Annotated in this window: 50 protein-coding genes and 2 tRNA genes (2 of these 52 cut by a window edge); 13 read left to right on the top strand and 39 right to left on the bottom strand. The window is 61.5% G+C overall.

All coding sequences use genetic code 11. The features are described from left to right. From LVD12_RS14960 to epmB, 6 genes are all read right to left on the bottom strand, one after another. A protein-coding gene (locus LVD12_RS14960; protein WP_237068529.1) for an efflux RND transporter permease subunit crosses the window boundary here: on the bottom strand, window positions 1–678 show its beginning. It extends 2436 nt beyond the left edge of the window; only the first 678 of its 3114 coding nucleotides appear in the window; its start codon is at window positions 676–678; its stop codon lies beyond the left edge, outside the window. Next, window positions 675–1712, bottom strand: a complete 1038-nt coding sequence (locus LVD12_RS14955; RefSeq protein WP_237068528.1) for an efflux RND transporter periplasmic adaptor subunit — start codon at window positions 1710–1712, stop codon at window positions 675–677. Before LVD12_RS14955 ends, LVD12_RS14960 begins: the two co-directional genes overlap by 4 nt. 206 nt (window positions 1713–1918) lie before the next feature. Beyond that, entirely contained in the window at window positions 1919–3886 is a 1968-nt protein-coding gene (locus LVD12_RS14950) for a M1 family metallopeptidase (protein ID WP_237068527.1), read from the bottom strand. 175 nt (window positions 3887–4061) lie between these two features. Continuing rightward, the gene (locus tag LVD12_RS14945) at window positions 4062–6149 is read right to left on the bottom strand and encodes an EAL domain-containing response regulator (protein ID WP_237068526.1); all 2088 of its coding nucleotides are present in this window, start codon (window positions 6147–6149) and stop codon (window positions 4062–4064) included. Between the two features lie 137 nt (window positions 6150–6286). Beyond that, a complete protein-coding gene (locus tag LVD12_RS14940) occupies window positions 6287–7957 on the bottom strand; it encodes a cyclic-di-GMP receptor FimW-related protein (protein WP_237068525.1) in 1671 nt (556 codons plus the stop codon). Window positions 7958–8103: 146 nt separating this feature from the next. Beyond that, complete coding sequence (gene epmB, locus LVD12_RS14935) at window positions 8104–9141, bottom strand: EF-P beta-lysylation protein EpmB (protein ID WP_237068524.1); 1038 nt, start codon at window positions 9139–9141, stop codon at window positions 8104–8106. Between the two features lie 127 nt (window positions 9142–9268). On the opposite strand from epmB, the gene efp reads away from it, so the two are divergent. Then, window positions 9269–9841 carry an elongation factor P gene (efp, locus tag LVD12_RS14930; protein WP_237068523.1) on the top strand — a complete coding sequence of 191 codons (573 nt, stop codon included), beginning with the start codon at window positions 9269–9271 and terminating at the stop codon, window positions 9839–9841. 62 nt (window positions 9842–9903) lie between these two features. Next, a complete protein-coding gene (gene epmA, locus LVD12_RS14925) occupies window positions 9904–10863 on the top strand; it encodes an EF-P lysine aminoacylase EpmA (RefSeq protein ID WP_237068522.1) in 960 nt (319 codons plus the stop codon). 9 nt (window positions 10864–10872) lie between these two features. Here epmA and LVD12_RS14920 read toward each other — a convergent pair whose 3' ends face one another. The 6 genes from LVD12_RS14920 to acs form a co-directional block, all read right to left on the bottom strand. Continuing rightward, entirely contained in the window at window positions 10873–11673 is an 801-nt protein-coding gene (locus LVD12_RS14920) for a GNAT family N-acetyltransferase (protein ID WP_237068521.1), read from the bottom strand. A gap of 72 nt (window positions 11674–11745) precedes the next feature. Further along, window positions 11746–12567, bottom strand: a complete 822-nt coding sequence (gene cysE, locus LVD12_RS14915) for a serine O-acetyltransferase (protein WP_237068520.1) — start codon at window positions 12565–12567, stop codon at window positions 11746–11748. A 27-nt stretch (window positions 12568–12594) separates the two neighbouring features. Further along, window positions 12595–13581, bottom strand: coding sequence for a serine/threonine protein kinase (locus LVD12_RS14910; protein WP_237068519.1), 987 nt, complete (start codon window positions 13579–13581; stop codon window positions 12595–12597). A 354-nt stretch (window positions 13582–13935) separates the two neighbouring features. Continuing rightward, on the bottom strand, window positions 13936–14316 hold the full coding sequence (locus LVD12_RS14905) for a DUF6632 domain-containing protein (protein WP_237068518.1): 381 nt from the start codon (window positions 14314–14316) through the stop codon (window positions 13936–13938). Window positions 14317–14351: 35 nt separating this feature from the next. Then, the gene (locus tag LVD12_RS14900) at window positions 14352–14723 is read right to left on the bottom strand and encodes a VOC family protein (protein WP_237068517.1); all 372 of its coding nucleotides are present in this window, start codon (window positions 14721–14723) and stop codon (window positions 14352–14354) included. A gap of 199 nt (window positions 14724–14922) precedes the next feature. Continuing rightward, window positions 14923–16860, bottom strand: a complete 1938-nt coding sequence (acs, locus tag LVD12_RS14895; RefSeq protein ID WP_237068516.1) for an acetate--CoA ligase — start codon at window positions 16858–16860, stop codon at window positions 14923–14925. 258 nt (window positions 16861–17118) lie between these two features. Between acs and LVD12_RS14890 the strand changes: the two genes are divergently transcribed. Continuing rightward, window positions 17119–17472, top strand: coding sequence for a cupin domain-containing protein (locus LVD12_RS14890; protein ID WP_237068515.1), 354 nt, complete (start codon window positions 17119–17121; stop codon window positions 17470–17472). 45 nt (window positions 17473–17517) lie between these two features. Here LVD12_RS14890 and panC read toward each other — a convergent pair whose 3' ends face one another. Next, complete coding sequence (panC, locus tag LVD12_RS14885; protein ID WP_237068514.1) at window positions 17518–18366, bottom strand: pantoate--beta-alanine ligase; 849 nt, start codon at window positions 18364–18366, stop codon at window positions 17518–17520. A gap of 296 nt (window positions 18367–18662) precedes the next feature. Between panC and LVD12_RS14880 the strand changes: the two genes are divergently transcribed. The 6 genes from LVD12_RS14880 to LVD12_RS14855 all read left to right on the top strand — a co-directional run bounded on the left by LVD12_RS14880 (window position 18663) and on the right by LVD12_RS14855 (window position 25903). Next, window positions 18663–19427: a DUF6515 family protein gene (locus LVD12_RS14880; RefSeq protein WP_237068513.1), complete on the top strand. Its 765-nt coding sequence runs from the start codon at window positions 18663–18665 to the stop codon at window positions 19425–19427. 313 nt (window positions 19428–19740) lie between these two features. Further along, complete coding sequence (gene speA / locus LVD12_RS14875) at window positions 19741–21663, top strand: biosynthetic arginine decarboxylase (RefSeq protein WP_237068512.1); 1923 nt, start codon at window positions 19741–19743, stop codon at window positions 21661–21663. A 76-nt stretch (window positions 21664–21739) separates the two neighbouring features. Next, on the top strand, window positions 21740–22933 hold the full coding sequence (locus tag LVD12_RS14870) for a saccharopine dehydrogenase family protein (protein WP_237068511.1): 1194 nt from the start codon (window positions 21740–21742) through the stop codon (window positions 22931–22933). 59 nt (window positions 22934–22992) lie between these two features. Further along, window positions 22993–24249 (top strand): carboxynorspermidine decarboxylase, encoded by a 1257-nt coding sequence (gene nspC / locus LVD12_RS14865; protein WP_237068510.1) that lies wholly within the window; start codon window positions 22993–22995, stop codon window positions 24247–24249. A 45-nt stretch (window positions 24250–24294) separates the two neighbouring features. After that, complete coding sequence (gene speB, locus LVD12_RS14860) at window positions 24295–25176, top strand: agmatinase (RefSeq protein WP_237068509.1); 882 nt, start codon at window positions 24295–24297, stop codon at window positions 25174–25176. Window positions 25177–25279: 103 nt separating this feature from the next. Next, window positions 25280–25903 carry a DUF6515 family protein gene (locus LVD12_RS14855; protein ID WP_237068508.1) on the top strand — a complete coding sequence of 208 codons (624 nt, stop codon included), beginning with the start codon at window positions 25280–25282 and terminating at the stop codon, window positions 25901–25903. A gap of 94 nt (window positions 25904–25997) precedes the next feature. Here LVD12_RS14855 and dnaB read toward each other — a convergent pair whose 3' ends face one another. The 5 genes from dnaB to rpsF all read right to left on the bottom strand — a co-directional run bounded on the left by dnaB (window position 25998) and on the right by rpsF (window position 29635). Further along, window positions 25998–27440: a replicative DNA helicase gene (gene dnaB / locus LVD12_RS14850; RefSeq protein WP_237068507.1), complete on the bottom strand. Its 1443-nt coding sequence runs from the start codon at window positions 27438–27440 to the stop codon at window positions 25998–26000. Window positions 27441–27582: 142 nt separating this feature from the next. Next, window positions 27583–28029 carry a 50S ribosomal protein L9 gene (gene rplI, locus LVD12_RS14845; RefSeq protein WP_237068506.1) on the bottom strand — a complete coding sequence of 149 codons (447 nt, stop codon included), beginning with the start codon at window positions 28027–28029 and terminating at the stop codon, window positions 27583–27585. Window positions 28030–28066: 37 nt separating this feature from the next. Beyond that, on the bottom strand, window positions 28067–28906 hold the full coding sequence (locus LVD12_RS14840; protein ID WP_237068505.1) for a YybS family protein: 840 nt from the start codon (window positions 28904–28906) through the stop codon (window positions 28067–28069). Between the two features lie 45 nt (window positions 28907–28951). Further along, on the bottom strand, window positions 28952–29182 hold the full coding sequence (gene rpsR, locus LVD12_RS14835) for a 30S ribosomal protein S18 (protein WP_020411626.1): 231 nt from the start codon (window positions 29180–29182) through the stop codon (window positions 28952–28954). Window positions 29183–29194: 12 nt separating this feature from the next. Then, window positions 29195–29635, bottom strand: coding sequence for a 30S ribosomal protein S6 (gene rpsF / locus LVD12_RS14830; RefSeq protein WP_237068504.1), 441 nt, complete (start codon window positions 29633–29635; stop codon window positions 29195–29197). Window positions 29636–29901: 266 nt separating this feature from the next. Here rpsF and LVD12_RS14825 point away from each other — a divergent pair, with 266 nt between their 5' ends. Further along, the gene (locus tag LVD12_RS14825; RefSeq protein ID WP_237068503.1) at window positions 29902–30618 is read left to right on the top strand and encodes a 2OG-Fe(II) oxygenase family protein; all 717 of its coding nucleotides are present in this window, start codon (window positions 29902–29904) and stop codon (window positions 30616–30618) included. 18 nt (window positions 30619–30636) lie between these two features. Here the strand turns inward: LVD12_RS14825 and rlmB are convergent, their stop codons facing one another. Continuing rightward, window positions 30637–31398, bottom strand: a complete 762-nt coding sequence (rlmB, locus tag LVD12_RS14820) for a 23S rRNA (guanosine(2251)-2'-O)-methyltransferase RlmB (protein WP_237068502.1) — start codon at window positions 31396–31398, stop codon at window positions 30637–30639. A 3-nt stretch (window positions 31399–31401) separates the two neighbouring features. After that, window positions 31402–34119 (bottom strand): ribonuclease R, encoded by a 2718-nt coding sequence (gene rnr, locus LVD12_RS14815; protein ID WP_237068501.1) that lies wholly within the window; start codon window positions 34117–34119, stop codon window positions 31402–31404. A gap of 261 nt (window positions 34120–34380) precedes the next feature. Between rnr and LVD12_RS14810 the strand changes: the two genes are divergently transcribed. After that, window positions 34381–34467: transfer RNA gene (locus LVD12_RS14810), tRNA-Leu, on the top strand. Between the two features lie 180 nt (window positions 34468–34647). Beyond that, a tRNA-Leu gene (locus LVD12_RS14805) sits at window positions 34648–34734 on the top strand. Between the two features lie 60 nt (window positions 34735–34794). Here LVD12_RS14805 and ppc read toward each other — a convergent pair. From ppc to LVD12_RS14760, 9 genes are all read right to left on the bottom strand, one after another. Further along, window positions 34795–37458, bottom strand: a complete 2664-nt coding sequence (ppc, locus tag LVD12_RS14800) for a phosphoenolpyruvate carboxylase (protein WP_237068500.1) — start codon at window positions 37456–37458, stop codon at window positions 34795–34797. 283 nt (window positions 37459–37741) lie between these two features. Then, window positions 37742–38626: a hypothetical protein gene (locus LVD12_RS14795; protein WP_237068499.1), complete on the bottom strand. Its 885-nt coding sequence runs from the start codon at window positions 38624–38626 to the stop codon at window positions 37742–37744. Further along, complete coding sequence (locus LVD12_RS14790) at window positions 38623–41091, bottom strand: fimbria/pilus outer membrane usher protein (protein ID WP_237068498.1); 2469 nt, start codon at window positions 41089–41091, stop codon at window positions 38623–38625. Before LVD12_RS14790 ends, LVD12_RS14795 begins: the two co-directional genes overlap by 4 nt. Window positions 41092–41093: 2 nt before the next feature. After that, window positions 41094–41783: a fimbrial biogenesis chaperone gene (locus LVD12_RS14785; RefSeq protein ID WP_237068497.1), complete on the bottom strand. Its 690-nt coding sequence runs from the start codon at window positions 41781–41783 to the stop codon at window positions 41094–41096. Window positions 41784–41788: 5 nt separating this feature from the next. Continuing rightward, window positions 41789–42475 carry a fimbrial biogenesis chaperone gene (locus tag LVD12_RS14780; protein WP_237068628.1) on the bottom strand — a complete coding sequence of 229 codons (687 nt, stop codon included), beginning with the start codon at window positions 42473–42475 and terminating at the stop codon, window positions 41789–41791. A gap of 58 nt (window positions 42476–42533) precedes the next feature. After that, entirely contained in the window at window positions 42534–42998 is a 465-nt protein-coding gene (locus LVD12_RS14775) for a Csu type fimbrial protein (protein WP_237068496.1), read from the bottom strand. Window positions 42999–43471: 473 nt separating this feature from the next. Next, complete coding sequence (locus LVD12_RS14770) at window positions 43472–43903, bottom strand: YqaA family protein (protein WP_237068495.1); 432 nt, start codon at window positions 43901–43903, stop codon at window positions 43472–43474. Next, window positions 43900–44565 (bottom strand): gamma-glutamyl-gamma-aminobutyrate hydrolase family protein, encoded by a 666-nt coding sequence (locus tag LVD12_RS14765; protein ID WP_237068494.1) that lies wholly within the window; start codon window positions 44563–44565, stop codon window positions 43900–43902. The genes LVD12_RS14770 and LVD12_RS14765 overlap by 4 nt, the downstream gene beginning before the upstream one ends. Then, window positions 44538–45446, bottom strand: coding sequence for an amidoligase family protein (locus LVD12_RS14760; RefSeq protein ID WP_237068493.1), 909 nt, complete (start codon window positions 45444–45446; stop codon window positions 44538–44540). The genes LVD12_RS14765 and LVD12_RS14760 overlap by 28 nt, the downstream gene beginning before the upstream one ends. A gap of 226 nt (window positions 45447–45672) precedes the next feature. On the opposite strand from LVD12_RS14760, the gene LVD12_RS14755 reads away from it, so the two are divergent. Further along, the gene (locus LVD12_RS14755) at window positions 45673–46689 is read left to right on the top strand and encodes a succinylglutamate desuccinylase/aspartoacylase family protein (RefSeq protein WP_237068492.1); all 1017 of its coding nucleotides are present in this window, start codon (window positions 45673–45675) and stop codon (window positions 46687–46689) included. Between the two features lie 54 nt (window positions 46690–46743). On the opposite strand, the gene LVD12_RS14750 is transcribed toward LVD12_RS14755, so the two are convergent. The 10 genes from LVD12_RS14750 to mutL form a co-directional block, all read right to left on the bottom strand. Further along, the gene (locus tag LVD12_RS14750; protein WP_237068491.1) at window positions 46744–47949 is read right to left on the bottom strand and encodes a lytic murein transglycosylase; all 1206 of its coding nucleotides are present in this window, start codon (window positions 47947–47949) and stop codon (window positions 46744–46746) included. Window positions 47950–48055: 106 nt separating this feature from the next. Next, a complete protein-coding gene (trhA, locus tag LVD12_RS14745) occupies window positions 48056–48733 on the bottom strand; it encodes a PAQR family membrane homeostasis protein TrhA (protein ID WP_237068490.1) in 678 nt (225 codons plus the stop codon). 158 nt (window positions 48734–48891) lie between these two features. Next, window positions 48892–50214, bottom strand: a complete 1323-nt coding sequence (locus LVD12_RS14740) for an adenylosuccinate synthase (RefSeq protein WP_237068489.1) — start codon at window positions 50212–50214, stop codon at window positions 48892–48894. A 205-nt stretch (window positions 50215–50419) separates the two neighbouring features. Next, window positions 50420–51604 carry an ATP phosphoribosyltransferase regulatory subunit gene (locus tag LVD12_RS14735; protein ID WP_237068488.1) on the bottom strand — a complete coding sequence of 395 codons (1185 nt, stop codon included), beginning with the start codon at window positions 51602–51604 and terminating at the stop codon, window positions 50420–50422. Window positions 51605–51822: 218 nt separating this feature from the next. Beyond that, window positions 51823–52698, bottom strand: coding sequence for a protease modulator HflC (gene hflC / locus LVD12_RS14730; RefSeq protein ID WP_237068487.1), 876 nt, complete (start codon window positions 52696–52698; stop codon window positions 51823–51825). A gap of 10 nt (window positions 52699–52708) precedes the next feature. After that, entirely contained in the window at window positions 52709–53860 is a 1152-nt protein-coding gene (gene hflK / locus LVD12_RS14725; protein ID WP_237068486.1) for an FtsH protease activity modulator HflK, read from the bottom strand. Window positions 53861–53946: 86 nt separating this feature from the next. Further along, on the bottom strand, window positions 53947–55260 hold the full coding sequence (gene hflX / locus LVD12_RS14720) for a ribosome rescue GTPase HflX (RefSeq protein ID WP_237068485.1): 1314 nt from the start codon (window positions 55258–55260) through the stop codon (window positions 53947–53949). A gap of 196 nt (window positions 55261–55456) precedes the next feature. Beyond that, window positions 55457–55741, bottom strand: coding sequence for an RNA chaperone Hfq (hfq, locus tag LVD12_RS14715; protein WP_237068484.1), 285 nt, complete (start codon window positions 55739–55741; stop codon window positions 55457–55459). Window positions 55742–55927: 186 nt separating this feature from the next. Beyond that, window positions 55928–56899 (bottom strand): tRNA (adenosine(37)-N6)-dimethylallyltransferase MiaA, encoded by a 972-nt coding sequence (miaA, locus tag LVD12_RS14710; protein WP_237068627.1) that lies wholly within the window; start codon window positions 56897–56899, stop codon window positions 55928–55930. 12 nt (window positions 56900–56911) lie between these two features. Then, window positions 56912–57671 carry the final stretch of a DNA mismatch repair endonuclease MutL gene (gene mutL / locus LVD12_RS14705; RefSeq protein ID WP_237068483.1) on the bottom strand. The gene runs 1112 nt beyond the window's last position, so the window shows 760 of its 1872 coding nt (coding positions 1113–1872); its start codon lies beyond the right edge, outside the window; the stop codon is at window positions 56912–56914.

Raw genomic sequence — 57671 nt, 5'->3', positions numbered from 1 at the left:
GAACTGGCGATCCGTGGACTCCAGGTAGCCGGCCGGCAGCTCGCGGTTTTCCGCCCGCAGGGCCCGTTCGATATCCGCAGCGGTGACCCCATGGGCGACCATGGCATTGCGGTCGAGCCAGATACGCATGGCGTATTCCTTACCGCCACCGACACGCACACGGGCCACGCCGTCGAGGACCGAGAAACGGTCCACCAGGTAGCGGTTGGCATAATCGGTCAGCTCCGGCACCGTCATGCGCTCGGAGGTGAGGTTCAGCCACAGCACCACGTCGTCACTGCTGTCGACCTTCTCGATTTCCGGCGGATCCGCCTCCACCGGCAGATTGTCCATGACCCCGGCAACGCGATCGCGGATGTCATTGGTGGCGGCGTCGATGTTCCGGTTGATACCGAATTCGATGGTGATGGAGGAGCGGCCGTCCTGGCTCGAGGAAGAGATGCTCTCGATCCCCTCGACACCGGCGATGCGGTCCTCGATCAGGCGGGTAATCCGGGTCTCGACGACATCCGCCGAGGCACCGGGGTAGTCGGTGCGCACCGACACGATGGGCGGGTCGATATCCGGGTATTCCCGCAGGGACAGGCGATCAAAGCTGATCAGCCCGAAAACCACCAGTAACAGGGAGAGGACCAGCGCAAAAACCGGGCGCTTGACGGCGGTATCACTGATGATCATCGCAGGCTCAGCTCCTCGGCGGACTGCTCGACCACCGGCTTGCCGTCCTGGAGATGCAGCGTGCCGCGCGTCACCACCCGCTCACCGCGGCTCAGTCCCTCCAGCACCTCCACCTTGCCCGGGTAGCGCTGGCCCAGCTTTACCTGACGCTTGCGCGCCACGAAACCGTCATCAGCCGGCTCCAGCACATACACCCACTGGTTGTCGGCCAGCGGGATCAGGGCCGCCTCGGGAATGGTCAGGGCCTCACGCTGGTCGCTGACGATGGTGACCACCAGCATCATGCCGGGTTTCAGCAGCTCATCGGGGTTGTCGAGCCGGGCGCGTACTGTGAAGGCGCGGGTCTGGCTGTCCACCCGCGCTTCCGCGATCATCACCTCGCCGTGGAATACCCGTTCCGGGAAGGCGCGGCTGACAGCACGGATCGGCATCCCCCCCTGCACCGCCGGCATCTGTCGTTCGGGCACAGTGAAATCCAGCTTCAGCTGGCGGATATCCTGCAGAGTGGTGATCTCCTCCGACGGCGATACCAGGCTGCCCACGCTCACGTCGCGCAGGCCCAGCTGGCCAGCAAACGGGGCGCGGATGATACGGTCCTCGATCCGCGCCTCCAGCGCCTGCAGCCGGGCCCGGGTTTCGGCCACCAGCGTTTCGGCAGCATCCAGCTGTTCGCGGGTGGCAAGCTTGTTTCGCACCAGGCGCTGCAGGCGCTCCAGGTCGCGGCGGTGTCGCTCTAGGCTGGCTCGGACGCCCGCCAGCTCCGCCTTCTCTTCGCCGTGGTTCAACTCCACCAGAACATCGCCGGCCTGCACCCGCTGACCACTATCGAAATTGATACGGGCAATGCGCTCGGTCTCTGTGGCACGCACCGAGACATACTCCCAGGCACGGGCAGTACCCAGGGCCTCGATCGGCGTGGCCACCGGCTCAAGGCGCACCTCTGCAGTGCGCACAGGCACGGCGTTGCCGCCCTGAGCCAATACGGGGTTGGCAATGAGAGCCAAAAGGAAAAAGGTCACTCGGAAAGGTTTCATGCTCTGTTTCTTGTCACGGTGAAATCAAACCACAGCACACCGCAGCGTGCGCCCATCCGGTAATGAGGTCCGGGCGCAGAGGGGAGCGGAGTCGGAAACCGGCCGGCAGGCAAACTGCAGGCCGGGGGTTTTCTGGGTACGGGGGAAATCCGTTTCCGGTTCACCCGGCGGGTATGCGGCGGCGCCGGCCGCCGCCACCGCGCGGGTTACTGGGCGTCGTCGCCGTAGATGATCCGGCTGTTCACTTTCACAGTCAGCGGGTGGTATCCCACCTTGGCCTGCTCGAAGATTTCCGCCGCCATCTCCTGCTTCCCGGTTTCTACCAGGTTGCGGTAGAGCGGGCGCAGGAACTTGTTGCGGCCGATCTCGGTGAGGAAGTTCTCAAGGCGCCCGAACGCAGGCTGGTAGTCATTGCGCACGGCGATCATCAGCCAGCTGAAGGCGATCTCGTTGTTCTTGGACTCGGTCAGGTTGAAAGCGCTATCCAGTTCTTTCAACTGCTCCTCACTGAGCTTTTCCGGCATGCCATCGAGGAAGTACTTCCACTGGTGGTAGGTCCAGTCGCCAGTATCGATATCCGCAGCGGCGATTTCACCTTTCAGCCATTGTTCGCGGACCGGGTCGATCTTGGTGAAGGCATCGGAAGTCGGTACCGGCGCACCCTCCGGGATGCCCGGCTCGTGGATCCACTGACGGATTCGCTCGGCGTCCAGCTCGTCCGGATACTCTGCCAGCAGGGTCTTCTCCAGATAGCCCTCGAAGTCCTCGGTGGTGATGCTCTGGAAGGCGAAGTTGTTGAAGTAGTCCAGCAGGAACTTGTCGAAGTTTTCGCGGCCCACTTTCTGCTCCAGCTCGTAGAGGAACAGGGAGCCTTTTTCGTAGGGGATATTGGAGAATACCTCGTCGGGATCACGACCGCGCAGGTCGATGGCCATGATCTCGTCACCATCCGGCCGGTCCGCCAGATCCGCCTGCAGATCGTCGTAGCCCAGCGCCATCTCCATGCGGTAGCGCTCGTCGCCGTATATGTTCTGCATGATGCGGTTGGTCAGGTAAGTGGTGAACCCCTCATTCAGCCACAGGTCGCGCCAGCTGGCGTTGGTCACCAGGTTACCAGACCAGGAATGGGCCAGTTCGTGGGCGATCAGGGCCACCAGACTCTTGTCGCCGGCGATCACCGTCGGGGTGATAAAGCTCAGGCGTGGATTTTCCATACCGCCGAAGGGGAAACTCGGGGGCAGGATCAGCAGGTCATAACGATCCCAGCGGTAGGGACCGTAGACCTGCTCGGTGGCTTCCAGCATGGACTCGGTGTCCTCGAATTCCGCCGCTGCAGCGTCGAGCAGCTCCGGCTCGGCGTAGACACCGGTGCGCTCGCCCATGGGCTTGAATTCCAGGTCGCCGACGGCCAGTGCCAGCAGGTAGGACGGGACCGGCTGCGGCATGGAGAAATCGAACACACCGTCCATTTCCGCTGCCGGGTCGTTGTCCGCACTCATGACCGCGCGCAGGTCTTTCGGAGTGCGAATGGTGGCGTTGTAGGTGATGCGCACCTGCGGCGTATCCTGCAGCGGCACGAAGCTGCGCGCGTGGATCGCCTGGGCCTGGGTGAACAGGAACGGGTGCTCACCGCCGGCGGTCTGCTGCGGCTCCAGCCACTGCACGCCGGACGCATCCGGTGAGGTGCGGTACTGGATGGAAACCGCCGTGGCAGTCTTCGGCAACTGGATCTTCAGTGGCGTGCCCAGGTTGGGGTCGGTTTCACCGAGGGAGAACTTGACCGGTTTCATCTGCCCGCCGTGGCCGGCCTTCACAGATTCGATTTCCAGGTCACGGGTATCCAGGATCAGCGGTTTTTTCTGGTCGGTGAGGCGCTTCAGCTGCAGCCTCGCCTCGCCCTCCAGCACCTTGCGCTCGAAATCGACGTTCAGGTCAAGGTCCACATGCTTGACGCGGAAATCACCGGTGTTGGCGAAGGAGTGATAGTCCACCCCGGACTGCGGCTGGTCGGCCTTGGCCGCGGCTGCCCCCTGGGCCCCGGTGGCGGGTGCTTCGGCCTGGGGCTGCGCAGCAGACTCGGTTTCGGGCTTTTTCGGTTCCTCGGACGGGGAGCAGGCTGCCATCAGCGAAACGGCGCCGATCAGCAGGCTGGTACGGACAAATCTGGAAGACATGGAGAGGCTCCAGTGGGTTTTGGCTTATTGAAATTGCGCTAAAGGATAACCAAACCGCGGCGCAAGGTGAAAGCGCGTTGCAGGGAAAGAGGGTTTTGCGCGGACACTTTGCGCACTGCCACCACGGGGAGAGAAGAATTTGCCGACGACGGGGACGACCACCGTCGGCCCCTGGTCAGTCCAGACTGAAGTCGAAGGCCATCTCTTCCGCCGGCGCCTGGACATAGTAACCCTGGATATAATCGGTGCCCGTTTGCCACAGGGTCGGCAGCATACTGGCCTGTTCGATGTGCGGCACGATGACCTTGGTGCCAGTCGTGGAGAGCTCCCGGATCAGGTTGGCCAGGGTCTCACTGCTCTCGCCCTCATCCTGTACTTCCCGCACGAACGACGGGTCCACCTTGGCCACATCGACCTTCACGTGCTCGAGGGACTTGAAGGGGTTGAGGCCGGTACCGAAGTGGCACACCGCCACCCGGCAACCCAGGTCCTGCACCTGCTTGGTGAAATCCCGCGCGGCGTGCAGGTTGCTGTTGATATCCTCCTGGCGCAGCTGGAATACCACTGCACCGGGAGACACCTTGGCGGCCTTGAAGGCCACCCCGAGCCAGGCCGGCAGGCCGCTGTCCAGCAGCGAAGCTGAAGTCAGGTGCAGCAGCAGCGTGACCTGCTTGCCGGCACTGCGCTGTGCCGCAGCCGCCTTGATGGCGGTCAGGATCACCCAGCGATCCAGCTTGGAACACAGCGAGGAATCGCCAATACCCTCGAGGAAAGCCACCGGCGCCAGTTCTTCCCTGCCATCCACGAGCCGCACCAGCACCTCGTAGAGATGCTCGCCGCTGCCCTGCAGGCTCAGCACCGGCTGGTAAAGCAGCTTCAGGCTGCCCGCCTCCAGCGCCTGCGCCACCCTCGCGCGACGGTAGGTATTGGCGTCGTCCTGTTGTTCCGTATCCGGTTCGTAAAGGGCGAAACAATTGCCCTTGTCATTGTTCTGCAGCGCCTGGTCGTGGGCCCTGAGCGCCTGATTGAGCACTTTCTCGCCACTGCCGGAGGCCTCACTGAGCAGCGAGATGCCCACCGATGCGGTGACATGCAGTGTTTTGCCCGCTGCCTCGAAAATGGTGTCGGAAACCTTCTTGAGCAGTTCTGCGGTGCGACGCTCGGCACTGTCCGGTGTCGTCTCGGACATCAGCAGACAGAAGCTGTCGTCACCGTAACGGGCGACAACATCGCCACGGCGCAGGCTGGACTGCAGCAGCTCCGCCACTTTCTTTTGCAGTGCATCGGCACCGGCCACCCCCACAGTACCGAGCACCGCCTCCTCGAACCGGTCGATCTCCAGGTAGAGCAGGCCACCGGTGCGCTGGGAGCCGGCGATCGAGTTGATGGTGGAATCCAGCAGTCGCAGGAAGTGCTGACGGTTATAGAGCCCGGTGAGGGGGTCGCGGTTCTTGATATCGCTCAGCTGGGCCTCCAGCTGTTCAGTGTCGCCGGCACGGGTGGCAATGCGCACCTGCAGACAGCGCTCCTCGTCGTAGACAGTGGCGAGGACCTCAGCCCTGGTGGGCAGGTGGGAACCGGATGCCGTCTTGGCAGTGAACTTCCACTGCTGCGCCTCCACTTCATTGTTATCGATGGCGCACTGCTTGAGAAACTCACGACCGTCTTCGCGCTCGTTTTCGCTGAGCATGTCGATCAGCGGCTGGTACTCCACATCCTCACCGCTCTTGTAACCGAAGCGCTCGGCGAAGGACTCGTTGGCGTACACGATCAGGCCGTCGGAGACATAGGCAATGGCGTCCTTGGAGCTGTCGAGCAGCTCCTTGGCGCGCTGCAGGGTGGCGTGATAGCGGCGATCGTGCAGTCGCGCCTTGCGGCGGTTTTCCAGTGCCTGCAGTTCGCGCTGGATCACCAGCAGCAGGTGCTGGTCTTCATCCACGGTGACCACATCGCGGGCCCCCAGCTTCAGCCCCTCGACCACCGCCTGGGCGCCATCGCGCTCGCTGAGCAGCAGTACCGGCACATCTTTCTGCATCTTCTGGATGGTGCGCAGCGCCACGGCAGGGGCCAGCTTCTCGCTGCCCTCGGCCGCGATGAGCAGGTCCCAGGTCTTATCCTGCAGCAGCTTGACCAGGGCCGCCTCACTCGCCACGTGCTGGGCCCGGTTGGGCCGGCCCGCATTGTGGAGCATGCTGACAAGTCTCTGGGCCTCGGAGGGCACATCGTGGATCAGGAGAAGTCGGATGGTATCGCTGGCGCTCATCTTATTGCTCTTTGTGGCTACTGCGGCGGCCGCTGGCGCGACCGCAGGCACCGGGAGGGGCCCGGCGCTCAAAGATACCAAGTTTAGGTCGCGTCAGCCGTCACTTACAAGGGTACCGCCGGCTGTCGAGAGGTCGGTCACACAAAGCTGAAGCAGGCGAACCCTTTCCCGACCTCCACTTCACTGCCCAACCTCAGCGAGCGCCCGCCGGGTCGGGCCAGCAGTTCGACGCGGTCCCCGCTTTTGAACAGTGGCTTTGGCAGTACCAATGTCGCGCCCCCCTGGCCGGCCGCTCGCAGCAGCAGGCCGGAGATCGGCGCCGAAAGGTGGCCCGCGTCAGTCTGGCGCTGCACCCGGACTGCCAGGGCTTCGGACGCCAGCAGTTCCACCCCAACCCGACAGTGGTCGGACAGGGTGCACTGCCAGCGCACCACGGCCAGCTGCCAGGAATCCGTCAGCCGCACCGCCAGCAACTCTCCGGTCCGCACCTTTTGCGCCAGCTCACTGTCCAGCCTGAGCCCCATGCCGGCACTGCTGAAGTCGACCACCCCCGCCTCCCGCGGGCGATACCGGTCAGCCCGGGAGTCCCGCACCCCGCCCTGCCAGCGGCCGCCAAAGCTCGGGGCGCTGGGGAGAAGGCCGCCGAATTCGGCCGCCTGCCGACGCAGGCTGGGACGGGTCGCATCCTCCGACACGGGTTCGCAGGGGCCGCCACACAGACGTTCGATCACGTCGCGATCCGGCGGTGTGCCACTGTCCAGGTGGTGACAGGCCGCGCCGAGTCCGACAAGGATCTCACAGCGCTGCTCGGTGGGGGTACGGCGCTGCTGGCGACCGAACTGATCCGCCCAGCCGTGATAGACGCGACGGAGCAGCTCGTCCCGCTGGACCTCGCCGGAGAGCTGTTCCAGCAGGCGCTTCAGGTCGATTTTCCAGCCCAGTGGCGCGGTGAAATGGCGCAGGTCGAGCTGGCAGTTCTCCACACGGTTGGCAGGAATCGGCGGCTGGTCCAGCGCCAGTGATGCGAGCAGGGCGCTGCCGCGATCGGTGTATTCAGCCTCGATAAAGGCACTGCGCTGCCACTGGTGGGTCAGTGACCACAGCCTCTCCTGGTCTGGTTCGGAAAGCTGGCCCGGGTTGGCGCTGGCAAACAGCGCGACCTGAATGTAAGCCCAGGCAACGCAGTCGCGCCGCTGCGGATGATGGCGATCCCGCACTGTCTGGTCCGCGAGCTTCTGCGCCCGGGCGAGCTGCACCAGCAGCTGCAGGTTGCGCCAGCTGTGGCGAGGCGTCTCCACCGAGAACAGGGGGGCCAGCTGCAGCAGGCGCCGATAGGCATCCACAGCGCGATGGAGCGCGCGGACATTGCGCCGGCGGGACAGCAGTCGCAGCCCCGGTTCCAGGCGGATCTGCTGGGCCAGGGCACTGTAGGCCAACGCCAGCTGCTGCAGGACCCGGGTGGCAGTGCGTACATCCGCCTGCAGCGACGGGCCGGTGGCCTGAATCTGACCGGCCCGGCGCAGCGCCATGCCATCCACACAGGCAAGCGCGTATTCACGCACCAGCTCGAGCATCTGCAGACGACGGGAGGAAGAGCCGCGCCAGCGGGCAATTTCATCGGCAAGGGTAATCAGCAGGGCAGACAGCCGCTGCTGGTCACTGGACTGATAGGGCTGCAGGCACTGGTCCGCGAGCCAGTGGTAAAGCTGGCGCTCGTCGTCGCAACCGCAGGAGAGTGCATCCAGCGAGAGCGTTGGCAGCTGCAGCCGCGCAAATAAATCTGAGGCGGTGACCGCTTTTCGGGTCACCGCTTGAGAGGAAGCTTCCGGCATTTTTTCTAACCATCCTTTGGTTAGCGGCCAGTATAGGAAGCGGTGATTTCGTCAAACAAGCGGGGCAGGATGAATTGCCCGCCAAAATTGTGAAATTCGTCGTCGCGAAACTGTGCCCGGGTTCAAATCGGGGTCTTGGATGGCTCGCCGGCGATTTCCCGCACCAGTCGCGGCACCAGGTAACCGGGCAGGCGCCGCCGGATGGCCTCGACCAGCGCGCGGGCCCGATCATCCGGCACCTCGAAATGGGCCGCACCCTGTACCCGGTCCAGCTGGTGCAGGTAATAGGGCATGACGCCCGAATCAAACAGGCGCTCACTGAGTTCCGCCAGCGCCGTCTCCGAATCATTCACCCCACGCAGGAGCACCGCCTGGTTGAGCAGCGTCACTCCGGCCTCGCGGAGCCGCTGGAGCGATGCGCGCACCGTGGCATCAATCTCGTTGGCGTGATTGCAATGCAGCACCAGCACCGGTTTGAGGCGGGAGCCAGCCAGCCACTGGAGCAACTCCGCGGTGATACGGCTGGGCGCCACGATCGGCAGGCGGGTGTGCACCCTCAGAGTGGTCAGCTGCGGGATGTCCGCCAGTTCGCCGGCGAGCCATTGCAGCTGCCGGTCACCCAGCACCAGCGGATCGCCACCGCTCAGGATCACCTCCCGCAACCCGGCCTGGGCGCGGACATAGTCCAGTGCGCCCTGCCACTGGCTGCGGTTCAGGTGGTTGTCGCCATAGGGGAACAGGCGGCGGAAGCAATAGCGGCAATTGACCGCGCACTGCCCTGCCACGATCAACAGGAGACGACCGTGATACTTGTGTACGACCCCCGGCACTGGATTGGCAGCGCTCTCCCCCAGCGGGTCCGGACCGAAACCCGGCGCGGCCTCCAGTTCCGGCGCGCCCGGCAGCACCTGCTGCAGCAGCGGATCCGCGGGATCCCCCTTCACCATTCTTGCAATGAACGGCCGCGGCACCCGCAGGGCAAAGTCATCGCTGGCGCGCAGCGCCGCCGGCAAGTGGGCCGGGTCCAGCGCCAGCAGCTCGATCAGCTCTCGTGGATCCGTGACCAGGTCGGCCAGCTCAGCCTGCCAGCGCCGCTCGCTGGACGCAGCGGAGCCATCGCTGACGAGGATTTCACGGGGGGCTGGGGCGTGCTGTATCATATCGGGCTATTCGAATTGCGCGGGCGCGCAAATTTTAAGCACCCAGACCAAAATTGGAAGGGCGAAAATTGAAAGGAGGGCTGGCTGCCATTCGCCGGCCTCCCAACAGCTTTATTCAGAGGAATCCATGGCTAGTTACTCCACCAACGAATTCAAGGGCGGTCTCAAGGTGATGCTGGACGGCGACCCCTGCTCCATCGTGGAAAATGAATTCGTCAAACCCGGCAAGGGCCAGGCGTTCAACCGCGTCAAGCTGCGCAACCTGAAGACCGGCCGGGTCTGGGAGCGCACCTTCCGCTCCGGCGAGAGCCTCGAGTCCGCCGACGTGATGGACCGCGACATGGAGTACCTCTACAACGACGGCGAGTTCTACCACTTCATGGAGCCGGAGACCTTCGAGCAGCACCAGGCCAGCGTTGACGCAGTGGGCGACGCCGCCAAGTGGCTCAAGGAGCAGGATGTGTGCACCGTGACCCTGTACAACGGCTCCCCGCTGGCGGTGACCCCGCCCAACCACGTGATTCTGGAAATCACCGACACCGATCCCGGTCTGCGCGGCGATACTGCTCAGGGCGGCACCAAGCCAGCCACCCTTTCTACCGGTGCCGTGGTCAAGGTGCCTCTGTTCCTGGAAATCGGCGAGACCGTCAAAGTGGACACCCGCACCGGCGAATACCTGGGTCGCGCCAAGGAAGACTGATCCCGCGGCCCGACCAACCCTACCGCCGCCATCCGGCGGCGGTAACCCTACACTCTTCTCCTATGACTTCGACAACAACACCGTGGCAGCCCAGCGCCAGCCTGAAGGCCCTGCGCGAGCGCGCCGCCCTGCTGGCTCAGATCCGCCGCTTCTTTGCCGACCGCAGGGTACTGGAAGTCGAGGTACCGGTGCTGTCCCGCCGGGCGACCAGCGACCCCCATATCGACTCCATTACCGCCCTGTGCACCGGTGAGCCCGCCTATCTGGCCACCAGCCCCGAGTTCGGCCTGAAACGGCTGCTGGCCGCCGGATTCGGCGACTGCTACTCCCTGGGCAAGGCCTTTCGCGAGGGCGAGGCCGGCGGCCGCCACAACCCGGAGTTCACCATGCTCGAGTGGTACCGGGTGGGCTGGGATGACCGCCAGCTGATGACAGAGGTGGGGGAGCTGCTGGGCCAGGTACTCAACACCGACCGGATTCAGTCCCTCAGCTACCGCGAGCTGTTCCAGCGGCACCTGCAGCTGGATCCCCACAGCGCCAGCGACGAGGAGTTGCGGGATTGTGTCGCGCGGGAAGTGGAGCTCTCTTTCGTCCCTACCGGGCGCGACGAGTGTCTCGACCTGTTGATGAGCCACCGACTGGAGCCTGCCATGGGCGAGGGCATCACCCTGGTCTACGATTTTCCCGCCAGTCAGGCTGCCCTGGCGCGGGTGACAGAGGACGACACCGGCACCCTGGTGGCGCGGCGTTTTGAGGCCTATGTGGGGGGCCTGGAGCTGGCCAACGGCTACTGGGAGCTCACCGACGCTGAGGAGCAATTGCGCCGTTTCGAGGCTGACCACCGCTACCGCGCCATGCAGAAACTGCATGTCTATCCGTTCGAGGAGCGGCTGGTGGCCGCGCTGGAGGCAGGTATGCCGGACTGTGCCGGTGTTGCCCTGGGTGTGGACCGGCTGCTGATGCTGGCGGGTGGCTACCAGCGGATCGAGGAGGTCATCGCCTTCCCCATCGAGCGCGCCTGAGGCACCGCCTCAGGGCTCAAAGCGGTAGCAGGCCACCTCGCCCACGGCGAAGAAACCCACTTCCAGCAACAGCTCCTGGCGATCGGCCGGGGTCAGCGCCACCGTGTGTTTGTGGTGGCTGGCCTGCAACTGCGCAACCAGGTAGTGGAACAGGGCGCGGCCAACCCCCTGCCCCCGATGCTTTTCCTCCACGTACAGGTCGTAGAAGCCGAGGGCATCCGCCGACGCGTACAGCGCGGCACCGGCGACCAGCTCACCATCGATCCAGCCGCCGTAGTAACGCAGGCGACTGCGCTTTGGTTCCGGCACCTGGGCCAGGGCCTGGTAGAACTTGCGGATCTGCGGCCCCTCCCGCTCACCACTGTAGGCCTGTGCCTGCAGCTTACCGTACTCCTCGAGGGCATCCGCATTTACCGGCCGCAACTCCAGCTTGTCCTGCAGCGAGGGGGGCAACTCTGTGTCCGCTGCCAGCCGCACCACTTCACTGGCCATGGCCACCATCGACGGCTGCCGCTTGAAGCCCAGTTCCAGCATTTCGCCCTCATCGAGGGGCTTGTTGGCGCAGTGCCAGAGGGTGAACGGGCTGTGGCGCTCGCGGAAATAGTCCACCACAAATCGCTGCAGGATTCGCGACGGCATCACCGCCGTGGTGACCGCCTGGTTGAAGGTATGTGACAACAGGCCGCTGTCGGTGCGGAGAACGCCGGTGATCTCCTTGGTGGCATCCACGTTCATCAGCCCGGCGCAGTAGCTGGCACGGGCCTCGAGGTTGCGACTGACGAGATTCTTGGCGCTGAGAGAGTATTTCATGCCTGTAAGAATAGCTTCCTTTGCCCCGCCGCCACGCTGGATGCACTGGCGACAACAGGTGCTCCGAACGCCTCAGGGGAGCTGCCGCTCCACCTGGGTCAGGGCGCACTGGTCCATGGAGAGTGCCGGCTGTTCACAGCTGGCATCACAGATCACTTTGGCCGGCACCCCGGCCACCAGTTTCTTCTCCGGCACCGACTTCAATACCACACTGCCCGAGGCCACCTGCGCACAGCGGCCGATCTCGATATTCCCGAGCACCTTGCTGCCGGCCCCGATCAGCACACCCTCCCGCACTTTCGGATGGCGATCACCGCTCTCCTTGCCGGTCCCGCCAAGGGTAACAGACTGCATCAGTGAGACATTGTCCTCCACCACCGCGGTCTCCCCAACCACGATACCGGTGGCATGGTCGAGCAGGATACCCTGCCCGAGGCGGGCAGCGGGATGGATATCGACACTGAAGACTACGGAGATCCGGTGCTGCAGGAACAGGGCCAGTGAACGGCGCTTCTCACGCCAGAGCCAGTGGGCAACCCGGTAGGCCTGCAGCGCATGGAAACCCTTGAAGTAGAGGAACGGCTCATACAGTGATTTGCAGGCGGAATCCCGCTGGAACACCGCGGTGAGGTCCGCCCGAGCCGCGCGGCCGATGGCCGGATCCGCCGCCAGCGCCTCATCGATGACCTCACGGATCAAAAGCGCCGGTGCCACCGGGCTGTCGAGTTTGTTGGCCAGGTGGAAACTCAGCGCCTGCTCCAGCGTGGCGTGGTTGAGAATCGTGGCGTGCAGGAAACTGGCCAGTATCGGTTCCAGCTCCGCCTGGGTCGCCACACCGGCTCGGATCTCGCGCCACAGGGCATCGGCCTCTTTCACGACTTCGCGGGTTGCCATTGCTAATTCTCTATTCCTTATTCCTTTTCAGACTGCACCCAGGGTCAGTGGCGGCTCCCGCAACAGGGCCTGCTGCTCCCGCAGCGCCAGTATATGCTCAGCCCAGAACCGCGGGCTGTTGAACCAGGGGAAAGCCAGCGGGAAGGCCGGATCCTGCCAGCGCCGGGCCAGCCAGGCGGCATGATGCATCTGCCGCAGGCACCGCAGTGGTTCGACCAGTTGCAGCTCCCGCGGATCGAAGCGGGTAAAGGTCTCGTAGCCCTCGATCACCGCATCCAGGTAGGCGGTCTGTTCGTCGCGGCTGCCGGAGAGCATCATCCAGATATCCTGGATAGCCGGACCGGTGAGGCAATCGTCCAGGTCCACAAACCAGGGCGTCTCGTCACGCCAGAGGAAATTGCCGGCGTGGCAGTCACCATGCAGTCGCAGCTGGCGCCAGGACTGGTCGAAAAGCGGCGCAATCCGCTCGATGATATCGGCGGTTACCGACTCATAGGCCAACCGGTTCTCCGGCGGCAGGAAATCCCCGCTCAGAATGAATTCGCGGCTGTCGATGGCAAAGTGTTGCAGGGTCAGAGCCGGGCGATGCTCGAAGGGTCGCGCTGCGCCTACCGCGTGGATACGGCCAAGCATGATCCCCACCTGCTCCAGGTGATCAAAATTGTCCAGCTCCACCTGGCGCCCACCCCGGCGCGGGAACAGGGCAAAGCGGAACCCCTGGAATTCCATCAGCGTCCGGCCCTCGAACGCCAGCGGCGCCACCACCGGAATTTCCGCCTCGACCAGCTCGCGGGAGAAGTCATGCTCCTCCTGAATCTGCGCGTCGGACCAGCGACCGGGGCGATAGAACTTGGCAATCAGCGGTTCCGCACCCTCGATGCCTACCTGGTAGACCCGGTTTTCGTAGCTGTTGAGGGGAAAGATCCTCGCATCGGACAACAAACCCACCGACTCGACGGCGTCGATCACCACATCCGGTGTCAGGGCTTCATAAGGGTGGTGGCTTTGGGACATAGAGGCTACCGACTGGCTAGGGGCCGCCAATGCTAACGCGCCGGGGCGGGCTGGCCAACTGCCATGCCAGCTCCGAACCATGGATACAGACGGACCCGGCGAGCCCGCTTACGACTATGTCTGCGCTCAGGTGTCTGCCAGATCGACCGGGCGCTGCGCCTTTTTGACGGCACCTTCGTCACCGGCGGCAAATGCACAAAGCGAACGCATCACCATGGATATGATTGCTGCTCTCATGGCAGACCTCCTCACTGCGGGCACCTCTCGCTGCTGGCGCTCTCCGATGGCTTGCAGGCTAACGGGAAGGAAACGCCGCAGGAAATTGTTGTTGCCAATGGTTGCCATTGCCGACCTCTATACGCGCCGTCGTTTCATCAGGTAGCCGAGCACCAGCGCCACCAGGAACAGGGCCGGCACATCCCCGAGCAGGTTCATCCGTTCCGCGGGGTCGGCGATGGCCTGCACCAGCATGATTCCGCCGTGAACAACACTGGACCAGACCGTGAACCAGATCAGGCTGGCGTTGGCATCGGGGTCCCGGGCGGCAAGGACGAGAAATACACCGAGCGTCGCATAGATCCCCATGATCATCTGCTCATACTCGTGCTGGCGCGGCTCCCAGCCCCAGCCTTCAGGCCAGACCCACATCATCATCGGATAGAGACCGAAGATAAAAAGCAGGCCGAACAGGATCAGGCAGAGCTTCAGCAGGCGATTGGCGATCGTTGGCGTCACCGTGGGCGTGCTCCGTTGTCAGGCTTGCGTCGCATTCACTGCACATCCGGCAGGTGACAGACGACCTCCAGGTTGTTGCCGTCTGGATCGAGTACATAGGCCGCATAGTAGTGCTCGTGGTATTCCGGGCGCAGCCCCGGGGCACCGTTATCTTTTCCCCCGGCATCAATGGCCGCGCGGTAAAAGGCATCGACCGTCTCGCGGTCATCCGCCCGATAGGCGAGATGCACGCCCGGTGTGGTGGTATTACCGCCCTTGATCCACAGATCGGGCTTGTCGGCCCAGCCAAAACCCGCCCACTCATTGAACTCAAGGATCAGTTCATAACCCAGCGGCGCCAAAGCCAGCCGATAGAACTCCTTGCTGCGGTCATAGCTGTGAACGTGGATACCGATGTGATCGAGCATGGGGCTGTCCGACTTCCGGGGGCACAAGCAAATGCTGCAAAGGACGCCGGGCAGGTATGCAGTGCCAGTGTGACTGATTGTTAAAACTTATAGTGCACCAGCGGGATTCGTGCTCCGATCCATCACCCCACTTTCGGCAGAACCATAAAGTAAAAAAGCCGGGCAATGCCCGGCTTCCAGTCACAATGCGTACCTGGGACTAGCGGTTGGCGCGCTGCTCGATCAGTTCTTCCACCACTGAGGGATCCGCAAGCGTGGAGGTATCGCCCAGGTTTTCCAGCTCGTTGCAGGCGATCTTGCGCAGGATGCGGCGCATGATCTTGCCGGAGCGGGTCTTGGGCAGCCCGGGCGCCCACTGGATGATATCCGGCTTGGCGATGGGCCCGATTTCCTTCACGCACAGGTCTATCAGGGCCTGGCGCAATTCTTCGGAGGGCTCGTGCCCGGACTTCAGGGTGACGTAGGCATAGATGCCCTGCCCCTTGATGTCGTGCGGGTAGCCCACCACTGCCGCCTCGGCGGTGTCATCGTGCAGCACGATGGCACTCTCGATCTCCGCGGTGCCCAGACGGTGGCCGGAGACATTGAGCACGTCGTCGATGCGGCCGGTAATCCAGTAGTCACCATCGGCATCGCGACGGGCGCCATCGCCGGTAAAGTAGTAGCCGGGGAAGGTAGAGAAGTAGGTATCGATCATGCGCTGGTGGTCACCGAAGACCGAGCGGATCATGCTGGGCCAGCTGGCTTTCATCACCAGCGCCCCCTCGCCTTCCCCTTCGATCTCATGGCCTTTTTCGTCCAGCAGCGCCGGCTGTACACCGAAGAACGGCCTGGTGGCGGAGCCCGGCTTCATATCGATAGCACCGGGCAGCGGTGTGATCATGTGGGCGCCGGTTTCGGTCTGCCACCAGGTATCGACGATGGGACAGCGGCTGTCACCCACCACCTGGTAATACCACTCCCAGGCTTCCGGGTTGATGGGCTCGCCCACCGTACCCAGCAGCTTCAGGGAGCTGCGGTCGGTCTTCGTCACGTAGTCGTCGCCAGCGCCCATGAGAGCGCGGATGGCGGTGGGTGCGGTGTAGAAAATATTGACCTTGTGCTTGTCCACGACCTCCCAGCAGCGCGAGGCATCCGGATAGGTCGGTACCCCCTCAAACATCAGGCTGATGGCACCGACGGAGAGCGGGCCATAAACGATATAGCTGTGTCCGGTAATCCAGCCCACGTCGGCAGTACACCAGAAGACATCACCCTCCTTGTAATCGAAGGTGTACTTGAACGTCATCGAGGCCATCAACAGGTAGCCAGCGGTGGTGTGCAGCACGCCCTTTGGTTTGCCGGTGGAACCGGAGGTGTAGAGGATAAATAGCGGGTCCTCCGCGTTCATCACCTCCGGTTCGCAGTCAGCACTCTGCTCAGCCACGGATTCGGCGTACCAGATATCGCGCTTGCTGTCCCAGTCCACATTCGCGCCGGTGCGCTTGACCACCAGCGCGGTATGGACGTCGGTACAGTCGGACAGGGCCTGATCCACATTGGCCTTCAATGGCACCTTCTTGCCTCCCCGCACACCCTCGTCCGCCGTGATGACCACACGGCAGTCGCTGTCGAGAATGCGGTCCTTGAGGGACTCCGGTGAGAAACCGCCGAACACCACCGAGTGCACGGCACCGATGCGCGCGCACGCCAGCATGGCGTAGGCCGCCTCGGGAATCATCGGCATGTAGATGCAGACGCGATCGCCTTTATTGACTCCCCGGGCCCGCAACAGGTTGGCCAGCCGGCACACCTGTTCGTGCAGCTCGGCATAGGTGATGGTCTTGCTGTCTGCGGGGTCGTCGCCTTCCCAGATAAAGGCTGCCTGCCCGGCACGGGCAGGCAGGTGGCGATCGATACAGTTGACGGTGACGTTCAGGGCGCCGTCGGCAAACCAGGCCGCATGCCCGCGCTTCAGGTCCTCTTCGCGGACTTTGCTGAAGGGCTTCTGCCATTGCAGGAAGTCTTTGGCCTGCTGGGCCCAGAAGGCATCCGGATCCTCGACGGACTGGCGGTAGAGCTTCTCGTAGTCTTCGGCACGGATATGTGCCTCGGCGGCGAACTCCGCCGGCACCCGGCGGATATGGACTTCGGACATCGTTCTCTCCCTTATTGGTCTTATTCGGGCCTCATCGCGCTGCCGCGGGTCGGCGGCAGCCGGTTCCTCAGCGGTCAGTCTGGTCGGTCAGTTATACCATCCACGCCCAAAAAATGACAACGCTGTCAGAATGCAGTCTATTCCATGGTACCGCGCCATCCCCCCGCTTTCACCGCCGCACACGGATTGCAGTGCCATTTTTGCGCCAGCGCGGGCACAATAACCGCCACAGAAAGTGATCACATTTTGAGGTGAACCATGAACAAGAAACTGTTGCGCATCGTCGAGGGTAATGGGGAGCGGGAAACCGGCCCGGTGGCGGAGGAGAAGCTGCTGGCTGGAAAGCCACAACAGCTCACCGAGCACTTCTTTACCAATGCGAAAGAAAATTTCTTCTGCGGCATCTGGTCCTCGGATGCCGGCAAGTGGAAGCTCAGCTACAGCGAAGACGAGTTCTGCTACATCATCGACGGGGAGGCCATCATCACCGATGCGGACGGCCACAGCGAGCGGGTCGTGACCGGTGATGCGTTCTGTATTCCGGCGGGCTTTGAGGGCAGCTGGGAGACGATTGGCAGCGTAAAGAAGTTTTACGCCATCTACGAGGAGTAAGCGGCTGGCGCCGTGCGACCCGAGCGGTCGCACAGCGCCGACTGATCAGAGTTCGAGGGAAACGTTGTCGATCAGCCGTGCCGCGCTGGTATACATGGCGCCCAGCACGGTGATCTCACGGTCATCGTGGGCGGCCGGCTCCAGGTTGCGGCTGTTGCGGATGGAGAAGTAATCCACCTGGAAGCCACTGTCCTCGATCTCCTTTCTCGCTTCCGCTTCCAGTTCCGCAAAGTCCCGGCGACCCTGCTCGATCGCTTCGCGGACCCGGTTCAGTGACCGGTTCAGCACCGCAACCCTGGGGCGCTCTTCCGGGGTGATATAGCTGTTGCGAGAACTCATCGCCAGGCCATCGGACTCCCGGTGCACCGGCGCGGGCACAATTTCCACCGGAATGCACAGATCCTCCACCATACGACGGATGATCGCCAGCTGCTGGAAGTCCTTGATCCCGAAAACGGCCTTCTGCGGCTGCACGATATTGAACAGCTTGGCCACCACGGTGGTGACACCCTCGAAGTGGCCGGGGCGGCTCGCACCGCAGAGCACATCGGTCATGGCCGGGCAAACAACACGGGTCTGCTGGTCCATTCCGTTGGGGTAGATCTCACTCTCCTCCGGGTGGAACAGGAAATCGCAGCCCACCGCGCGCAGTCGCGCCATGTCCTGCTCCATGGTACGGGGATACTTGTCCCAGTCCTCATTGAGACCGAACTGCAGGCGGTTGACGAAAATGGACACCACCACCATGTCGCAGTGCTGCTGGGCTATTTTGACCAGCTCGATATGCGCATCGTGGAGATTGCCCATGGTGGGCACGAAGCCGATGCTCTTGCCCTGAGAGCGCGCTTCAGCCAGCGCCTCCCGCAGGCTTGCTACATGATGAAAGACTTGCATCTGTGTCTCCCCGCCTGGATAACCCGGTTCCAATGTGCGCGGCATCATACTCGCAGCCCAGTGCCCCCACAACACGGATCCGAAGCCAAAGCACCTGAAAGTGACCGAAATTCGCCGAACCCGACGCTGGCTGAGAGGATCAAACCAAAAACCGAACAACCCCTCGCTATTGCCCCACCTCCGCCAGCCAAGATTCTGGACAGCATTGCGGCCGGTTCAGGAAGGATTCAGTTGCCCGCCGGTAACCTGCCTTCCATCGTATCAGAGGCCGCGTCGGCGGCACCTTGGAGAGCGACATGAAAACACTAATTTCGACCCTCGCCGCCGCCAGCCTGTTGCTGGCCCTGCCCGCGCTTGCTGACAATGACCGCCGGCACAACCTGCGCGGCGGCGACAGCCAGCTGAGCGGCTCCGCCTTTGAGCGTGCCTACAAAAAGGAAAAGCAGCGTCAGCGGGAGCAATACCGCGGCCGCGGCAACAACAACCACCAGGGCGACAACCGCCAGGGTGATCACCGTCCGAAGGGCCGGCCGGACCGGGATCACGGCGGCAAGCGCTGGAAGCCTGACGGCAAGCCCGGGCATCCAGGCCGGGACCACGCCTGGGGACACGACAGGGACCGGGATCGGGACTGGGACCGCGACCACCACAAGCGGCCATATCACGGCAAACCCTATTACGCCAAGCACGGAGACTGGAAGCGCCATTACAAGCGCAAGTACCGCCACAAGCATGGGCGCCATTGCGGCCATCGCCACCACTGGCGTCCGGCGCATTACCACTACGGCTACCGCTGGCGCCACCTGCCGCAGAATTTCATCCGCATCAGCGTTGGAGGGCTCGGCTTCTTCTACAGTGACGGCATTTTCTACCGGCCCTATCAGGGTGCCTATGTGGTTGCACAACCGCCCGTTGGCGCCATCGTCACCAGTCTGCCGGGAACCGCGGTGAGCGTGGTCTTCGGTGGTCGCAACTACTATGTTGCCTATGACACCTACTATCTCTGGGACGAATACCGTCGCGGCTACCGCATCGTGGACAACCCGGGCATCTACTACTGAGCCTCACCGGAACGCAACCTGCATTTTCTCGGGGCAGCCAGTCGGCTGCCCCTTCTTATTTTCTTCGCCACCAAAAACCGAATAAGAATTTGGTTTTGCACCATGGCGCCCCAGCACTTACCCTCGAAGTCAGCGCCACCCCCCAAACTGGCGCAAAAAATTCTTTTCGATGGATTTACCCCAACTGAAACCGAATAAAAATTTAACTTTTGCGGTTCAAATTTTTTCATATTTTGTTATCTATAGTTATTGCTTTCCCAGCACACTCGGCGCAACATTCGCGCCCCTTCAGGCCCCGGATCGTTGAGGCGTCATGAAAAAGCAACAAGTAAAAGAGTGGACCTGCGAAGACTCCGCGGAGTTCTATGGCATCCGCAACTGGGGTGCCGGCTACTTTGACCTGAATGAAAGTGGTGAAATCACCGTCAGCGTCAAAAACAAAGCCGGTGATACCAACACAGTCTCGCTGATGGACATTGCCAACGGCGCGATCGAGCGCGGCCTCGGCATGCCCCTGTTACTGCGAATCGAGAACCTGCTCGATGCCCAGGTGGCACTCATCAACGAATCATTTGCCCATGCGATCGAGCAGTGCGGTTACCGCAATGTTTTCCGTGGTGTTTTTCCCATCAAGGTCAACCAGCAATGCCAGGTCATCGAAGAGATCGCCAAGGCTGGCAAACCCTACAATCACGGTCTCGAAGCCGGCAGTAAGGCCGAGTTGATTACAGCCCTGTCGACCCTGGAAAGCACCGACTCACTGATTGTGTGTAATGGCTACAAGGACGAGGAATTCATCAATCTCGGGCTGCAGGCGATGCGCCTCGGTGTGCAGGTGTTCTTTGTGGTGGAAACCCCGTCGGAAGTCGCCACTATTATCCGCTGTGCCGAACGGGAACAGGTGCGCCCGAACATCGGTGCCCGCGTCAAGCTCGCATCCAAGGTCGGCGGTTACTGGAACGCTACCAGTGGCGACCGCAGCATCTTCGGCCTCGGCAGTAACGACCTGATCGCCATGGTCGACGAACTGCGTCGCCACGACATGCTCGACTGCCTGAAGCTGTTGCACTATCACCTGGGATCACAGGTCCCCAACATCCGCGATATCCGCACCGGTGTACTGGAAGCCTGCCGTTACTACGCCGACCTGGTCGAAGAAGGTGCAGCGATGGGCTACCTCGACCTGGGTGGCGGCCTCGCGGTGGACTACGACGGCTCCAAGACCAACGATACCCACAGCCGCAACTACTCGCTGGATGAGTACTGTGTGGACGTGGTCGAGGCAATCATGGGCACGCTCGACAGCGAAGGCGTGGAACACCCTGTCATCATTACAGAATCCGGTCGGGCCACTGTCGCCTACTCTTCGGTGCTGCTGTTCGACATTCTCGACACAACCCGCTACGAGCCTGTGACGATCGAAAGCAGCAAGGTTGGCGAAGATGACCACCCGATGCTCCGCTATCTGAAGGAAGCGGTCGAAGGCGTCGTCGCGGACAACCTTCAGGAGAGCTATAACGATGCCCTCTACTACCGGGATGAAATCCGCTCCCTGTACCTGCATGGCCAGGTGAGCCTGCGCGAACGCGCCAATGCGGAAAACCTGTTCCTGTATGGGGCGCAGAAGATTCGCACCCTACTGGATGAAGTGGAGGAAGTCCCGGTCGATCTGCAGTCGCTGCCGGAGGCACTGTCGGATATCTATTACGGCAATTTCAGCCTGTTTCAGTCCCTGCCGGATATCTGGGCCATCGACCAGCTGTTCCCGCTGGTGCCGATTCACCGCCATGACGAGGCCCCGACCCGCTCTGCCATCATCGCGGATATCACCTGCGACTGCGACGGCAAGATCGATCGGTTCATCGGCCGGCAGGAAGAACACCGCACCCTGTCACTGCATGAGCTGCGGGAGGACCAGGACTATATCCTCGGCGCCTTCCTGGTGGGCGCCTACCAGGAAACCCTCGGCGATCTGCACAACCTGTTCGGGGACACCAACGTGGTGAGCGTTCGGATCCACGAAGACGGCAGTTTCGACTACAGCCGCGAAATTTACGGTGACAGTATTGCCGACGTGCTGAGCTATGTGGAGTATCGCCCGCAGGATATGTTCGAGCGCTTCCGAAAACTGGCAGAAAAAGCTGTCAAGGAAGGGCGCATCAGTGCCCAGCAGCGCAAGCAGATCCTGCATACCTATACCGCCAGCATGAGTGGCTACACCTACTTTGAGAAATAACGTTGGGTGGGGCAGCGAGATGCCACCCCGCCCACTCCGCCAGAGTGGCGACCGCGAAAATTAGTGGAGGATTTTCATGGCCAGAGTACTGATCATCGGCGCCGGTGGCGTCGGCCAGGTGGTGGCACACAAGTGTGCCCAGGTGGAGGATGTATTCGAACACATTACCCTGGCGAGCCGAACCAAGAGCAAATGTGACAAGATCGCAGTGATGCTGCCGCGCAAGATCGATACGGCAGAAGTGGACGCAGACAACGTGCCCGAGCTGGTCAAGCTGATCGAAAAAGTGAAGCCGGACATGGTGATCAACGTCGCCCTGCCCTACCAGGATCTGCATATTATGGATGCGTGCCTGGAAACCGGCGTGCATTACCTGGATACCGCCAACTACGAGCCGCCCGAGGAGGCCAAGTTCGAGTACAAGTGGCAGTGGGCCTACCAGGAAAAATTCGAGAAGGCCGGCCTGATGGCACTGCTGGGCAGTGGCTTCGACCCCGGCGTTACCAGTGTCTTCACTGCGCACGCGAAGAAGCATCACTTCGATCGCATGAAGACCCTCGACATTCTCGACTGTAATGCGGGCGATCATGGCCTGCCGTTTGCCACCAACTTCAACCCGGAAATCAATATCCGCGAGATCACTGCCAACGGCCGCTACTGGGAGGGCGGTGAATGGGTCACGACCAAACCGCTGGAGTACAAGCGGGTTTTCGATTTCCCCGAGGGCATCGGCGAGAAAGACATCTATTTGCTCTACCACGAAGAGCTGGAATCCCTGTCGAAGCATTTCCCGGAGCTGGAGCGTGCGCGCTTCTGGATGACCTTCTCTGCCAACTACCTCAAGCACCTGGAAGTGCTGCAGAATGTCGGCATGACCGGCATTGAGCCGGTGGAATTCCAGGGGCAGGAGATCGTACCGATTCAGTTCCTCAAGGCCCTGCTGCCCGACCCGGCCAGCCTCGGCCCGCTGACCAAGGGCAAGACCTGTATCGGCAACATCATCCGCGGCATCAAGGATGGCAAGGAAAAGATTTACTACGTCTACAACATCTGTGATCACCAGGAGTGCTACAAGGAGGTCAAGTCCCAGGCCATCTCCTACACCACCGGTGTACCGGCAATGATCGGCGCCAAGATGATGCTGGAAGGCAAGTGGATGAAGCCGGGGGTATGGAACCTGGAACAACTGGATCCGGATCCGTTCATGACCGATCTCAATCGCTATGGCCTGCCCTGGCAGGAGACCTGGCTGGACGAACCCTTCCAGTAATTCATCGTCACCTGCTGTAGGGGGCCGCACGGGCCCCTGTCTTTGCGACGGAAGCCACTATGGACCTGACCCCCCGACTGGATTATTTCGGTAATTTCGACCCGAGCCGGGTGCCCTCACCCTGCTTCGTGGTTGATGAGCGGGCCCTGCGCGACAACCTCGCAGTGCTCGCCGATGTGCAGCACCGCAGTGGCGCCAAGGTGCTGGCCGCGCTCAAGGCTTTTTCGATGTGGAGCACCGGCCCCATCGTGGCGGAATACCTGTCTGGCGCCTGCGCCAGTGGCCTGCACGAAGCAAAACTGGCTTATGAGGAATACGGTGGCCGGGACCGGGACAAAGAAGTCCATGTCTTCAGTGCCGGCTACAAGGAGGAGGAACTGCGGGAGATCCTGCAGTTCGCCCACCATGTCATTTTCAATTCCTTCTCGCAGTGGAAGCGCTACAAAAACCTCTGCCTGGAGACACAGAAGAAGCGCCCCGAGCTGCGCTTTGGCCTGCGCATCAACCCTGAGCATTCCGAGGGACACACCGAGCTCTATGACCCGTGTGCCCCCTGCTCACGGCTCGGCATCGTGCGCTCGCTGTTCGAGGGCGAGGATCTGGAAGGCCTCAGCGGCCTACATTTTCATACCCTCTGCGAACAGGACTTCAAACCGCTGGAGCGAACCATCGCCGCGGTGGAGGAGAAGTTTGGCGAGTTGCTACCGCAGATGGAATGGATCAATTTCGGTGGCGGCCACCACATCACCCGCTGCGATTACCAGGTCGATGAACTGGTGGAAGCGGTAAGGACGTTCTCCCAAAAGCATCAGGTCCAGGTGTACCTGGAACCGGGCGAGGCAGTGGCACTGTTCGCAGGCATACTCGTCAGCGAGGTGGTCGATATCGCCTGGAACGGCCAGAATCAGGCCATCATCGACGTCTCTGCCACCTGCCACATGCCGGACGTGCTGGAGATGCCGTACCGGCCGGAAATTACCGGTGCCGCACGCCCCGGCGAGCTGCCCCACGATTATCGCCTCGGCGGCCAGAGCTGCCTCGCCGGGGACAGTATCGGTGAATACAGTTTCAGCGAACCGCTGAAGGTGGGAGACCGGCTGGTATTCGAGGAAATGGCCTACTACACAATGGTCAAGACCAATACATTCAATGGCATTCCCTTGCCGGCCATCGCGCTGTGGAATTCCGCTACCGACGAGCTGCAGATCATCAAGGAATTCGGCTACGAGGACTTCAAGGACAGACTCTCGGGCACCGAGCCCAAAATGCTCGGCTCCGGTAGCACCGCTGCCGGTGACAGCACCGGCTGCGCCTGACGTTCCCGATGAAAAAACGCAGGCTCGCTTAACAAGGTTCAACTCATGCTTTCAGAGAATGACTTCCCCATTTTCCTCGGCTCCGAGATCGAGCAACCCAAGCCCGAGGAAGCGCTGTTCCATGTGCTGCCGATTCCCTACGAGGAGACCGTGTCCTACGGCGGCGGCACCGGCAAGGGCCCCGCGGCGATCCTCGAGGCCTCCTGGCAGCTTGAGACGTTCGACAACTTCTCCTCGCCCAGCGAGCTCGGTATCTACACCCGCTCACCGGTCAATGTGTCCGGTTCGCCGGAACAGGTGATGGACAACATCGCCAATGCCACCCGGGAGATCCTTGAGGCGGGCAAGATGCCGGTGGGTATCGGCGGCGAACACTCCGTCACCTGGGGCGTGATCAAGGGCTACCTGGATGCGGGCATCAAGGATTTCGGCGTGGTGCAGATCGATGCCCACGCCGACCTGCGCGACCGCTACGAGGGCGAGAAACACAGCCACGCCAGCGTCATGCGCCTTGTAGTGGAAGCGGGTATCCCGCTGTTCCAGCTGGGCATCCGCGCCTACTGCGAGGAGGAGATGCAGGCACGCCAGCAATATGGCGTGCGCTATCTGGACGCCCACGAGCTGGTGCCCACCAATGTGCAGAGCCTGGAACTGCCGGAGGACTTCCCCAGCAAGGTGTTTTTCACCCTCGACGTAGACGGAATCGACCCGTCGGTCTTTCCCTCGACCGGGACACCGGTACCCGGCGGCCTGGGCTGGTACCAGACTCTGAACCTGTTCGAGTCGGTGGCCAAACAGCGTCAGATCATCGGTTTCGACCTGCTGGAGTTCGCCCCCATCGAGGGTTTCCACGCCTACGATTTTGCCGCGGCGCAGCTTCTATACAAGCTGATGGGGATCGTTCAGCGCAACCGGACGGTCAAATAGCACTGGCGGGCGGTTCACACTTCTTTACCGGAGGGCATGGCGCGCCACACCGGAAGCAGGTTAAAATTTAACCAATCTAGGCGATCTCTCCACTGGAGGAGTTGTGCAGACGTTGAAATTCCTGACCGGCGCCCTGGGACTGCTTGCCCTCGGCGCTTTCGCCTTTGCCCCGCCGGCAGATGCCCGCACGGCAACTCTGGATCGGCACGGCTACGGCCACCACAAACACTGGAAGCGGCACCACCACGGACACCGTTTCCACGGCCCCCGCGTATCGATCGGCTTTACTGTGCCAGTACTCCCCCATGGCTACCTGAGTCTGGCTGTGGGTGGCCGCCCCTACTACTACCACGGCGGTCATTACTACCGCCATGGCCCGCAAGGCTATGTGGTGGTCTCGGCGCCGCTGGGCGCCTCTGTGGTCTCCCTCCCGGCCAGTGCCGTGCAGGTCCAGATTGGCGGCGTCATCTACCACCAGTATGCGGATGCCTATTACCAGTGGCACCCGGCGCAACGCGCCTACGTGGTCGTGCCACCGCCGCCCGGTGCCGTGGCCGCACCGGCGGGCCCGGCCTCCTCCTATAACCCGGGCCAGGTCCTCGACACCCTGCCACCCGGCTACACCGCCGAGGTGATCAACGGTGTGCAGTACTACCGCTATGGCGATGACTACTTCATGCCGACACAGCGGGACGGTCGCGAAGTCTACGTGGTGGTGCAGATCTGACCCGCACTAGCTATCGCCGTGACTGCACCAGACAACGTAAACGAAAAAGGGCGAACCATCGGTTCGCCCTTTTTCATGTCGACCGGCCGCCCGCTCAGTCTCCCTGGTAATACTCCGGCGCCAGATTGTCGAAGCGGGTGTACTTGCCCACGAACGCGGCGCGGCAGGTGCCGATCTCACCATTCCGCTGCTTGCCGATGATCAGCTCCGCCATTCCCTTGTCCGGGCTGTCCTCGTTGTAATACTCATCCCGGTAAATGAACAGGATCACGTCCGCGTCCTGCTCGATGGCACCAGATTCCCGCAGATCGGAGTTCATCGGGCGCTTGTTGGGGCGCTGCTCCACACCGCGGTTCAGCTGCGAAAGGGCGATGACCGGGCAGTTGTACTCCTTGGCGAGGCCTTTCAGGGAGCGGGAGATCTCGGAGATTTCCTGGGTCCGCCCTTCGGTGGCGCCCTTCACCTGCATCAGCTGCAGGTAGTCGAGCATGATCAGCGCCGGCATGCTCCTGGCCTCTGCCTCCTCACGACTCAGCTTCGGGTTGTCCCGCATCAGCTTGTTGGTGTGATCGCGCACCGTGCGCTTGGTACGCGCCCGCACCTCACTGGGGGACAGGGCCGGCGTGTCATCGATGTAGAGCGCGCGGCCTTTCATCTTCTGCACCGCGCTGGAAAGCTTGGGCCAGTCGTCTTCCTGCAGCTTGCCGTTGCGGATACGACCCTGATCAATACGACCGATGGAGGAGAGCATCCGCATGACGAGGGCGTCGGAGGGCATCTCCATACTGAACACCAGGGTCGGATTCTCCTGGGACAGCATGGCCGTCTCGATAAAGTTCAGTGCCAGCGCCGTCTTACCCATGGATGGACGCGCGGCGAGGATGATCAGTTCTCCCGGCTGCCAGCCGGAAGTGCGCTGGTCCAGCTCGGTGAGGCCGGTGCCGAGACCGGTAATATCCCCCTCGGTCTTGAACAGTTCGTCGATGCGCTCGACGGTCTTCTTGAGCAGTGCGTCGACACCGACAAAGCCACCCTCTTTGGCGCGCCCCTCGGCAATCTCCGCCACCCGGCGCTCAGCCATCTGCAGCAGGTCGGCGGAGGCCAGCCCTCCGGGGTTGAAGCTGGTGCGGCTGATCTCCCCGGCAGCGGCGATCAGCTGGCGCAGCATCGAGCGCTCACGAACGATCTTGGCGTAGGCGACGATATTCGCTGCGGAGGGGGTGTTTTCGGCCAGTTCGGCCAGGTAGGCAGCGCCGCCCACTTCGGCCAGCAGGTCGCGGCTGGCCAGGGCTTCCGCCAGAGTGACGATATCCAGCGGCTGCTCACCATCCGCCAGCTGGGTCATGACCGTGAAGATGGTGCGGTGGCTGGCGACGAAAAAGTCCTGCTCGCTGAGCTGTTCCGCCACGCTGTCGATGCGGCTGGAGTCGAGCATCAGGCCACCGAGTACGGACTGCTCCGCCTCCACCGAATGCGGCAGGGGCGACGTGTCCTCGGTTCTCAGCTCTTCCTCTGGTACGGCGTACTCGTCGTTCATCGTTTTTCCGGCTACCAAAACACAACGGGCGCTGGACTCACGGGGAATCCAGCGCCCGATTGTAGCGCGACTGGCGGGAAATTGGCGCCTTTCAGGCCGGGATTACCCGCCCCGCTAAAGCGCCAAACCTGCCAGAAGACGCTTATTCGGCTTCGACAACCACCTTGACGGTAGTCAGGACGTCAGCGTGCAGCTGAACGTCGATGTCGTATTCGCCGGTCTCACGCAGGGTGCCCTGCGGCAGCTTGACTTCAGCCTTGGCCACTTCAACGCCAGCAGCGGTGATCGCATCGGCGATGTCGCGGGCGCCAATAGAACCGAACAGCTTGCCTTCGTCACCAGCGTTTGCAGTGATGGTGACAACAACACCAGCCAGCTTCTCGGCGCGGCTCTCGGCGGTACTCACCTTGGCAGCGGCAGCCGCTTCCAGTTCAGCGCGTTTGGCTTCGAATTCAGCGATGTTGGCGGCAGTCGCGGCGATGGCCTTGCCAGTGGGCAGCAGGAAGTTGCGGCCAAAACCGGCTTTCACCTCAACGCGGTCGCCCACGTTGCCCAGTTTACCTACTTTGTCGAGCAGAATGACTTCCATCTCGGTGTCCTCAATTTAAGTTTTGTGCGGACCGCGACTAAATTTTGGCGACGCGTCCGCGAATATCTATCCAGCTATCTATCAAGGCCAAGGTGCACAGGAGGCCGGCCAGGGGCAGCGCCACGATCACCAGGGCAATGTACATGACCACCAGTGGTCCGTTGCCCCACTCGCGACGGGCGACCAGCCAGTGGATCAGGGCAATCCCCGCCACCATCAGCGGAAAGGCGATCACCGCACCCCAGAAAGCGTAGTCCTCGGTCATGAGGCCATACACCCAGACCACCCAGCCCACTGCCGCCAGCGGCAACGGCAGGCGCAGCTGATGGAACTCCTGGCGAAAGCCGCCCGGGTTGTCCAGCATCGCCTGCCACCAGCGGCCAACCACCAGCGCCAGGACAGCGGTAATCGCCGACACCCAGCTCAGGTAGCCCGTGGCGATGGGCTCGCTGCCGAAGACCTGCTGCAGCTGTTCCGCCTGGGCACCGCCGGATTCCTCCGCTGCCGCCAGCAGGCTCTGCAACAGGCCACCACTAAAGTGAGCGCTGAGCAGAATGCCGGCCGCGGCAACGCCGGTGGTGACCACCAGGGCCTGCACCCAGGAACGGCTGCTCCGCAGTGCCACCGCGCCGCAGAACACTGCAGCGAGGTGGCTGGCGGCCAGGCCGGTCATCAGTGGTGAAACCCACTCGGCCGCGGCGAACACGACCACCGGCAGCATTGCCCAGGCCAGTACCATCAGGCCCTCGCTGCTACTGCGACGATGACTCAGACTGACCAGCGCCAGCGCGGCCGGACTGATCAGCGGGATACCCACCATCGTGATGAGCACCGCGCGTACGCGCCCGCGCATGATGAACTCGGCAAGGGCACGCACGACTAGATAGCTTCTCTAATAACTCGTCTAAGCAACGCGGGCTGCTTAGGCTTCGTGGCTGTCCGTGTACGGCAGCAGGGCCAGGTAGCGCGCGCGCTTGACGGCAGTAGCCAGCTGACGCTGGTACTTGGCCTTGGTGCCAGTGATACGGCTCGGAACGATCTTGCCGGTTTCAGAGATGTAGGCCTTCAGGGTATCGAGGTCTTTGTAGTCGATACGCTTGACGCCTTCGGCGGTGAAACGGCAGAACTTACGACGACGGAAAAAACGTGCCATCTGATTATCCCCTTACTCTTCGCTTTCAGCGTTATCGGAAGACTGGTCTTCGTCGGAAGACCGGTTGTCCTGCTCGGAACGCTCGCGACGCTCGGAGCGCTCAGCGCGCGCAGCCTTGCGCTCGCGGCTCTCTTTCTCAGCCTTCATGAGCGGGCTTTCTTCGGTGATCGCCTCATCTTCGCGCATCACCATGTTACGCAGAACGGCATCGTTGTAACGGAAGTTGGTGGTCAGCTCTTCCAGCGCCTCTTCCGTGCACTCGACGTTCATCAGCACGTAGTGAGCTTTGTGGATCTTGTTGATCGGGTAGGCCAGACGGCGACGGCCCCAGTCTTCCAGACGGTGAACCTGGCCACCGCTTTCTTTGATGGTGGTGGTGTAACGATCCACCATGCCAGGAACCTGCTCGCTCTGATCCGGGTGGACCAGGAATACAATTTCGTAATGACGCATTTTTGCTCCTTACGGGTTAAACAGCCTCCCGGGCAATCCGGTGAGGCAAGGAGTACAACGGGCCCCATACACAGACGGACCCCATTGCGGGCGGCGTATTCTATGCGTCCGCCCAGCTGGTTGCAAGTTGACCGATCCGCACCTACGACAGAGCCACCGGCCACTCCCAAACTATAGCGATCGGCCCGCAGGGATTGCGGCTCCGCCTGACTCGCTCGTCACAACCAGACAGGCACAAAGCCCGCCGACACAACGCTGGAGTGACCATGGACCCACTGATTGTCCAGTTCGAGGACGCCCTGCCCGCGCACGACTGCCAGCAGCTGATTCAGCGCTTCCGCAACGCACCGCGGAAACAGGCCGGCCGCACAGGCTCCGGTGTGGACCTGCGCAAGAAAAACAGCTCCGACCTGACGATCTCTGCACTGGAGGATTGGCGCGATGCCTGCGAGGCGATCGACGCCTTGCTATGGCGGGCTCTGGCCGCCTACTGCCGGCGCTACCCGCACATGGTGACCGGGGCGCTGTCGCCGAGCCTGCACGATCCGGCCAGCGACCGCTCGCGGACGCTACACAGTGAGGATATCGAAAGATTGGATGACACCCACCTTCAGCACCTGCTGACTGGCATCTATCGGCTCGACGGGATCAACATGCAGCACTACCGGCAAGCCGAGGGTGGCTACCACCACTGGCACTCGGAGCACTTTCCCCACCCCAGTGACCCGGAACAGCACTCCCTGCACCGGGTACTGCTGTGGCTGCTCTACCTGAACGACGTGGAAGAAGGCGGTGAGACCGAGTTTTTCTACCAGGGGGCAAAGATCCGGCCAAGGCAGGGCAGCCTGATCCTGGCACCCTGCGGCTTTACCCATACCCACCGCGGCAACGTGCCACGTTCTGGCGATAAGTACGTGCTCACTTCCTGGGTGCTGTACCGTCCCGCCGCTAACCTCTATGCCCCGGCAGGCACGCCTCGGTAGCGCCGGGAATGGCAGAAGTCAGCTGCCTGCACCCCGCTGGCGCACTGCCTCGAACAGACACACCCCGGTGGCCACCGAGACATTGAGGCTGCTCACTTCACCGGCCATGGGGATCTTGATCAGGTGGTCGCAGTGCTCGCGGGTCAGGCGGCGCAGGCCGCTGCCCTCGGCACCCATCACCAGCGCCAGCGGACCGGTCAGCTGACTCTGGTAAATATCGTGCTCCGCCTCACCGGCGGCACCGAAAATCCATACCCCCGCCTGCTGCAGTTTCTGCAGCGCCCGCGCCAGGTTGGTAACTGTAACGAACGGCAACACTTCGGCGGCACCGCATGCCACCTTGCGGGCCGTGGGTGTCAGTCCGGCGGACTTGTCCTTGGGAGCGATGACGGCGTGCACGCCGGCGGCTTCCGCCGAGCGCAGGCAGGCACCCAGGTTATGGGGATCGGTGACGCCGTCGAGCACCAGCAGGAACGGCGGCTCGCCACGCCCATCCAGCTGCTCCAGCAGCTCCTGCAGGAATCGCTCGTCGTAGACCCGGGTCTGGGCGGCGCAGACAGCCACTGCCCCCTGGTGATTGCCCTCGTCGCCAACCCTGTCGTCGAGGACCCGGCGATCCACGAAGGTGACGGCAATGCCGTTCTTTTCGGCCTGCGCCAGGATCTTCTGCAGCCGCTGGTCGCGGCGACCACGCAGCAGCATCAGCTGCTGCACCTGCTGGGGGGAGCTCTTCAACAGGGCCTGCACCGCGTGCAGGCCGTAGACCAGTTCTTCCGACACGGCTTATTTCTTCTTGCTCTTGGGGGCGCCCTTGCGGGCCGGTTTTTTCTTGCCCTTGAAGGACTTTTTCTTCCCTTTCTTGGCATTTTCAGCTTTTTGCGCCGCCTTGCGGGCGGCGACGGCGGGTCGCTTGCCTCCCTTGCGCGGCGGGGTACGCTTGGGCCCACGGCGACGTCTGGGCGCCTCGCCATCTCCCTCGTGTCCCTCAACCACGGCACCGGGATCCGCCGGCCGCCGGGGCTCGGAAGCCACCGGCACGGACTGCTCCGAGCCCACCTTGCGCTTGCGGTAGGGCGTCTCGCCGGGGGCAGTCTGTGGGCGCTGCTTCCACGGCGACGGCGCGGCCCCCTTCTCACCCGTCACGGCTTTCTTGTTTTTGCCCCGGCGCGCCCGCTCCTGCTGGTGCTCTACCGCCATTTCCATGGCGCGTGTACTAACACTGGTCTTCTCCCGCTTGGGGCGGGGCAATACCGTCTCCAGCAGGAAGTCCACCTTACGCTCATCCAGGTCCACGCGGGCAACCTGCACCATTACCGGATCGCCCAGGTGGTAGCGCGCGCCGCTGCGTTCACCGACCAGGCGCTGGTGGGCCTGCTCGAAGCGGTAGTAGTCCTTGGGCAGGGAACTGACATGTACCAGCCCCTCCACGTAGAAGTCGTTGAGCTCCACGAACAGGCCGAACCCGGTCACCGCACTGATAACACCGGGGTAGGTCTCCCCCACGTGCTCCTGCAGGTACTCACACTTGAGCCAGCTGACCACGTCGCGGGTGGCATCGTCGGCGCGGCGCTCGGTCATCGAGCAGTGCTCTCCCAGCTGCACCATGGCAGCCATTTCATAGGGCAGGATGCGCTCGCGGGGAATCGCCTCCGCGCCCGGCACCATATGCACCTTCTTGGCCACCGGGCGCTCGTTGGCGCTGCCGCTGCGAATCAGCCAGCGCAGGGCGCGGTGCAGCAGCAGGTCGGGATAGCGTCGGATCGGCGAGGTAAAGTGCGCATAGGCGTCGTAATCGAGGCCGAAATGGCCACGGTTCTCCGGCTGGTAAACGGCCTGGTTCATTGAGCGCAGCAGCATCATCTGGATGATGTGCGCGTCGGGCCGCCCCTCCACCTGGTCGAGCAACAGCTGGAAATCCATCGGCTGCGGCTCCGCACCGCCGGGCAGGCGCAGGCCCAGTTCACCCAGGTACTCGCGCAGGTTGCTGAGCTTCTCCTCCTTGGGTACATCGTGCACACGATAGAGGGCCGGCACTTCCGACAACTCCATCAGCTTGGCCGCACAGACGTTGGCAGCCAGCATGCACTCTTCAATCAGCTTGTGGGCATCATTGCGCTGCACCGGCACGATACGCTCGATCTTGCGCTGATCGTCGAAGATGATGCGGGTCTCGGTGCTTTCAAAATCGATGGCGCCACGGCGGTCGCGGGCGCCACGCAGGGCCCGGTAGAGATCGTGCAGGTTATCCAGGTGCGGCACCAGGGCCGCATACTGCTTGCGCATGCCGCTGTTGCGGTCACCCCGCTCGGTGATTATCTGCCCCACCTTGGTATAGGTAAGCCTCGCGTGACTCCGCATTACCCCTTCGAAAAAGCGGTAATCACGGATATTGCCCGAATCGTCGATGTGCATTTCGCACACCATGCACAGGCGGTCCACCTCCGGGTTCAGCGAACAGAGACCATTGGAGAGTTTCTCCGGCAACATGGGCACGACAAAGTCGGGGAAATACACCGAGTTGCCGCGACTGTGAGCCTCCTCGTCCAGGGCGCTGCCGGGGCGTACGTAGTGGGAAACATCGGCGATGGCTACCAGTAGCTTCCAGCTGCCGTCACCAAGCGCCTCACAGAAGACCGCGTCGTCAAAATCCCGGGCGTCTTCACCGTCGATGGTGACCAGCGGCAACTTGCGCAGGTCGACCCGGCCCTTCTTGTCTTCTTCGCGCACTTCATCGGGAATGGTCTCCGTCTCTGCCAGTACTGCCGCCGGCCACTCATGGGGAATGCCGTAATTGCGGATGGCGACGTCGATCTCCATGCCCGGGGCCAGATGGTCCCCCAGCACTTCGACCACCTCGCCCTGGGGCAGGACATCCCGGCCCGGTTGCTGGGTGATATTGACCACCACATACTGACCGTGGCCGGCACCGGCAGATTTTTCCTCCGTGACCAGCACATCCAGGTTGATGCGCGGGTTTTCCGGGCGCACGAAACAGATACCGTTCTCGCGGTAGAGCCGGCCGGCCAGCTGCTGGGTGTTGTGCTTAATCACGCGGATCACCGCACCCTCGCGCTTACCGCGGAAGCCGCCAGGGGTTTCCCGCACCAACACCTCGTCACCATCGAAGACCTTGCGCATCTGGCGATGGGACAGGAACAGGTCGTCGCCGCCATCCCGGGGCGAGACGAAGCCAAAGCCGTCCCGGTGGCCGATGACACGGCCGCGCACGATATTCATCTTGTCGAGCACGCCAAAGTCGCCGGCGCGGTTACTGGCAATTTCGCCATCCCGGGACATGGCAATCAGGCGCCGGCGGACACCCTCGCGGCGGTCCTCGTCATCGATGTCGAGCGCATCGGCGACGGCCTCCCAGGACACCGGTCCCGGCTGCTGCTCGAGCAGCTTCAGCAGGAACTCGCGGCTGGGGACCGGCTTGTCATACTTTTCCGCCTCGCTGGCCGCGTGCGGATCATCACTTATCTGGATTTTCTTCTGAGTCAAAACAGCTTCCGTTGTCTGGGGCAGTCGCCCCTCTCTTGGCGACTCCCGGGGTCACCCGGGGAGTTTGGGAAGCGCGACGGAGGTTGTCATTGGCCGGAACAGAACGCCGGCGTGCAGGTCGCGCAATTGCAGGGATTATAAGCGATTTAAGACCAGATCCCGACCGCCGTTTCCGATGTTGAATTTCGCGCAACAAAACCGTTGACACTGCCAGGGCAAATCTCTATAGTTCGCGCTCCTCAACGGAGCACACCGTTGAATGCCCAGGTGGCGGAATTGGTAGACGCGCTAGCTTCAGGTGCTAGTGACCGCAAGGTCGTGGAAGTTCAAGTCTTCTCCTGGGCACCAATTCCCAAAAAGGCCGACTCGCAAGAGTCGGCCTTTTTTCGTTGTGGCCGACCTGCGCAAGCCCCTGGCCTCGCCCTGGCCAGCCGACCGACAGGACAGCCCCGGCCAGTCACAGACAGCATTGACACGCTCGGGAAAATCTCTATAGTGCGCGTCCTCAGCCGCACACAGCGCTGAATTGCCCAGGTGGCGGAATTGGTAGACGCGCTAGCTTCAGGTGCTAGTGACCGCAAGGTCGTGGAAGTTCAAGTCTTCTCCTGGGCACCAATTCCCAAAAAGGCCGACTCGCTAGAGTCGGCCTTTTTCGTTTGCGCGCCCGCCATGGTGTCAGCCGGTATTGCGCATCCCCGCAGCGATACCGGCGATGGTCACCATCAATGCGCTTTCCAGTGTTTCGTCAGAGCCCCGTTCGCGCAGGCGCGCCATCAACTCCGCCTGCAGCAAGTGCAGCGGGTCCGTGTAGGGATCACGCACGCGGATCGACCAGCGCATCACCGGATTGTTGTCCAGCAGGCTCTCACGGCCGGTCAGTTGCTGCAGAGCATCGACGGTATTGGCGAGGCGCTCGCGCAGGGCCTGGCCGAGACGCACCAGTTCTGCATCACTCGTCAGCCGCTCCTCGTACCAGGACGCGACCCGGGTATCGGCCTTGGCCAGCACCATCTCCAGCATATCAACCACGCCCTGGAAGAATGGCCACTGCGCATTCATCGCACGCAGGGCACCGGTATCGGCAGAACTTGCCAGCGCCTTTTCCAGCGCCGCACCGGTGCCCAGCCACGCCGGCAACATCAGGCGGATCTGCGTCCAGGCAAACACCCAGGGAATGGCGCGCAGGGTCTCCACTCCGCCGCCGGGCTTGCGCCGCGCCGGGCGGCTGCCCAGGGCCAGGCGACTCAGCTCGGTCTCGGGCGTCACGGTGCGCAGATAGGCCACCAGCGCCGGGTCATCGCGCACCACTTCCCGATACCCCGCCACCGACACCTCTGTCAGCCGGTCCATTTCCGCACGCCATTCCGGGCGCGGTTCCGCCGGCGGCATCAGCGTCGCCTCAAGAGTTGCCGCGACGTATTGCTCCAGGTTGTACGCCGCCACCGACGGCCGCCCGTATTTGAAGCGGATCATCTCCCCCTGTTCGGTGACCCGGATACGTCCGGCCACCGAGCCCGGTGGTTGCGACAGCAGGGCCATGCGGGTGGGGGAACCACCCCGGGAGATGGAACCGCCACGGCCATGAAACAGGGTCAGCGGAATACCGTGCTCGCGGAATATGGCGGTGAGCCGCTCCTGGGCACGAAACTGTGCCCAGGCGGCCCCCAGAAAGCCGGCATCCTTGGCCGAATCGGAGTAGCCGATCATCACTTCCTGCCCGCTGGACACCCGCTCGCGGTACAGCGGAATCTGCAGCAGCGCGCCCATGGTGTCGGCGGCGTTGTCCAGGTCATCGAGGGTTTCGAACAGCGGCACCACCCGCATCGGCTCGCGCACACCCGCGATCTTCTGCAGCAGCATCACCGCCAGCACGTCGGAGGAGGCCCTGGCCATGGAGATCACGTAGGCTCCGAGCCCCTCGGGCCCCTGCTCGGCAATCACTGCGCAGGTCGCCAGCACTTCCCGGACCTCTTCGTCACAGAAGTCGCTGCGGTAAAATGCCTCATCCACCAGCGGCCTGCGGCCCTCCAGTTCGGTGAGTAAAAACTGCTGCTTTTGCGCTTCGTCCCATTCGGCGTAACTGCCCAGTCCCAGGTAACGGGAAATAGCATCCAGCGCTGACGCATGGCGCGTGGATTCCTGGCGGATGTCGAGCCGCAACAGCGTGATCCCAAAGCAATTGAGCCGGCGCAGGGTGTCCTTCAGCTGCCCGTCGGCGATGGCAGCGAGGCCCACCGCACGCAGCGAACGATCGATCATGTGCAACTCAGTAGCGAGCTGATTACTCCTGGTGTAGCTCTCACCTTCCGGTTCCGGCTCACGATGTACCCGCGCTTCCATCTGGGCGCGGGTGGTCCGCAGCCGATCCCGCACCTGTCGCAGCAGCAGCCGGTAGGGTTCATGGCTGGGGCCGGTCCGCGCCAGCAGCTCATCGCTGGCCCGGTGCATGGAGAGATCGGCGAGCAGGTTTTCCACATCGCGCAGGTAGAGATCCGCTGCCATCCAGCGGGCGAGGGTCAGTACTTCCCGCGTGACGGCGGCGGTGACATTCGGGTTGCCGTCGCGATCGCCACCCATCCAGGAAGCAAAACGGGTGGGCACCCAGTCCGCCGGCAGCGGCTCGAGACCGGCAAGCGCCAGCTCATTTTCGATATCGCGCATGCCCTGCGGCACTGCTCGCCACAGGGACTGCTCGATGGTGGCGAAACCCCACTTGGCCTCATCCACCGGTGTCGGCCGCTCACGGCGGATTTCATCGGTGCTCCAGGCAGACAAAATCTGCTCCCGCAGGTGCCGGCGCAGCTCCTGCACTTCCTCGTCATTGAGATCGGGGCGGTCGATATCCGTGAGGAGATCGGCGATCTGGTCGTACTTGCGTATCAGGGTGCGGCGGGTGACTTCCGTGGGATGGGCCGTGAGGACCAGCTCTACGGACAGGTCCTGTAGGACCGAGCGAATGGTGTCTGGTGGAATGCCGACACTTTTCAGTTCTGCCAGCACCTGACGCAGGCCGCGGTCGGTGTCGGGATCGCCGGGAAAACGCTGATGGTGACGATGCAGGCGCTCACGGTGGCGCTGCTCGGCGATATTGGCCAGGTTGAGAAACTGGCTGAAAGCGCGGGCCACTTCCAGCAGCGTGTCGTCGTCGAGCGGATCCAGCAGTTCGCGCAGGCGCCCTACCTGCATTTCCCCCTGTCCCCGGCTCTCGACGGCCGCCTGGCGGATGGTTTCCACCGTATCGAACAGAGGCTCCCCGGCCTGCTGTTTCAGCACCTGTCCAAGCTCCTCCCCCAGCAGCCGGACATCCTCACGTAACGGGGCATTTTGATCGGCACTCACACGCTCTCCCTCCGTGAAATTCTGAGTGCACACATCATCCCATTTTTTCTAGCGAAGACCCAGTGAGCGTTTCAGGTGAAACCATCACTTCCTCATGGGAGCCTGTTCAGAAGCAGAGATTTTCCGGAATAACCATGGGGATACGGACGCGATGAAACGGTACTTTTTGCAATACCCACCGCCCCAGACCACCATTCAGAGAAATAGCGGTTTGAGCAATACAGACCACGCGAAACAAATGACAATGTAAGCGTGAGAGGATATGGATTGATTTCTTACTGGATCATTCCAGTAATGTGACAGTGACCCGCAGGGTGTCGCGATACTTCCCCGCAATACGCCCCTTTGTTTCGCCGATTTGCACACTGATGTTACGCAACTCACGGCCGTTGTTTGGCGCAGGAAAGCTTCGACTGTCCTTGCCAGATTGCAGGGACAGCTTTTGCCCATCCAACCAGGCACTATAGGGAATGCTCGTGTTTTCTCCCCTGAGAGAGACATGCTGTAACTGTCCATAATTCTCAGAGGCAACAGCGAGACTGTAAGCTCCGTTGGCCCGCACCGCCAGCAAAGCGGAGAGTGATTCACCGGTTTCCAGCTCGCCAAAGTTCATGCCGGCCCCCCGGCCCAACTGACCTTCTGCGTTGCCAGCCAACTGGAGGTTTGCCTGTGGAGCCACCCTTGCAGCCAGTTGAAAGTCAATATCACGCACCAGCTGGCCGTTAGAAAAGACACGCAAAACGAAGGCATTGCGATAATCTCCGACTCTTCGCGCCTGTCCAACCGGAAATCTGACAGCGAGATCCACCATGTAGCCCTTTGAGACTCGCTCAAAATTGAGCCAGCGCTGTTCACTTCCGTTCATCGGGATAAACCGGTCACCCCGGTCATGGAAGCTCAACTTGAGCGGCTGACCGGGGCCTTGCAGCTGTGCCCCGGAGCCCGGCAGCAGGGCGATTCCAAAGCGGCACCTGCCGCTCGCACCAATCGTCAGGCGCAGGGGACTGACTTCATCGCGGCTCGCAAATGGGTAGTAGACCAGACCCGTGGGACCTTCGAGCGAAATGGAGGAAACACGACAGCTTTCAACTTCAACTTCCGAGGCGTGGACAACCGTGGCCAGGGGTATCAGCAAACAGCCAAGCAGCCAAAAAGAGAACCTGCTCATAGTGATATCTGCTCCCTGATTACGCCCAGTTCAAGGATTCCTTTTGCACCCTCCTCGACCTTGAAGTGCACACCGCTCCCCTCACGATCCGGAAAGACGATTTTATACTCGCCTGGCGCCAGCCCCTGGGCCACAAAACGGCCGCGCTTGTTGGTAAATGTCTTGACCGGGGCAAACTCTCTCCCGTCCGTTGGGGTAATATTACCGACTGTCATGCCGACGGGAGAGCCCCGACTATCGAGGACTTCACCGACCACCGTGATGGACGCTTCCGATCCGGCGGTGTAAGCCACCCCTGAGCGATAGTAAGGAAAAGTATTGCCTTCGATATCGCCCATGTCATAGCCATACGGCGGACTCTCCGGTTCCCAGCGCACCCGCCGTAGCACGTAGCTGTTAACGGTAGGCACGACAGCAGGACCAAACCCATCCGCGATAGCCACGTGCCCTCCCTGACGCTCATCTACCAAAATTCGACTGCCATCCAACGTATCGTGCCGACGGACCATGATGAACGAATCATTGATCGGGCGACCCACCCCCAGACTTCCATCGGCATAGGCCAGGCTTGAACCAACCCTGAGCGTAGATACTTGTGCTGGCTCCTGCTCTATATCGGTAAATTCTGTATAGCGATGATCCAGCCCAAGCTGGAAACGGTTCCCCTGATACAGGGCATCCATGTTGGCTTGATAAGTATCTATATCCGAGCGCAGGGCTAAGCCACCAGAAAAGTCACCCACAGTACTATTCTGAAAACGCCCAAATGCGAGCTCTCCAGTTTCATCAAAGCTATCCCACTGTGCAGTGGCTACCTGGCGATCACCAAGGGGGGCTGAAATCCTGACCAAACCCCGGATAGCATCATCTTCCAAGATTTCCTGTTCAAGCCTCAGCGAAATATTGAAGGGCCCAAAATTTCTGGCTATGTCGAAGCTGTAGACCTCCTCTATAGGAGCCTCAGGGAAAAACGTTTCTGCGTGGCGCGCACTGGCGCTGAGGTAAGTTCCAAAAGGACCGGGGGCGGAATATCGGGCACGAAGTTCCGACTTGTACTGCGCATTTTGCGTCTCTTGCCCAAGGTAGGTGTATGTGTCGTCACGGGTAACAGCAACAACGTCTAGTTCGTGCAGTCGGGTTCCCCCGAGCAAGAAATCATAAGACCAGCGCAACGAAGCCGCCATGCCCCGCCCCAACCCCTCAAGTTCACTGGAACTAAGATCAGCCGCCAGAATGCCCGCTGGCGTGCTGAGAGATAACTCTCCGCCTGCAATTTGCTGGAACTCCGTCGCCTGGTAGCTTCCCCCCAGAGTCAGATAATCCGTCACACCAAGGCGGTAGAAACCGGAAAATGCAGGCGCATCATAGTCATATTCTATGCCTGGATTACCCTCAAGGGTGCGCTGATAGCCTGCGTTTAATGAAAATTCGCTAACCCCCTTCTTGAGCAGGGTTGGATCTGAGAACAACGAGAACTCAACCCTTCTCTGATTGCCTGCGCCATCGGTAATCAATAACGCCACTTCATTGACGCCCGCATTGATTGCAAAATCACTCAGGTCATATCGACCAGGATCGAGGCGCAACGTATTCTGGTACAAACCATTAAGATAGATCTCGACAGTAGACCGCTGTGTCACTGTAAAGCTTCGGCTTCCTGTGGGAGCAATATTCTTCAGCGGTTGTATATCGGAATAAGCCCTTTCCACTGACAGACCCAGCAAGGGCGGGGCAACCTGAAACTCTGTGCCTCGATAGAAAACGTCACCTACTGAATACCTCACTGCCCGCTCAATATCGTCGTGTAACAACCGCACTTCGCCGCGTTGCCACCGATTCCCACCGGCCAGGACGGAATCCTGATAGGCACTACCCTCAAGCAGAAGCCTGGGATTTCCCCATAGCTGAACCGCCCCATCCACATTGATCAGCGTAGCGCGGCGATCACCCTCCTCTAAAGAGTCATCCCAACGATACTCTTCTTGAAGGTTGATAGTGACGTAAGCGGTGCGGCCCGGCAATTCATAATTGCTGAGGTTGTTGTAATCAACAATTTCCCGACGAAGCGACAGCTCGCGCGTATGCCTGCGGGAATCGGCAAGCTCAATTTTTATCTCCAGGGTTGCCGGATCGAAGAAGATATCCACGAATTCTTCGATGTATGCACCGACAGGAATAGCGCCTTCATCCGCACGGTTGGCAATTCTATCGATCACATCCGCGTCAAAATGACCATTGGCGAATTCAAGCCAACTTTGTTTATCGATGCTATACAGCGATGTCCCAGTAACACCCGCGCTCAGGCTTCCAACAATCTCTCCATCTATTGAGGCAGGCAGATTCACATGGATGATTTTGGACTCGACATCCTCATCCGGGCTTTCGATCGCCCCAAGAGCTCCCAGGGGAAAGGCTATTGATCCAATAACTAGCAACCAGAGAATGAAGGGGACGAACCGCACCACAATTACTCCTTCCGCACCAATTGCGCACCCTGCAAGCCCTCGGCACCAATTCCGATCAGCCGCAGAGGAACAGATACTGTCTGTCCCGGCAATATCGCATCCCTGTTGATCAATCGAGCGAACTGCAGCCCATCAAATACCTGCAGTTCTCCTCCACTATCGAAAGTCACTTGATAATTCGAGAGCAGGGCATATTTCTCACCGGTATTGGTCAACTCCAGAGACGCACTGCCATCAATATCAGGGGGAGTGAAATCGACTTCCGGCAGCCCGCCAGCCTCTATGTGCACCGGCAGTCGCCATGAAGTCAGCAGCCGAATTTCCGCCCTTTCGGAAGCATCCCCAACTTCCAGCGCAAGCTCATCGATCGCAAGATAGTATGAAACACTTTTGGGCAGCTTCTCCCTGCCCACCCAGCTGACGACCACCTGGCGGGTTTCGCCGGCCTGTAAAAGCAGCTGCGGCGGTGAAACCTCCAGGGGAATAGCCTGCTCCTGAACCAAAGGAAAGTATGCCGAAGCGGATAATTCCAACGCCACATCCACAGACTTTGTCGAGGAAATGGTCAGTACTGCTCGCGGTGATTGCTCAATGTCGATTTCCAGGCGGGTCGGGGAGATTGATTGTGCCTGGACCTTGACGACCCCGATCAGGAAAACAGCAATGCCTAGCAGCCATATCCGCGCTGTCATACTCTTTATTCTTCACGTTGAAGTTTCGGGGCTCCCTGCACACCACCCACTTTGAATGTCCGTACTGCCCCCGGCGTTATCAGAGTCCGGCCTGCGATGTTGGCCAGCTCAAAACCGCCGACTTCATCGTTACCGAATTTCAGCCGGAGCATGTCGACATAGATAAACTCATTACCATCATTACCAATGGAAACCACGACTCCATCTTTTTCCGGACGGTAGCGAACGAGCTTTGGCTGCGAAACAAATCCTTTGCTCGTCACATGGATTGAAGCTCCCATGCGGAACACAGTCGTAACGCCGGACTTCTGTTCTCCATTGAGGCTTAGAGGCAATTCGCTGGCATATAGAGTAAAGGAGCGAGACTGTGACAGATCACCACCTACCCACTGGATGCGCACCGCCTGTGTCTTGCCCGCACGAACCACGGCTTGCGGCGGGAAAACCACAAATTCGTCATCAGCTGGTGTCGCTTCTTCGCTGCCGTCCTCATTGATCTTCCGCTCCATCACTTCGAACATTACGGGAAGATCCACATTGCGGGGATTCCTCAATAACAGCGTTTCACCACCGACATCAGCGGGCAGCTCGAGCACTGTAACTGTCGGCTCAAGCGTAAAAGCCGATGCGGTTTTAGCAATCAGAGTCAGGAAGAAAATCCCTATAAAAACCCGAAGCGTTTTTTCGACCATCAAAATCCCTCTGAGGAATAATGGACGCCACGTTTACACGTGGCGCCCTTTTCTGGGTTCAATTAGGCGTTACGGAGGCGGTTATCAGGTCCCCATAGACCCCTGCGGCAACAGCAGGAGTATCGAGCGAAACCTTTAGAGTCCGCGTTTGATTGGCATTCAATACTGCAGGGAAAGTTGTAGTCTGATCTGTTGCCAGTGAAACCCCTGCATTCAGGCTTGTTCCAATAACGTAAAATTTGTAGGGAACCTCGTTACCATTGCTGACCATTTTTCCACCATTCAGTGAGGAAAATTTTACGGTTGCTGATCCACCGTAATTGCAATTGATGGTCAGTGATTCACTCCCTTGGATACTCGTGGTGGTCATATCAAGACTGTCAAAGGGTCCATTGAGAAATGCAGAAATGGTACAGCTCTTACAGAGCTCCCCTTCCAGTGGGATTTGGACACTTGGCGGAGCAGCACTCGCAGTCCCGGCAGTCAGGAGCGCGGCGGCGCCAAGGGCGATTAGATGTTTCATGAGCAATGTTCTCCTGTTACTAACAAACCTCTAGGAGGTGAAACATGCCAACGTGGCTTCCGATCGATCACAGACAGGATAAATTGCAGGACGGTGACATCAGGTAGAAAAGAAAAGAGAACAAAACTGCCAACCGGATACCTCTTTTGTCTGGTCGTTTGTATCTCTGACAGCCGCAAACCCTGCAACGCACTGAGCAAAAACCGATCAATCTTGAGTTTATCGCCTAGAGGTTTTTTGTGTGGGAAAGCAGTTAATAAAGGCGTTTACAGCGTTTTTTTCGCTAAATTCATTGGCTTGGTGAGTAGTTCAGCGCCGCATTGCTATTTTATTAATTCGATGAAAAAGCATCACACGCAGAAAAATAAAATAACGACATGAACAGGGTCTTTCACTGGCTAATTGCAACCTCACCCAGGGAACGAGTGCCCAGGTAATCAAACCTGCGCACTGGATCGTTATGCGCCGCGGAACTATATTGCCGACCAGTTTTGCAGGTAGACCACTGATAGATACCGCAGCCCCTTACCCAGCCCCACCAGCAGAATGAAAAGCCAGAGCCTGACCCGCATGATCCCCGCAATCAGGGTTAGCGCATCCCCTCCGACCGGCATCCAGGCCAGCAGTAGTGTCCAGAACCCGTATCGCTGAAACCATTCCTGCGCCCGGGCGATCTGCTTGTGGGAAAAATAGAACCAGCGGCGGTCCTGGAAGTGGAGAAGGTATCGGCCGAGGTACCAGTTAACCACTGCGCCTAGCGTGTTGCCGATAGTGGCAACGACCACCAATAACATCGGGTCGCCGCCCTCGCGCAACAGGGCAAACAGGATGACCTCGGAGTAGAACGGCAGGATGGTGGCGGCAAGGAATGCCGAAAAAAACAGGATGAGAATCTCGACAATCACCGGCTCACCCGGACCAGCCAGCGAAAAAGCGCGAACTGCGCCGGCAGATAGAATAGGTATTCGGGATGCCACTGCACACCGATGATATCGCTGCCGCGGTCACTCTCCACCGCCTGGGTGAAGTCGTCCAGGTCCCGGCCAACCAGGCGCAGTCCGGCGCCAAGCCGATGGATCGCCTGGTGATGGAGACTGTTCACGCGCAGCTTGTTGCGGCGGCAAATTCCGGCAATCGTCGAATCCTCCGTGAGAAACACCTGTTTGGTGGGCAGCAGGCCGGGACGATTGTAGGTGCGCCGGCGCATCTTGCGGATGTCGATATGCAGGTTGCCGCCATGGACCACATTGATCAACTGCGCGCCACGGCAGATTCCGAGGAGTGGCAGTTTGTGGTTCAGCGCGTATTCGATCCAGGCTATTTCGAGCTGATCGCGAGCCGGGTCTGACTTCACTTTCGCCCGTACGTCGCTCTCGTAGTGTTCGGTGCCAATGTCGTCACCGCCCCCGATAATCAAGCCATTCAGTGGTTTGCCACTCGGCCCGTGGCGCACGCTGATCCGTTCCGGAATCGCGCCGGCAAGGCGCAGGGCCAGGGCCGTGCACCACCAGCTGGGAGACCAGCGCCGGCCATTGCCGGTTACACCAATGCGCGGTCTTTCAGCCATGTGTCTACGGTGTTCAGCCACTCGGATCGGTTGAGGCCCAGCAGCCCCCCGCTGGCCGCCATGAACCGTTCGCCCAGGTCACGCAGATCTTCCGGGCGATGGGCCAACTCCTCGACCACACACCAGAGATTCCACTCCCCGGCCAGCGACCAGTCCCGCTTCTCGATCTGGCAATTCGGCAGGCGGTAGTGGAAGGCGGGCCTCGCTTTGATTTTCGGGTCTTCGACCGCCCGGAGCACACGCTCAGCATCGATCTCGGACAGGACCGGCAGCATGTCCAGTGCGCGATTTCTGGTGGCGTTGTGTTGCAGGTAGTCGCTGAAGATCTCATCCATATTGGCGCCGTCCCGCTCAATCAACTGGCGCACGTACAGCTCAGGATAGAGATCGATATAGGGGCTGACCCTGCGCGCGGGGTTCACCTGGTGTGCCTCCAGCAACCACCACTGCAGCAGCGAAAACGCACGCAGATAGGCATCCAGTGTCGCGGCATTGAGGCGCGGTAGCTCGGTATTGATATGCACCCCATAAGCCGCCAGCAGGGACTCCTCGGTCCCCACTGCCCCGGCAGCGCGCAGGCCGTCCTCCAGCTCCAGCAGCTCATCGAGGCGGGACATTGCCAGTGGTGGGCAGACGATTTCGGTGGGCACCAGGATGGCTGCGGTTTTGCTCAGGAGCTCAACCCAGTCTTCATCCTTTTTTTTGCCTGCGGTGCGCAGCAGGAAATCCCAGTCCAGCTCCACCCGGAAGTCCCCTGCCCCTGGGACATGGACCTCACGCTGCGCGGCCGACACTTGCACCACCTCGCCACCCAGGGTGTCCTGGATCGCATGAGCCGCGCTGTCGAGGTCGACTCCGGAAAACTCCAACTCAAATCCCACATGGCGTTCACTGCCGGATTCTGTCACCGTTACTGGTGTCCGGCTGAAGCACCTGTTTTCGTCTGGCATGCTCTTACCCGTTTACAATTGGCACGCTGGATATCGTTGAACACCCTAACAGAAATACCCGTCAGTCGCAGGGAGGCAAAAAATTGCAGAGAGCGGCGCCCCTATCAATGAAGTCCAGCTGAAGGCTACACTCCGGCAAAATACTGAGTCTCGAAGCATGAAAGAACCCCTAGTGATCGGCGGCGTAAGTGTCGCGCGCGGAGAGATCCGTCGCATCGACCTGCCGGTGGTCCACCTGTATACCGGCACGGAAATGGCGATCCAGGTCTATGTGCAACGGGGCACCAGACCAGGCCCGACCATGTTCGTCTGTGCGGCGCTGCATGGCGATGAACTTAACGGCATCGAGATTATCAGCCGCCTGATCCGCAGCCGGGCGCTGAAGTCCCTGCGCGGCACCCTGATCGCCGTTCCGGTGGTCAATGTCTACGGCGTACTGGAGCAGTCACGCTACCTGCCTGACCGGCGTGATCTCAACCGCTCGTTCCCCGGGTCCTCGAAGGGATCCCTCGCCGCCCGCATGGCCCATGTATTCCTCGAGGAAATCGTGTCCAAATGCGAATACGGTATCGACCTGCATACCGGTGCGATTCACCGCAGCAACCTGCCACAGATCCGCGCCGACCTCGACGCCCCGGAAACCCTGGAGATGGCACGCGCCTTTGGCGTACCGGTGCTGTTGAACAGCACCCTACGCGACGGTTCGCTGCGACAGGCCGCTGCCGACCTGGGGACCAGAATACTGCTGTACGAAGCGGGAGAGGCACTGCGTTTCGATGAGTTCTGTATCCGCGCCGGGGTCAAGGGTGTTCTCAATGTGATGCGCCACCTGAAAATGCTCCCGCAGGGGCGCAGGAAGTCGGCCATCGAACCCTTCGTTGCCCGTCGCAGTGGCTGGCTGCGGGCCAGTGAGAGTGGCATCGTCAATCACCACAAGGGACTCGGCGATCACGTGGTCAAGGGCGAGCTGCTCGCCACTATTTCCAATCTTTACGGTGAGGAGCTGGGCATAGTGGAGTGCAACGCGGACGGGATCGTGATCGGGCGCCAGAATATCCCGCTGGTGCAGGAGGGTGAGGCGATGTACCACATCGCCTACTTCCACGAGCCCCATGAAGTGGCCGATAACCTCGGTTTGCTGCAGGACAGCCTGCTGCCGGACGAAAATTTCTAGCCCATATCCATGAATGAACAAGGGCCCCGGGGGGCCCTTTCTTTTTGCTGACGCTCAGCTGCGCTTGCGTAGCTGTTCCAGCACTTCTTTGCTGGGATAGCCCTGCACCTCGACGCCGATACTCTTCTCGAATGCCTGGATCCCCTTGCGGGTCCCGGATCCGGCCTTACCATCGATTTCGCCCTCGTAAAGTCCGCGCTGCTTCAGTAGCTTCTGCACTTCTTCTACTTCCGACGTGTTAATCGGGGTGAAGGGGCGCGGCCAGTCTTTTACCAGGCCTTTACCGCCACCGATCTGGTCCGCCAGCAACCCCACCGCCGTGGCATAGCGATCGGAATTGTTGTAACGCTTGATGACAAAGAAGTTCTTCAGCATCAGGAACGCCGGCCCCTCCCGGCCGGCGGGCAACTTCAGCTCTGCCTTGTCATCCGGGCGCGGGAAAGCCTTGCCGTTGACCCGCTTCACGCCCAGCTTCTCCCACTCGCGCAGGGTGAGCTTGCCAGCGGGCAGCTTTCGTTCAGGGATGGTCACCTCATAACCCCAGGTTTCACCCTGGCGCCAACCGTTGTTGGACAGCAGGCTTGCCGCAGTGGCCAGCGCATCGGGCACCGAATTCCAGATGTCGCGTTTGCCATCACCGTCGATATCGACGGCATAGGCCTGGTAACTGGTGGGGATGAATTGCGTATGCCCCATGGCACCGGCCCAGGAGCCCACCAGGTGCTTCTCGTCGACGTCGCCACTCTGCAGGATCTTCAGCGCGGCCAGCAACTGCTGACGACCGAACTTGCTGCGCTTGGGATCGGCATAGGCGAGCGTGGCCAGGGAGCGCACCACGTTGCGGATCACCTTTTCGTTATCGAGGATGGCGCCGAAGCTCGACTCGATGGACCAGATGGCCAGGAGGACGTTGGGGCTCACCCCGAACCGCTGCTCAATCTTGTCGAGCCATGGTTGCAGCTCCTCTTTCTTTGCGCGTCCCATTCGGATCGCACGCTGCTGCACCCGGTTGTCGAAATACTGCCACACCGGTGCCTTGAACTCCGGCTGGTAACTCGCCTTGTCCAGTACCCACTGATCCGGCGAATCGATGCCGGCAAATGCGCGGTCGAAGACTTCGGGCGAGATGCCCTCCTTCAGAGCGGTCTTACGAAAATCCTGCACCCACTGTTCGAAGCCCTTGTCAGCAGCAATGGCAGGGATCGCGATGAGAAGCAGGAAAAGCAGAAACAGGGAATGGAAGCCGGGCAGCCTGTACATGTGGACTCCTTGAGGAAACACGCTCGCTCAAGGGTAGGGCGAGCGCGGGCAAAGGGAAAGTCCAATCGGCCGCCCTGTGACGGGGCGCAAAAACCGATCCCGTCGGTCAGGGAATCACGTACAGGAGCACAGCGAAGTAGTGCAGTACCGCACCGGCCAGCACACAGACATGCCAGATGGCATGGTGATAGGGCAGGCTGCGCCAGAGGTAGAAAACGATTCCCCCGGTGTAGCAGAGCCCCCCGAGAAGCAGCAATATGAGGCCTCCGGGTGCCAGGCTGTCCAACAGCGGCTTGGTGGCGGCCACCACCACCCAGCCCATCAGTGCGCTCATGGTGATCGAAAGCGCGCGATATTTCTTCAGTGGCGTGAACTGTATCACCAGCCCCATCACTGCCAGGGCCCAGATGATACCGAATAGCCACCAGCCCCAGGAGCCGAGGGAAAAGGCCGCATCACGCAGGGTCACCAGAGTGAACGGCGTATAACTGCCGGCAATCAGGAGAAAAATCGACGAATGATCCACCGTACGTAGGACCTGCTTGGCGCGGGGATCAATGGCACTGTGGTACAGGGCCGAGGCGCCAAAGCACAGGATCAGAGTAGCTGCGTAAATGGCACAGCTGACGATATGCCAAGCATCGCCGCGCAGGGCGGCAAAGGCGCAGAGCACGCCGAGACCAGCGATGGCCAGTACGGCGCCCACGCCATGGGTCACACTGTTGGCGATCTCTTCGGCGACACTGTAGCGCGGGTGATGGCTCGAATGGGAGCTGGTTGACATAGGCCCCTCACAGAAGACGACTGACAGTTGGTCACGAGTCTGTGACCAAACCTATTAATTCAGTCCCATGATCGTCGGACGGGAGCACCGGCGCAAGCTGTATGACCGACTTGGGGTTCACAAAGGAGGCCGGGCGGATGCCCGGCCAGGGGTGTGGATCAAACGCTGGGGTTGTGAATACCCATCTCGCACAGGGCTGAGGATTCGCGCACGATGGTTTCATTGCGATCCGGACCGGTGGAGATGATATCGACTGGCGCCCCTACGAGCTCCTCGATGCGGGCGATGTAATCCCGCGCTGCCTGGGGCAGTTCGGCTTCGCGACGCACGCCAAAGGTGGTGCCGCTCCAGCCGGGCATGGTCTCGTACACCGGCTCCACGCCCTCCCAGCCGGCGGCATCAAAGGGCACCGGCACTTCTTCACCGTCCTGGTTACGGTAACCGACACAGATCTTCACTTCCTTGAGCCCGTCCAGCACGTCCAGCTTGGTCAGGCACAGGCCGGAAATGCTGTTGATGCGGATCGCATGGCGCACAGCCACCGCATCGAACCAGCCGGTGCGGCGCTGCCGCCCAGTGGTGGCGCCGAACTCGTGGCCCTTCTCCCCCAGGTGCCGACCTACATCGCAGGCCAGCTCGGTCGGGAAGGGGCCGCCACCGACGCGGGTGGTGTAAGCCTTGGTGATACCGAGGACGTAGTCCAAGTAGAGCGGACCGAAACCGGAACCGGTGGCAGTGCCGCCAGCGGTGGTGTTGGACGAAGTCACGAACGGATAGGTGCCGTGGTCGATATCCAGCAGGGAGCCCTGGGCGCCCTCGAACAGGATGTGGTCGCCGCGCTCCCGGGCCTGGTGCAGCCAGTCGGCGACGTCGGTGATCATCGGCACCAGTTGGTCACGCCAGACTTTCGCCTCGGCCAGCGTATCGTCGTAGCTGACTGGATCCACCTGGTAATACTGGGTCAGGGCGAAGTTGTGGTATTCCAGCAGTTCTTTCAGCTGGGCGCAGAAATTGTCCCAGTTGCACAAGTCACCGAGGCGTAAGCCACGACGGGCCACCTTGTCCTCATAGGCCGGGCCGATGCCACGACCGGTGGTGCCGATGGCCTTGTCGCCGCGGGCTTTCTCGCGGGCCTGGTCCAGGGCCACGTGCACAGGCAGGATCAGTGGGCAGGCCGGGGACAAGCGCAGGCGTTCGCGCACCGGTACGTTCTTCGCCTCCAGCTCTCCCATCTCCTTCAGCAGGGCCTCCGGGGACAGCACCACACCGTTGCCGATCAAGCAGGTGACACTAGGGCGCAGGATACCGGAGGGAATCAGGTGCAGGACGGTCTTTTCACCATCGATCACCAGGGTGTGGCCGGCGTTATGGCCGCCCTGGAAACGCACTACCAGTGAAACTTTCTCCGTCAGCAGGTCGACGATCTTGCCCTTGCCCTCGTCACCCCACTGGGTCCCGAGCACCACTACATTCTTGCCCATTGCGTAAGTCTCTGAATCGTAAATTCCCGGAGGACAGGCCTCCGCCCTTTCCGGACCGGATGGCGGCAGACCCAGGTTGCGTCCACGGCAGCGCCGCGTTCGCGCTTCAAAAGATGAGCTGGGGAAAACGCGACGGCCGCGCCCATCGAGCGGCCCGGGGCGGCTTCAGTCCACCCCGCGAATTCCAAAATCATAGACCGAAGCCTCAGCAGCGAGGCTGGACGACCCAGTGACCATCCTGTTTCACCAGTTCCCGGTCACAGCGGGAACGCACTTCACTCTCGGCCCCATCGGGCAGCGCCGCAATAACCACCTGCCCTTCCCGGCGCAGCGCACGCACCGCCTGCCAGAGGCTATCGTCATCGCTCTCGGGTGCGAGGATAGCACCAACCTCCTCCCAGGTTTCCTGCCCCAGCTGGTTCAGTGCCACCAGGTCGGTGCTGAAGCCGGTGGCAGGGCGCTCGCGCCCGAAGACCGACCCAATGCCGTTGTAGCGGCCGCCGTTGGCGAGCGCCAGGCCATGGCCCGGCGTATAAGCCGCAAACACCAGCCCGGTCTCGTAGTCGTAGCCTCGCACTTCGCTGAGGTCGAAAAACAGTTCCACGGCAGGATAGCGCTTCGCCAGCGCATCGGCGCAGCACTGCAGGTCGGCGAGCGCGGCCGCCAGCGGTGCCGGCGCACCGACGAACACATCCCGCGCACGTGCCAGGCAGTCACTGCCGCCAGCCAGGTCCGGCAACGCGCGCAACCACCGGGCGCATTCTGGATCCCGCACATTGTCGGTGACCCAGCGGTGGATATCCGCCGCGGCCTTGCTCTGCAGCAGGGCGAACAGCGACGACTGTTGTTCGGTATCGAGGCCCGCGGCTTCGGCGAGGCTGCGGTAAATGGCGACATGACCGAGGTCCAGGTGGATCTGCTCGACACCCGCAGCCAGCAGCGTCTCCAGCATCAGGGAGATCACCTCGATATCGGCGGAGAGGCTGTCGACCCCGTAAAGCTCGGCACCGATCTGAATCGGCGCGCGGGAACCGTGCACACTGCGCGGGCGGGTGTACAGCACCTGCCCCGCATAACAGAGCCGGTTGGCACCGGCCCGCGGGAAACTGTGGGCATCGATCCGCGCCGCCTGGGGGGTAATATCGGCGCGGATACCCAATGTGCGCCCCGAAAGCTGGTCGGTCACCTTGAACGTGCTCAGGTCCACATCCCGGCCCATGCCGATCAACAGGGAATCGGTAAACTCGACCATCGGCGGGATGATCAGCTCGTAGCCCCAGCTGTGGTACAGGTCCAGCAGTCGACGGCGCAGGGTCTCGATGCTCTTGGCATCCGCGGGAAGAATTTCGGCGATGCCTTCTGGCAACATCCAGCGATCGGCTTGGCTCATGGCAATTGGTAGCTCAGGACTGTCGCGACGGTATAGACGGTATAAAGGTATCCGGTGGCGTGGGAGACCACCTCGAACCCAGGGATCGGGCCCGGCAGCCCGGCGAAAAGCCGGATCCCACACACGAAAAAACCGGGCAACGCCCGGTTTGCGCAAGTTTATCATCAAGTCCCTGCGGGACGGTAGGGGCGCGTGTCGCCACCCCCACCTGATGGGCCCTACTGCTGGCCCTGTGCATCCTTCAGGTAGCGGAAGAATTCGCTGTCCGGCTCGATCAGCAGCATGTCGGCACGATCGTTGAAGGACTCCCTGTAAGCCTTGAGGCTGCGGGTAAAGCGGTAGAACTCCGGGTCCTTGCTGAAAGCGCCGGCATAAATGGCCGCCGCCTCGGCGTCACCGGCACCGCGCAGTTCCTCGGCCTCGCGATAGGCTTCGGACTCGATCACCACCACCTGGCGGTCCGCATTGGCACGGATGCGCTCTGCAGCCTCCTCACCCTTGGCCCGGTGATCCCGCGCCTCGAGTTCGCGGCCGGCGCGCATGCGCTGGAACACGGACTCCGACACCTCCGGCGGCAGGTCGATGCGCTTCACCCGCACATCGATCACCTCCACGCCGAGGTTGGTCTTCGCCACCTCGTTCAGGTTCTTGGTGATTTCCGCCATCAGTTCGTCCCGCTGTCCGGAGACGACCTCGTGCAGGTCACGGACACCAAACTGGTTACGCAGCCGGTCGTTGATCTGCTCCGACAGCAGGCGCACGGCATTGCGCTCGTCGCCGCGGGTGGCCACGTAGTGGCGCTCGACGTCGAGAATGCGGTACTTGGCGTAGGAGTCCACCATCATGAACTTGTTTTCAGCGTTCAGCATCCGCACCGGGCTGGAGTCCACGGTCTGGATACGGGCATCGAAACGGCGCAGCTGGTGCACCAGCGGAATCTTGAAATACAGCCCAGGGGTGTAATCGCTGCGAACCACCTCACCGAAGCGCAGCAGGACTGCCTTCTCGGTTTCCTTGATCACGAAAGCACTGCTTGAAATCGCCAGCAGGGCGACCAGCAGAGCGGCAATGATGACTAGCGTTCTGTTGTTCACGTCCTACCTCCTAGCGGATGTTGCCGCCGCGGCGATTGTTGTTGGCCTCGGTGCGCAGGCGCTCCATCACGCGCTGGGAGACTTCCTCGATGACAGCCGGTGACAGTTTCTCGCCGCGCTTGCTGGCGGTGTCGGCAGTGCGCTCGGCAAGCTTGTCCAGGGGCAGGTACATCATGTTGCTGCCGCCCTCTACATCCACCATCACCTTGGAGGTGTTGCTCATCACTTCCTGCACGGTATCCAGGTAGAGGCGCTCACGGGTCACTGCCGGCGCCTGCTGGTATTCCGCCAGCAGCCTTTCAAAGCGCACGGTTTCACCGCGGGCCAGCTCGACCACCTGGGTCTTGTAGGCTTCTGCCTCCTCGAGAATCCGCTGTGCGCGACCACGGGCCACCGGGATCACCTGGTTGGCATAGGCCTGGGCCTCGTTCCTGAAGCGTACCTCGTCCTCGCGGGCCTTGGTCACGTCATCGAAGGCATCCTGTACTTCGCGCGGCGCCTTGGCGTCCGTCAGGTTGACCACATCGATCTGGATACCGGTCTGGTACAGGTCCAGGTACTCCTGCAGCCGTTGCTGTGTATCCGCGGACACCTGGGTACGGTTCTGGGAAATCACGCCATTCAGGGAGGCGGAACCCACCACGTGTCGCAGGGCACTGTCGGTCGCTTCCTGCAGACTCTTGAGCGGATCTCGCACCCGCAGCACGTAGGATTCGGCATCATCGATATGCCACTGAACCGTGAGCACCACCTCAACGATATTCGCGTCCTCGGTCAGCATCTGGCCGGTGGTCCGCTCAGTCCGCACTTCCGTCACGTTGACCTTTTCCACGTGATCGATAATGGGCGGGTTCCAGTGCAGGCCCGCGCCCTCGGTGGAATGGTATTTACCCAGGCGCAGCACAACAGCGGATTCGTTCGCGTCCACCTGATAGAAGCCCCACAGGCCGTAAAGTACGGCAACTACGATCAGCGCCGGCACCCAGGGGACCTTGCCACCGGACTCGGGGCCGGAGGAGGATGATCCGCCGCCAAAGAGGCCGTTCAGTTTCTGCTGTAGCTTTCTCAGCAGCTCGTCGAGGTCCGGCGGGCCGTCATTGCGATTACCGCCACCCCCGCCCCAGGGATCCTTGTTATTACCACCCGGCTCGTTCCAGGCCATCGAAATACTCCAACTCAGTTCATTAAGCTTTTATACGGGCCAGATTCTAGCACCGTTCGGCACCGAAATGCCGCCGCCCCGGGCGCTCAGTCCGCATCGGCCAGACTGTGCCCCTGCCAGCGCGGCGCTGTCGGGCTGTCTTTGTACGGCGCCAGAAGCCGCTGCAGATCGCTGCGCGGCAGCGTCAGCGCCAGCTCGCAATCGCCATTGTCGAGGTAGCGCTCGCTACGCACGGCATTGATGGCATGCAGCTGGGCGCGCAGGCGGCCCTGTTCCGGCGCCAGCACCAGGTGACCGCTGACCATCTCCTCACCCAGCCGCTCGGCGATGGCCTCGATCAGCAGATCGCAACCATCACCGGTAACCGCTGAAAGCCATACCGCCCTGGGCACGCCGTGTTCGTCGCGATCGATTCCCGGACCGCGATCCTTCAACAGGTCGATCTTGTTGTACACCAACAGCTGGGGCAGTTCGCCGGCGCCGATTTCCGTCAGCACCTCCTGCACCTCCTCCATCAGGGTCAACCGGTCTTCCGCCGCGGCATCGACAACGTGGAGCAGCAGCGAGGCATTGCTGGCCTCCTCCAGAGTGGCGCGAAACGCCTCGACCAGCCTGTGCGGCAGGTGAGAAACAAAGCCCACGGTGTCAGCGAGAATCATCGCCCCCACATTGGGCAGCTCCACCCGACGCATGGTCGGGTCGAGTGTGGCAAACAGCTGATCCTTCACGTAAACACCGGCATCGGTCAGCCGGTTGAACAGCGTGGACTTGCCGGCGTTGGTGTAGCCCACCAGCGAGACGGTGGCCACCTCTGCCCGCGAACGGGCGCGACGCCCCTGCTCCCGCTGCCGGCGGACTTTTTCCAGCCGCTTTTCAATGGAGTCGATGCGCGCGCGCAGTAACCGACGGTCGGTCTCCAGCTGGGTCTCACCGGGGCCGCGCAGACCGATCCCGCCCTTCTGCCGCTCCAGGTGGGTCCAGCCCCGTACCAGCCGCGTGGACATATGGCGCAGCTGCGCCAGCTCCACCTGCAACTTGCCCTCGTGCGTGCGTGCACGCTGGGCAAAAATATCGAGGATTAGCCCTGTCCGGTCGAGCACCCGACAGTGGAGCTGCCGCTCGATATTGCGCTCCTGGCTCGGCGACAGGGTATGGTCGAAGATCACCAGCTGCGCACCGTGCTCCTTCACAGCAGCGTGGATTTCCTCGAGCTTGCCGCGCCCGACAAAGGTCTTGGGATCCGGCGTGGCGCGCTGCCCGAAAATAAATGCCACCGGATCGGCGCCGGCGGAAAGGGCCAGCTCCTCAAACTCGCGGGGATCCTCCGGGCTGTCGATGGCAGACAGCTCCAGGTGCACCAACACAGCCAGCTCGCCGGATTTCGGTCGTTCAAAAAACAAGGGTAACTCTCTCAAGGGGGCAAGAATGTCGCACGGGGCAGGGAAATGCTATCGGGCGGGGCGCACACTGGCCCTCATCGGATTCTGACACCAAGGTTTGCCCGCGCCCAAACGGCAGGCGCCCCGGCAAGCCGGGGCGCTGCGGATGGCTGCACGGCGCCGGAGACGCCGCTCATTTTCCGGATACGGGGTCGATTCAACCGAAAGTATCCCGCTCACCGCCCTCACCGTGCCCTTCAGCACCTTGCTGCGCAGCAGGATTCAGCAGCGGTACCCGCACCGCCCGTGAAGGCACGACTGTGGAAATTGCATGCTTGTAGACCATCTGGCTGACCGTGTTTTTCAGCAGCACGACAAACTGGTCGAAGGATTCGATTTGCCCCTGAAGCTTGATACCGTTCACCAGATAGATGGAAACCGGGATGCGCTCTTTGCGCAGAACATTGAGGTAAGGGTCTTGTAAGCTGTGCCCTTTTGACATCTTTTTTCTCCTTGTCAAAAGCTGGAAGCAGTATGCATCCCATAATCGCACCCGCGAAACCCGCGAGCTAAAGAACGGTTACGGTTGAATACGCGTATCGGTAAAAGAGCCCAAAATTGGGGGGCCCTGTGAAACAAACTGACTGAATGGGCCGCCAATAGGATGACCCATCCACGTTATGGCTGCTCAGGTGAGAAATTTCAAGGCTTCCGTTAACATTTCGTCATTTTTGCGCACCCGCCCATCCGGAGCCTGGGTATAAATACACGCCAGATCCGGCCAGCGCCGCAACCACGTCAGCTGGCGCTTGGCCAACTGGCGGGTGGCCGCAATGCCCGCCTGGACCATCTGCTCGTAATCGAGCCGCCCCTCCAGGTACTGCCACACCTGTCGGTAACCCACCGCACGGATGGCCGGCAGGTCCTCGTGCAAGTCTCCCCTGGCGCGCAGCTTTTTGACCTCATCGACGAAGCCCCGTTCCAGCATCAGGCGAAAACGCAGGGCGATGCGCTCGTGGAGGAGCGTCCGGTCCCTCGGCAGCAGAGCCATCTGCTTCAACGCATAATGTTCGGCCACGGAATCGCGCGCCTGTTCCCGCCGCAGCTCTGACAGCGGCCTGCCCGTCAGCCGATAGACCTCCAGGCCGCGCTCGATACGCACCGAGTGATTGGGGTGCAGTTCGGCCGCCAACTCAGGATCCACCGAAGCCAGCTCCCGGTGCAGCGCCGGCCAGCCCTCGCGGGCCGCCTGCGCCTCGATTTCGGCACGGATATCCGGATCGGCCTCCGGGAGTTCTGCCATGCCCTCGAGCAGGGCGCGGAAATAGAGCATGGTGCCACCCACCAGCAACGGGATCCTGCCCGCTGCGGTGATTTCGGCCATGGCCTGCAGTGCATCGCTGCGGAAGCGGCCGGCGGAATAGGATTCGGAGGGATCGCAGATATCCATAAGCCGGTGGGGGTAGCGCGCCAGCTCTTCCGGATCCGGCTTGGCGGAGCCGATATCGAGGCCCCGGTAGACCAGGGCAGAGTCCACACTGACCAGCTCCACGGGCAGCCGGTCCGCCAGCGCCATCGCCAGATCGGTCTTGCCGGAGGCAGTGGGGCCCATCAGGAATATCGCGCGCGGCCTGTTTGTCTGCTCAGTCAAAAAGGTTATCCCGGACGGCCGTTACTGGCCGCGCAAAAACCACTTGTCCATGTCTGCCAGTTTAACCTGTGTCCAGGTGGGCCGGCCGTGATTGCACTGGCCGCTGCGCTCGGTGCGCTCCATGTCCCGCAGCAGGGCGTTCATTTCCGGCACGGTCAGCTTGCGGTTGGCGCGCACGGAACCGTGGCAGGCCATGGTGGAAAGAATCTCGTTGATGCGCTCGCCAATCCGGTCGCTGCCGCCTTCTGCTAGCAGGTCGGCCAACACATCCCGCACCAGCTGCTCCACTTCTGCCCCGTGCAACATGGTGGGCACCTGACGCACCAGCAGGGTCTCGGGGCCGGCACGCTGCAGGACGAAGCCCAGCGCAGTGAATACCTCCGCGCGCTCCTCGAAACAGTCCGCCTCGCGCTGGCTCACCGCCAGGCTCACCGGCACCAGCAGTGGTTGCGCCTGGATACCGCCGGCAGCGTGAGCAGCTTTCATGCGCTCGTAGACAATGCGTTCGTGGGCGGCGTGCATGTCCACCACGATCAGGCCGTGCTGGTTCTGGGCGAGAATATAGATCCCGTGTAACTGCGCCAGTGCGTAGCCCAGCGGCGGCACTTCTTCGTCACTGCCCGATGACGGCGCGCTGCTCCAGGACGGCACACCGGCGCCATTGGGCACAGAAGCCGGAGCCGGCTCCTCCACCGCGGATTCCCCCTGGTAGGGCTGATGCAGGGTGGCGTAACCCTGCATCTGCTGCTGCAGACCGCTGCTCGAGGGTGTGGCCGACAGG

Source organism: Microbulbifer guangxiensis (assembly GCF_021729075.1).
Taxonomy (GTDB): Bacteria; Pseudomonadota; Gammaproteobacteria; order Pseudomonadales; family Cellvibrionaceae; genus Microbulbifer; species Microbulbifer guangxiensis.
The sequence above is the reverse complement of the archived record's forward strand: the minus strand, read 5'-3'. Positions and strand labels throughout refer to the sequence as shown.

What these genes read in the sequence shown, in the direction of transcription:
- LVD12_RS14955 (WP_237068528.1), bottom strand. Translation starts at nt 1,712, where the DNA reads ATGAAACCTTTCCGAGTGACCTTTTTCCTTTTGGCTCTCATTGCCAAC.
- LVD12_RS14950 (WP_237068527.1), bottom strand. Translation starts at nt 3,886, where the DNA reads ATGTCTTCCAGATTTGTCCGTACCAGCCTGCTGATCGGCGCCGTTTCG.
- LVD12_RS14945 (WP_237068526.1), bottom strand. Translation starts at nt 6,149, where the DNA reads ATGAGCGCCAGCGATACCATCCGACTTCTCCTGATCCACGATGTGCCC.
- epmB (WP_237068524.1), bottom strand. Translation starts at nt 9,141, where the DNA reads ATGATACAGCACGCCCCAGCCCCCCGTGAAATCCTCGTCAGCGATGGC.
- efp (WP_237068523.1), top strand. Translation starts at nt 9,269, where the DNA reads ATGGCTAGTTACTCCACCAACGAATTCAAGGGCGGTCTCAAGGTGATG.
- epmA (WP_237068522.1), top strand. Translation starts at nt 9,904, where the DNA reads ATGACTTCGACAACAACACCGTGGCAGCCCAGCGCCAGCCTGAAGGCC.
- LVD12_RS14920 (WP_237068521.1), bottom strand. Translation starts at nt 11,673, where the DNA reads ATGAAATACTCTCTCAGCGCCAAGAATCTCGTCAGTCGCAACCTCGAG.
- cysE (WP_237068520.1), bottom strand. Translation starts at nt 12,567, where the DNA reads ATGGCAACCCGCGAAGTCGTGAAAGAGGCCGATGCCCTGTGGCGCGAG.
- LVD12_RS14910 (WP_237068519.1), bottom strand. Translation starts at nt 13,581, where the DNA reads ATGTCCCAAAGCCACCACCCTTATGAAGCCCTGACACCGGATGTGGTG.
- LVD12_RS14900 (WP_237068517.1), bottom strand. Translation starts at nt 14,723, where the DNA reads ATGCTCGATCACATCGGTATCCACGTTCACAGCTATGACCGCAGCAAG.
- acs (WP_237068516.1), bottom strand. Translation starts at nt 16,860, where the DNA reads ATGTCCGAAGTCCATATCCGCCGGGTGCCGGCGGAGTTCGCCGCCGAG.
- LVD12_RS14890 (WP_237068515.1), top strand. Translation starts at nt 17,119, where the DNA reads ATGAACAAGAAACTGTTGCGCATCGTCGAGGGTAATGGGGAGCGGGAA.
- panC (WP_237068514.1), bottom strand. Translation starts at nt 18,366, where the DNA reads ATGCAAGTCTTTCATCATGTAGCAAGCCTGCGGGAGGCGCTGGCTGAA.
- LVD12_RS14880 (WP_237068513.1), top strand. Translation starts at nt 18,663, where the DNA reads ATGAAAACACTAATTTCGACCCTCGCCGCCGCCAGCCTGTTGCTGGCC.
- speA (WP_237068512.1), top strand. Translation starts at nt 19,741, where the DNA reads ATGAAAAAGCAACAAGTAAAAGAGTGGACCTGCGAAGACTCCGCGGAG.
- LVD12_RS14870 (WP_237068511.1), top strand. Translation starts at nt 21,740, where the DNA reads ATGGCCAGAGTACTGATCATCGGCGCCGGTGGCGTCGGCCAGGTGGTG.
- nspC (WP_237068510.1), top strand. Translation starts at nt 22,993, where the DNA reads ATGGACCTGACCCCCCGACTGGATTATTTCGGTAATTTCGACCCGAGC.
- speB (WP_237068509.1), top strand. Translation starts at nt 24,295, where the DNA reads ATGCTTTCAGAGAATGACTTCCCCATTTTCCTCGGCTCCGAGATCGAG.
- dnaB (WP_237068507.1), bottom strand. Translation starts at nt 27,440, where the DNA reads ATGAACGACGAGTACGCCGTACCAGAGGAAGAGCTGAGAACCGAGGAC.
- rplI (WP_237068506.1), bottom strand. Translation starts at nt 28,029, where the DNA reads ATGGAAGTCATTCTGCTCGACAAAGTAGGTAAACTGGGCAACGTGGGC.
- rpsR (WP_020411626.1), bottom strand. Translation starts at nt 29,182, where the DNA reads ATGGCACGTTTTTTCCGTCGTCGTAAGTTCTGCCGTTTCACCGCCGAA.
- rpsF (WP_237068504.1), bottom strand. Translation starts at nt 29,635, where the DNA reads ATGCGTCATTACGAAATTGTATTCCTGGTCCACCCGGATCAGAGCGAG.
- LVD12_RS14825 (WP_237068503.1), top strand. Translation starts at nt 29,902, where the DNA reads ATGGACCCACTGATTGTCCAGTTCGAGGACGCCCTGCCCGCGCACGAC.
- LVD12_RS14795 (WP_237068499.1), bottom strand. Translation starts at nt 38,626, where the DNA reads ATGAGCAGGTTCTCTTTTTGGCTGCTTGGCTGTTTGCTGATACCCCTG.
- LVD12_RS14785 (WP_237068497.1), bottom strand. Translation starts at nt 41,783, where the DNA reads ATGACAGCGCGGATATGGCTGCTAGGCATTGCTGTTTTCCTGATCGGG.
- LVD12_RS14780 (WP_237068628.1), bottom strand. Translation starts at nt 42,475, where the DNA reads ATGGTCGAAAAAACGCTTCGGGTTTTTATAGGGATTTTCTTCCTGACT.
- LVD12_RS14775 (WP_237068496.1), bottom strand. Translation starts at nt 42,998, where the DNA reads ATGAAACATCTAATCGCCCTTGGCGCCGCCGCGCTCCTGACTGCCGGG.
- LVD12_RS14765 (WP_237068494.1), bottom strand. Translation starts at nt 44,565, where the DNA reads ATGGCTGAAAGACCGCGCATTGGTGTAACCGGCAATGGCCGGCGCTGG.
- LVD12_RS14755 (WP_237068492.1), top strand. Translation starts at nt 45,673, where the DNA reads ATGAAAGAACCCCTAGTGATCGGCGGCGTAAGTGTCGCGCGCGGAGAG.
- LVD12_RS14750 (WP_237068491.1), bottom strand. Translation starts at nt 47,949, where the DNA reads ATGTACAGGCTGCCCGGCTTCCATTCCCTGTTTCTGCTTTTCCTGCTT.
- trhA (WP_237068490.1), bottom strand. Translation starts at nt 48,733, where the DNA reads ATGTCAACCAGCTCCCATTCGAGCCATCACCCGCGCTACAGTGTCGCC.
- LVD12_RS14740 (WP_237068489.1), bottom strand. Translation starts at nt 50,214, where the DNA reads ATGGGCAAGAATGTAGTGGTGCTCGGGACCCAGTGGGGTGACGAGGGC.
- LVD12_RS14735 (WP_237068488.1), bottom strand. Translation starts at nt 51,604, where the DNA reads ATGAGCCAAGCCGATCGCTGGATGTTGCCAGAAGGCATCGCCGAAATT.
- hflK (WP_237068486.1), bottom strand. Translation starts at nt 53,860, where the DNA reads ATGGCCTGGAACGAGCCGGGTGGTAATAACAAGGATCCCTGGGGCGGG.
- hfq (WP_237068484.1), bottom strand. Translation starts at nt 55,741, where the DNA reads ATGTCAAAAGGGCACAGCTTACAAGACCCTTACCTCAATGTTCTGCGC.